Annotated in this window: 41 protein-coding genes and 3 rRNA genes (2 of these 44 running past the window's edge); 16 read left to right on the top strand and 28 right to left on the bottom strand. The window is 69.3% G+C overall.

Going from position 1 to position 57,671, the window contains the following annotated elements:
- The 4 genes from ACZ6TD_RS22970 to ACZ6TD_RS22955 form a co-directional block, all read right to left on the bottom strand.
- Positions 1–1,538, bottom strand: partial view of an ATP-binding protein gene (locus tag ACZ6TD_RS22970; RefSeq protein WP_471356944.1) — the 5' portion only. It extends 814 nt beyond the left edge of the window; 1,538 of the gene's 2,352 nt are visible here — the first part of the coding sequence; its start codon is at positions 1,536–1,538; the stop codon falls past the left edge of the window.
- Between the two features lie 218 nt (positions 1,539–1,756).
- Positions 1,757–2,464 carry a very short patch repair endonuclease gene (locus ACZ6TD_RS22965; RefSeq protein ID WP_471356941.1) on the bottom strand — a complete coding sequence of 236 codons (708 nt, stop codon included), beginning with the start codon at positions 2,462–2,464 and terminating at the stop codon, positions 1,757–1,759.
- A gap of 95 nt (positions 2,465–2,559) precedes the next feature.
- Entirely contained in the window at positions 2,560–3,891 is a 1,332-nt protein-coding gene (locus tag ACZ6TD_RS22960; protein WP_093463554.1) for a DNA cytosine methyltransferase, read from the bottom strand.
- A 274-nt stretch (positions 3,892–4,165) separates the two neighbouring features.
- Positions 4,166–4,930 (bottom strand): GIY-YIG nuclease family protein, encoded by a 765-nt coding sequence (locus ACZ6TD_RS22955; RefSeq protein WP_471356936.1) that lies wholly within the window; start codon positions 4,928–4,930, stop codon positions 4,166–4,168.
- Between the two features lie 559 nt (positions 4,931–5,489).
- Here ACZ6TD_RS22955 and ACZ6TD_RS22950 point away from each other — a divergent pair.
- Positions 5,490–5,729, top strand: coding sequence for a hypothetical protein (locus ACZ6TD_RS22950; RefSeq protein WP_471356932.1), 240 nt, complete (start codon positions 5,490–5,492; stop codon positions 5,727–5,729).
- 159 nt (positions 5,730–5,888) lie between these two features.
- Here ACZ6TD_RS22950 and ACZ6TD_RS22945 read toward each other — a convergent pair whose 3' ends face one another.
- The 7 genes from ACZ6TD_RS22945 to ACZ6TD_RS22915 all read right to left on the bottom strand — a co-directional run bounded on the left by ACZ6TD_RS22945 (position 5,889) and on the right by ACZ6TD_RS22915 (position 14,772).
- Positions 5,889–7,079: a L,D-transpeptidase gene (locus ACZ6TD_RS22945; protein ID WP_471356929.1), complete on the bottom strand. Its 1,191-nt coding sequence runs from the start codon at positions 7,077–7,079 to the stop codon at positions 5,889–5,891.
- A 53-nt stretch (positions 7,080–7,132) separates the two neighbouring features.
- Entirely contained in the window at positions 7,133–7,972 is an 840-nt protein-coding gene (locus ACZ6TD_RS22940; RefSeq protein ID WP_471356926.1) for a hypothetical protein, read from the bottom strand.
- On the bottom strand, positions 7,965–8,570 hold the full coding sequence (locus ACZ6TD_RS22935; protein ID WP_471356923.1) for a SigE family RNA polymerase sigma factor: 606 nt from the start codon (positions 8,568–8,570) through the stop codon (positions 7,965–7,967). Before ACZ6TD_RS22935 ends, ACZ6TD_RS22940 begins: the two co-directional genes overlap by 8 nt.
- Positions 8,571–8,635: 65 nt before the next feature.
- Positions 8,636–10,627 carry a PrsW family intramembrane metalloprotease gene (locus tag ACZ6TD_RS22930; RefSeq protein WP_471356921.1) on the bottom strand — a complete coding sequence of 664 codons (1,992 nt, stop codon included), beginning with the start codon at positions 10,625–10,627 and terminating at the stop codon, positions 8,636–8,638.
- Positions 10,628–10,689: 62 nt separating this feature from the next.
- Positions 10,690–11,430, bottom strand: coding sequence for a tRNA (guanosine(46)-N7)-methyltransferase TrmB (gene trmB / locus ACZ6TD_RS22925; RefSeq protein WP_471357962.1), 741 nt, complete (start codon positions 11,428–11,430; stop codon positions 10,690–10,692).
- Between the two features lie 366 nt (positions 11,431–11,796).
- Positions 11,797–13,002, bottom strand: coding sequence for an L-2-hydroxyglutarate oxidase (gene lhgO / locus ACZ6TD_RS22920; protein WP_471356918.1), 1,206 nt, complete (start codon positions 13,000–13,002; stop codon positions 11,797–11,799).
- Between the two features lie 306 nt (positions 13,003–13,308).
- Positions 13,309–14,772, bottom strand: coding sequence for an MFS transporter (locus tag ACZ6TD_RS22915; RefSeq protein WP_191068576.1), 1,464 nt, complete (start codon positions 14,770–14,772; stop codon positions 13,309–13,311).
- Positions 14,773–15,752: 980 nt separating this feature from the next.
- Between ACZ6TD_RS22915 and ACZ6TD_RS22910 the strand changes: the two genes are divergently transcribed.
- Both ACZ6TD_RS22910 and ACZ6TD_RS22905 read left to right on the top strand, forming a co-directional pair.
- Positions 15,753–17,840, top strand: coding sequence for an asparagine synthase-related protein (locus ACZ6TD_RS22910; protein ID WP_471356914.1), 2,088 nt, complete (start codon positions 15,753–15,755; stop codon positions 17,838–17,840).
- Between the two features lie 286 nt (positions 17,841–18,126).
- Positions 18,127–22,038: an AfsR/SARP family transcriptional regulator gene (locus ACZ6TD_RS22905; RefSeq protein ID WP_471356911.1), complete on the top strand. Its 3,912-nt coding sequence runs from the start codon at positions 18,127–18,129 to the stop codon at positions 22,036–22,038.
- Positions 22,039–22,173: 135 nt separating this feature from the next.
- Here ACZ6TD_RS22905 and ACZ6TD_RS22900 read toward each other — a convergent pair whose 3' ends face one another.
- Complete coding sequence (locus ACZ6TD_RS22900) at positions 22,174–22,899, bottom strand: TetR/AcrR family transcriptional regulator (protein ID WP_471356908.1); 726 nt, start codon at positions 22,897–22,899, stop codon at positions 22,174–22,176.
- A gap of 369 nt (positions 22,900–23,268) precedes the next feature.
- Between ACZ6TD_RS22900 and ACZ6TD_RS22895 the strand changes: the two genes are divergently transcribed.
- Both ACZ6TD_RS22895 and ACZ6TD_RS22890 read left to right on the top strand, forming a co-directional pair.
- Positions 23,269–24,576, top strand: coding sequence for an NAD(P)/FAD-dependent oxidoreductase (locus ACZ6TD_RS22895; protein ID WP_471357959.1), 1,308 nt, complete (start codon positions 23,269–23,271; stop codon positions 24,574–24,576).
- A gap of 235 nt (positions 24,577–24,811) precedes the next feature.
- Complete coding sequence (locus ACZ6TD_RS22890) at positions 24,812–26,767, top strand: ATP-binding SpoIIE family protein phosphatase (protein ID WP_471356906.1); 1,956 nt, start codon at positions 24,812–24,814, stop codon at positions 26,765–26,767.
- A gap of 129 nt (positions 26,768–26,896) precedes the next feature.
- Here ACZ6TD_RS22890 and ACZ6TD_RS22885 read toward each other — a convergent pair whose 3' ends face one another.
- On the bottom strand, positions 26,897–28,207 hold the full coding sequence (locus tag ACZ6TD_RS22885) for an MFS transporter (protein WP_471357955.1): 1,311 nt from the start codon (positions 28,205–28,207) through the stop codon (positions 26,897–26,899).
- A 159-nt stretch (positions 28,208–28,366) separates the two neighbouring features.
- Between ACZ6TD_RS22885 and ACZ6TD_RS22880 the strand changes: the two genes are divergently transcribed.
- From ACZ6TD_RS22880 to rrf, 4 genes are all read left to right on the top strand, one after another.
- On the top strand, positions 28,367–28,918 hold the full coding sequence (locus tag ACZ6TD_RS22880; RefSeq protein WP_471356903.1) for a MarR family winged helix-turn-helix transcriptional regulator: 552 nt from the start codon (positions 28,367–28,369) through the stop codon (positions 28,916–28,918).
- A 541-nt stretch (positions 28,919–29,459) separates the two neighbouring features.
- Positions 29,460–30,986, top strand: a 16S ribosomal RNA gene (locus ACZ6TD_RS22875).
- A gap of 277 nt (positions 30,987–31,263) precedes the next feature.
- Positions 31,264–34,384: ribosomal RNA gene (locus ACZ6TD_RS22870) — 23S ribosomal RNA — on the top strand.
- A gap of 90 nt (positions 34,385–34,474) precedes the next feature.
- Positions 34,475–34,591, top strand: a 5S ribosomal RNA gene (gene rrf / locus ACZ6TD_RS22865).
- The 16S, 23S and 5S rRNA genes sit together here, the layout of an rRNA operon.
- A gap of 374 nt (positions 34,592–34,965) precedes the next feature.
- On the opposite strand, the gene ACZ6TD_RS22860 is transcribed toward rrf, so the two are convergent.
- The 7 genes from ACZ6TD_RS22860 to ACZ6TD_RS22830 form a co-directional block, all read right to left on the bottom strand.
- Positions 34,966–36,840, bottom strand: coding sequence for a type IV secretory system conjugative DNA transfer family protein (locus tag ACZ6TD_RS22860; RefSeq protein WP_471356900.1), 1,875 nt, complete (start codon positions 36,838–36,840; stop codon positions 34,966–34,968).
- Between the two features lies 1 nt (position 36,841).
- On the bottom strand, positions 36,842–38,257 hold the full coding sequence (locus ACZ6TD_RS22855; RefSeq protein ID WP_471356898.1) for an ATP-binding protein: 1,416 nt from the start codon (positions 38,255–38,257) through the stop codon (positions 36,842–36,844).
- A gap of 73 nt (positions 38,258–38,330) precedes the next feature.
- Complete coding sequence (locus ACZ6TD_RS22850; protein ID WP_471357951.1) at positions 38,331–39,887, bottom strand: SCO6880 family protein; 1,557 nt, start codon at positions 39,885–39,887, stop codon at positions 38,331–38,333.
- 2 nt (positions 39,888–39,889) lie between these two features.
- Positions 39,890–41,209 (bottom strand): hypothetical protein, encoded by a 1,320-nt coding sequence (locus ACZ6TD_RS22845; protein WP_471356895.1) that lies wholly within the window; start codon positions 41,207–41,209, stop codon positions 39,890–39,892.
- Positions 41,199–42,089, bottom strand: coding sequence for a DUF8175 domain-containg protein (locus ACZ6TD_RS22840; RefSeq protein WP_471356892.1), 891 nt, complete (start codon positions 42,087–42,089; stop codon positions 41,199–41,201). Before ACZ6TD_RS22840 ends, ACZ6TD_RS22845 begins: the two co-directional genes overlap by 11 nt.
- A gap of 317 nt (positions 42,090–42,406) precedes the next feature.
- Entirely contained in the window at positions 42,407–42,715 is a 309-nt protein-coding gene (locus ACZ6TD_RS22835) for a hypothetical protein (RefSeq protein WP_009716148.1), read from the bottom strand.
- 328 nt (positions 42,716–43,043) lie between these two features.
- Positions 43,044–43,298: a DUF397 domain-containing protein gene (locus tag ACZ6TD_RS22830; RefSeq protein ID WP_471356889.1), complete on the bottom strand. Its 255-nt coding sequence runs from the start codon at positions 43,296–43,298 to the stop codon at positions 43,044–43,046.
- 225 nt (positions 43,299–43,523) lie between these two features.
- Between ACZ6TD_RS22830 and ACZ6TD_RS22825 the strand changes: the two genes are divergently transcribed.
- Both ACZ6TD_RS22825 and ACZ6TD_RS22820 read left to right on the top strand, forming a co-directional pair.
- On the top strand, positions 43,524–44,531 hold the full coding sequence (locus ACZ6TD_RS22825; RefSeq protein WP_037954960.1) for a bifunctional lytic transglycosylase/C40 family peptidase: 1,008 nt from the start codon (positions 43,524–43,526) through the stop codon (positions 44,529–44,531).
- A gap of 235 nt (positions 44,532–44,766) precedes the next feature.
- Positions 44,767–45,480: a phosphatase PAP2 family protein gene (locus tag ACZ6TD_RS22820; protein WP_471356886.1), complete on the top strand. Its 714-nt coding sequence runs from the start codon at positions 44,767–44,769 to the stop codon at positions 45,478–45,480.
- Between the two features lie 118 nt (positions 45,481–45,598).
- On the opposite strand, the gene ACZ6TD_RS22815 is transcribed toward ACZ6TD_RS22820, so the two are convergent.
- On the bottom strand, positions 45,599–47,212 hold the full coding sequence (locus tag ACZ6TD_RS22815) for an FAD-binding oxidoreductase (RefSeq protein ID WP_471356883.1): 1,614 nt from the start codon (positions 47,210–47,212) through the stop codon (positions 45,599–45,601).
- A 168-nt stretch (positions 47,213–47,380) separates the two neighbouring features.
- The gene (locus ACZ6TD_RS22810; protein WP_471356880.1) at positions 47,381–47,584 is read right to left on the bottom strand and encodes a hypothetical protein; all 204 of its coding nucleotides are present in this window, start codon (positions 47,582–47,584) and stop codon (positions 47,381–47,383) included.
- 95 nt (positions 47,585–47,679) lie between these two features.
- Here ACZ6TD_RS22810 and ACZ6TD_RS22805 point away from each other — a divergent pair, with 95 nt between their 5' ends.
- The gene (locus ACZ6TD_RS22805; RefSeq protein WP_471356877.1) at positions 47,680–48,597 is read left to right on the top strand and encodes a hypothetical protein; all 918 of its coding nucleotides are present in this window, start codon (positions 47,680–47,682) and stop codon (positions 48,595–48,597) included.
- 127 nt (positions 48,598–48,724) lie between these two features.
- A complete protein-coding gene (locus ACZ6TD_RS22800; protein ID WP_471358918.1) occupies positions 48,725–49,057 on the top strand; it encodes a hypothetical protein in 333 nt (110 codons plus the stop codon).
- Positions 49,058–49,322: 265 nt separating this feature from the next.
- Here the strand turns inward: ACZ6TD_RS22800 and ACZ6TD_RS22795 are convergent, their stop codons facing one another.
- Positions 49,323–49,727 carry a metal-sensitive transcriptional regulator gene (locus ACZ6TD_RS22795; protein WP_385219369.1) on the bottom strand — a complete coding sequence of 135 codons (405 nt, stop codon included), beginning with the start codon at positions 49,725–49,727 and terminating at the stop codon, positions 49,323–49,325.
- A gap of 192 nt (positions 49,728–49,919) precedes the next feature.
- Between ACZ6TD_RS22795 and ACZ6TD_RS22790 the strand changes: the two genes are divergently transcribed.
- On the top strand, positions 49,920–50,540 hold the full coding sequence (locus tag ACZ6TD_RS22790) for a DUF47 domain-containing protein (RefSeq protein ID WP_030837909.1): 621 nt from the start codon (positions 49,920–49,922) through the stop codon (positions 50,538–50,540).
- 8 nt (positions 50,541–50,548) lie between these two features.
- Positions 50,549–51,547, top strand: coding sequence for an inorganic phosphate transporter (locus tag ACZ6TD_RS22785; RefSeq protein ID WP_471356872.1), 999 nt, complete (start codon positions 50,549–50,551; stop codon positions 51,545–51,547).
- Between the two features lie 157 nt (positions 51,548–51,704).
- Here ACZ6TD_RS22785 and pstB read toward each other — a convergent pair whose 3' ends face one another.
- The 4 genes from pstB to pstS form a co-directional block, all read right to left on the bottom strand.
- Complete coding sequence (pstB, locus tag ACZ6TD_RS22780) at positions 51,705–52,481, bottom strand: phosphate ABC transporter ATP-binding protein PstB (RefSeq protein WP_471356869.1); 777 nt, start codon at positions 52,479–52,481, stop codon at positions 51,705–51,707.
- Between the two features lie 26 nt (positions 52,482–52,507).
- Positions 52,508–53,572, bottom strand: a complete 1,065-nt coding sequence (pstA, locus tag ACZ6TD_RS22775; protein ID WP_471356866.1) for a phosphate ABC transporter permease PstA — start codon at positions 53,570–53,572, stop codon at positions 52,508–52,510.
- Positions 53,569–54,558 carry a phosphate ABC transporter permease subunit PstC gene (gene pstC, locus ACZ6TD_RS22770; protein ID WP_471356863.1) on the bottom strand — a complete coding sequence of 330 codons (990 nt, stop codon included), beginning with the start codon at positions 54,556–54,558 and terminating at the stop codon, positions 53,569–53,571. Before pstC ends, pstA begins: the two co-directional genes overlap by 4 nt.
- A 114-nt stretch (positions 54,559–54,672) precedes the next feature.
- Positions 54,673–55,794: a phosphate ABC transporter substrate-binding protein PstS gene (gene pstS / locus ACZ6TD_RS22765; RefSeq protein ID WP_471356861.1), complete on the bottom strand. Its 1,122-nt coding sequence runs from the start codon at positions 55,792–55,794 to the stop codon at positions 54,673–54,675.
- 635 nt (positions 55,795–56,429) lie between these two features.
- On the opposite strand from pstS, the gene ACZ6TD_RS22760 reads away from it, so the two are divergent.
- Positions 56,430–57,509 carry a C40 family peptidase gene (locus ACZ6TD_RS22760; RefSeq protein WP_471356859.1) on the top strand — a complete coding sequence of 360 codons (1,080 nt, stop codon included), beginning with the start codon at positions 56,430–56,432 and terminating at the stop codon, positions 57,507–57,509.
- Positions 57,510–57,544: 35 nt separating this feature from the next.
- Here the strand turns inward: ACZ6TD_RS22760 and ACZ6TD_RS22755 are convergent, their stop codons facing one another.
- Positions 57,545–57,671, bottom strand: partial view of an O-acetyl-ADP-ribose deacetylase gene (locus ACZ6TD_RS22755; RefSeq protein ID WP_471356857.1) — the final stretch only. 398 nt of this gene lie beyond the right edge of the window; the window shows 127 of its 525 coding nt (coding positions 399–525); its start codon lies beyond the right edge, outside the window; its stop codon occupies positions 57,545–57,547.

Raw genomic sequence — 57,671 nt, 5'->3', positions numbered from 1 at the left:
TCGCTACGGGTTTCCTTCTTCTCCTTCACTGCTACGGCGGTAGGGGCGGACATGACGGAGGCAGTGGACGCGCTCTCGGGCTGGCGAGCCGTGCCAGAGGTGGGCATATCGACCGGGAAGTCGAGCGCGTCCTTGACGGCCTGCTCGTCGGGCTGAGCCGGCACACTGGCCGCCGTCTTGGTTTCCTTGTTCCGCTTTTTGAGCTCCTCATGCCGTAGGACTGCCTGCCACCAGTGTTCGTCACTCTGAAACTCGGTCTCACCGGCCTGGAACTTCCGGCCCCAGGCCCGGCTCGCTGCGTGGACGGGATTTTTGCCGTCGCCGGGGACGAGATAGCGCAGGCCCGCGTCGTTGCGACGGAACCCCTTAAACAACAAGGCCAGCGGACTTTCATTTTCAGGGTAGTTGAGCTTGCGAGCGCGCTGAGGCTGGAGTGGCGCAACGCCGCGCAGCAGCTCCACGGCGCTGAGCCAGCTGCGATCTCCGTACTCGAAGGCATCCTTTTGATAGGTGACGGGGACGTGGTCGAGGTGGATCTCACCGATGAGGCGGCCGCCCTGGTGGGCCAGATCGACCGGGTACTCGGGCTCCTCATTCCCCGCGATCCCGTCAGGATTGTTCCAGGTGAAGAGCTGCTTGTCCCAGCGCAGGATCTTCCGGCCGTTTCGGAGAAAATCGATCCCGTACTCGGCCTTGTCCAAGTACCGCTGGACGCCAAGCCAGCCGTGGACCCGGCGTTCGCGCACGGTCAGGTTGCCGCTGCCGCAAACCGAACAGACCTCGCCCGAATGGATTTGCCACTCCCCACAGTCCCGGCAGGCGATCCCGTCCTGGAGTTTCTCGTCGATCGGGATGTAGGCGGGGATCCGTTCCCTGCCGTTGTAGAGCACGTAACGGTCGTCGCCCCAGCGGCAGTGGCGGACGGGCTTGACTCGGGCTCCGCCGACGTACAACTCGAAGGGACGTTCATTGAGAATCCATGAGTACACCGAGCCCAGCGTGTTGCGGAGCGAGGCACCGTTGCGGCGTAGCCACTCGGCACGCGTCGGTTGCAGGCGGTCGACGATGATACGCGTGCCGTGCTGGGAAGGATCGCTCTTCGGCTCGGTGATGTCCTTCGCCTCGAAGTCGTCCTTGATCTGGTCAAGATCGATCTCGACGCCGATCCACTCCGCGTCGCCCGTGCGGGTCGTTAGGACCCGGGTGCGCCGGCCAAGGCGGGCAGTCGAGATATTGAAGCCCATGCCGAACAGGCCGAGCTTGTCGTGCATATCGTTCCCGGACCAGCCGGCCCGCACCGCGCGCGCTAGTCGGTCGTACGACATGCCCCGCCCAGAGTCGCGGACCTCCAAAACGCCCTTCGGGGACGACGGCAGGGTCACGCTGACCGTGAAGCCGTCCGGCCACTCCGTGCCCGAGCGGAGGATGTCGAGGAAGTCATCGAAGGGGTTGTCGACGAGTTCGGCCACGCACTGCCACTCGTCGAAATCGATCTCACCCAGCATGCTCAGCACGCGGGCGGAAGGGGTGATCTTCACTCCGGTGGAACCCTCCTAGCGGATCGGGACTGTCACGGCGGCCGCGGCGTGAGTTGGCACGGCGAAGCCGCCCGACTCTCATGAGTCGAGCGTTCAACCCTGAGGATAGAGGGGGCCACTGACGATACAGCTGGAATTTGCGGACCCTGGCGAATCGTGTGCTACCGGGACGGAGATGAAGGCGTCGAACCGTCGTGAATAGGGATGATCCGGTCAGGCTAGTGAGAGAGACGGAAGGCCGTCGCCCCCGTGGTCTTCTCGCGTACCAGGTCCGCGACGCGTTCTGCGGCCACCTCCGGGTCCTCGTGCTCCCAGAATCGCAGGACGTCCCAGCCCTCCTCCGCGAGGATCCTGTCGGTCTCAGCGTCCCGGACGCGGTTTGCGGCGATCTTGTCCTGCCAGAAGGCGCTGTTGGTCGTCGCCGGCCGCAAATGCTCGGGGCAGCCGTGCCAGTAACAGCCGTCCACGAAGACCGCGACGCGAGCCCTCGTGAAGACGAGGTCCGCTGTCCGCCGCAGTGTTGGCACGGGCCGCGCGGAGACGCGGTAGCGCAGACCTCGCCCGTGCAGCAGCGACCGGAGGGCTTTCTCCGGCACCGTGTCCTTGCCGCGGTTCCCGCGCATTGAGGCCCTCACTGAGGACGACGACGCCCACGATCCGGACGGCAGTTGTCGTTCCCCAACCAGCCCCCGTGCCCGCGCCTCAGCCCAGGCCGCGGCCAGATTCCGCGCCCGCGTCGGGTAGCAGACCTCGCAGACGTACTTGGTCGGCGTACGCCCCTCGTCCGACCAGCGCAGATAGGCGCGGATCCGGCGAGTCTTGGGCAAAACCTTCAACGCGATCGACGCGAGCGCGTAGCGGCCCTCCCCTAGGTCTACGTAGCGAACCGCGCGGCCACCCGCAGCCCGGTCCTGTTCCGCGGTCAACGCGGCCCGGCTCCGCCCCGGCTTCCCTCGCCACGCCCGGTCTGGCGGCGGCCCTTGCCGACGCCAGCCCTCCTGGTGCGACCCCGTCACTCCGATCATCTCCGCTCTTCCGCCTCGTCCAGCGCCTTGGCCACCGCCGCGGCGAAGACCCGGCCCAGCTCGACCGGCACGGCATTGCCCAGCTGGCGCATCCGCTCGCCGCGGGGGCCCGCCAGCTGCCAGTCGTCGCGGAACGTCATGACCCGGGCGGTCTCCCGCACTGTCATATAGCGATGCGCATATCCCCCCGCGTCATCTGCGCCATGCGCCAGCTTGTCGAGGAGCATCACCGACTCGCCTCCCGGCACCCCGTGCACGCCGGCCTTGACGGTCTTCGCTGGCCTGTCTAGCTCGTTCGGCGTGTGACCATCGTAGATCCGGGCCCCAGGCCAGCCCACGTGGTCCCGGAAGCCCTGTTCGGTGACCCTGTCGAGCCGGTCCAAGTCGATCGGCGGCAGATCGTGGACCGCGTCGCGCAGTGTGCGCCACGGCAGCGGTCCGTCGTCCTCGCTGGCCAGTGCGAGTTGGTCACCCACGCGTGCGGCGACACGGTCGCGAACGTGCTGCGGGACCGTCGAATGGCGACCCGGCCCCCAGTAGGACCCGTCCTGGAACGTGCGCAGGAGCGCGGTCTCTGAGTGTGTGTGTCGCAGGCTCTCCCGTACCTTGCCCAGGTTCACGCGGAGATCGCCCCGGAAGGCCAGTAGGATGACCCGGTTGCGGATCTGAGGAACGCCATAGTTGGCGGCGTTCACACGGAACAGCAGTACGTCGTAGCGCTCGGAGGGGTCGGTGTCGCCCGCCGCGTCGGCCTCCCGCAGGATCCGGTCGTGTTCGCGCCAGTCCGACCCCTGTACGCGCCGGACAAACGGCAGGGCCAGCTCGCGCTGAATGTACTCGAAGTATGGGGCGAATGATGGCCGCAGTAGGCCGCGCACATTCTCGCACATCACGGCCTTCGGGCGAATCTCCCGCACGGCCCGGAACATCTCCGGGAACATGTTCCGCTCGTCCTCGTCGCCCTTGGCTACCCCTCCCAGACTGAAGGGTTGGCAGGGCGGACCGCCCGCGAGGAGGTCGACGTCGTGGTCACGCAGGAACGACATGTCCAGTCGCCTGATGTCACCGCAGACCAGGGGGACACCTCTGCGAAGCGCCCGGTGGTCTGAGGGGTCCGTGATCTCGCCTGCCCGAGGCAGCTCCTCGACAGCCTTAGCGAGAATGTCCGTGGACACGTCCTCAGGGTGCCCGGTGAAGTCGTTCGCCTCCAGCGTCTCGCACGCGCGCCGGGCGAACTCGTTCAGGAGGAGGTGGCGGAAACCCGCTGCCTCACTGGCCTGCACCAGTCCCCCGCCACCGGCGAACAGCTCCACCGATGTCCGTCCCATTTGCGCCCTCCTAGCATTTCAACGCTATAGAACCATACCGCGGAGGTGTGACGGTTGAGGTCCACTCGGGCGGAAGTGTGTCCGAGGCTGACGAAGCTTCTGGGCGGCGGGTGCGCGTGGGAGAACATGGCCGAGAGCGATATGAGCGCGCCGCCGGCGAGGTGAGGGGCGGCTCCGCCCCTCATGGTGTCACGAGGCGATCGGCGGCTCGATATCCCGATTATGTAATATGTTCAGTAGGAACATTTTGTTTATGGGTAAGCGACAGCTAAATTCATGGGGTAGGGCTATGCGGGCTCCTGTAGATCTTCAAAGCCCCCGGCGCTTCACTGATCTTGTCATACATGATCACGTAACCAGGTAGCGCGGTGATCTGCCAACCAGGTGGGAGTGAAGCTGCCGTCAATGCGAAGATATCATCTGCGGTCGCCGTTGTTTTGCCGAGTGTTGCTGTCGAAGCTGAATACACGGCTGAAGCCTTCTTGAATCTGAAAGTATAAGGGAGTTGCTTCTTCGCGTGGCTGATCAACGTCGAAAGGGGGGCCTCATCGGGCGTGAGGTTCTCAATCGGCCAACTCAAATCGATGGGGTACAACGTGTAGAAGTGGTCCGGCCCCCAGCTGGTGCTGTCGCGCTTGGCTCCGGGGTCGTGGTTCCCGATACCGCTCGTGTTCCACGGGATCTCGCCGCGACTCTTGTGCCAGTCGATCAGCAGCCGTTCGGGGGCGATAGTGGGTAGATCTTCATCCACATACAGGCAAGTGAACGTCATCTCATCCGGAGATATGTTGAGCCGCCCCTTGATGGTCTCCCGATGCTGGGCTAGTCGCGAACGCAGTGAGTCAGCCTTGCCGACGTAGACGAATACATCTCGATGGTAGAGCTGGTAGACGCCAGGATGCCGTTCGATTTTGTCGATTTCTTTCGGCGTGAGTGGGGACGGCGTCAAATCTTCCAGGCTGGCGCCCAGCTGGTCCCTGAGGGCCTTGGTGATGCTGAGTTTGAACTCTGCGCTGTTACTGGATCCCTGCTTGGGCACCTGGACCCCTCCTCACCGGTGATGGAGGGATCACCCTAGCGTCGAGGTGTGGCGCGCACGCACCAAGTGGCGCCCATCCATGCTGTATGTGTCACTGTTCCGCGGTATGCTTTCGTAACGGTCTACCAGGAATAATTCCGTTCGAGGTCAGACGCTGGGATCCGGGCTGTTTCGTCGGCGGAGGAGCTGGTTAGGCTGCGCATCGCGGACTTTCGTCGTCTGCTCGTCAACGGTTATATCGAACGCGCCTGCGAGGCGACTGCATGCCAATGGCGCGAAGCGCACCAGGGTGGCGAACATGATTAGGGATGAGTGGGCGCTAGTCGAGGGTGATGAACACACGGCGTCATTTCGCACACCTCCTTTAAGGAAGGGGGTGACGTTCGTAGTCGGTGGACCACCCTATAATCCGTTCGCCCTCGGGGGTGAACATAAGACTTCGCGGGCGAGCACAAGTATGTTCCCCGCGCTGTTCAAGGATGTCGTCGAGCTGATCAGCTTTGGCTAAACGGTTCCTTGCGGCCTTGTGGTAATTCTTCCGGCTCGGTAAGGTTGTTCCATGGCTCGCATAGAAGCATTCCACGGAATCAATGGAGACGTTCAACGTCTCCACGGTCCGGTTGTATGTGGTTATCGAAGCTTCGCGGTGGATGGTCGTGTGATTCTTCAGCTCGATACTTATGGATCGCCGGAGAGGAAGATCCCAAATAAGGTTAGTCAGTCAATCCAACTGGATGTAAAAGGTGCGCGCGAGTTGATCGGCATTCTGCTAGAGGTATTTCCGGAACTGGGTACTTAATCAGAGGGAAACAGAGACCGCCATGCGTCTGTTGGACGGATGTGGCGATGTCCTAATCTCGATATTGCATAAGGGGCCGCCCAGCCCGATAAGTGTATAAATTAGAGAGGGCCGCCCCCACGGCATGCCGGGGCGGCCCTCACAGCACGGGGGGCGTACTCAGCGCAGGGCGCTGAGCTTTTGCCAGGAGGGGTAGGGGAGGTTCCAGTCGCCGAAGCCGTTGCCGGTGGAGACGGTGGCGCGGGTGGAGCCGGATATCTCGACGATGTCGCCTCGGGTGGCGCGGTCGTAGAACCACTTGCCGTCGGCGAGGGACATGCCGACGCAGCCGTGGCTCATGTTGGTCTGGCCGAAGTAGCCGCGGCCCTCGTTCCAGGGGGCGGCGTGGGCGTAGGTGCCCGAGGTGGTGAGGTGGACGGCCCAGGGGACGTCTTTGTTGTAGGGGTCGGCTATGCCGACGGACTCGCTGGTCATGTTGACCATGGGGGCCTTGTCGAGGACGACCATGGTGCCGTTCCAGGTGGGGTAGGAGGGCTGGCCGGCGGATATGGGGATGGTCTTCTGCTTCTGGCCGTCTTCGTAGACGGTCATCGTGTGGTTCTTGATGTCGACCTTGGAGATCCGGGGCGTGCCGATGGTGAAGGTGGTCGAGACATCGCGGCGGAGGTAGCGGGAGTCGCCGGTGTTCACGCCGCTGAGGCGGGCTCGGAGGGTGACCTTGGTGCCCTTGTGCCAGTAGGTCTTGGGGCGCCAGTCGACGCGCTCGATGCCGGTGAGGGGGTCCTTGACCCAGCCCCAGGAGCCTTCGGCCTTCGGGCTGGTGGAGATCGAGAGGCTGCGCTCCACCGCTGCCTTGTCGGTAACGGGGTGGTCGAAGGCCAGGGAGACCGGCTGGCCCACGCCCACGGTGGAGCCCTTGGACGGGGTGACGGTGACGCCGTTGATCTGCTGGGCGGCGCGGGTGCGGAAGGTGGAGTGCTGGACGGCGGTCTTGCCGGCGGCGTTGGTGGCCGTGGCCTCGACGGTGTAGGTCGTGCCCGGGGTCATGGTGCGGTTGGAGCGCCAGCTGGTCTTGGAGTGGGAGAGGGCGCCGGTCACCGTGACGGCCTGGGAACCGGCGCCGTCGGGGATGATGCGTACCTTGGTGAGGGTGCCGTGGGAGGCGGTCACCTTGACCGGGGCGTCGGGGGCTATCGCCGCCGAGTCGCTGCCCGGGGCGATGGTGATCCGGGCGGGCTTGGCGTCGGCCGGGTCCACCGAGGCGGACTTCGACGCCGACTGGCATCCGGCGAGCAGGGCGACGGCGATGGCGGGCACCACGAGGGTGCGCAGGGAACGTACGGAGAGCACAGAGGACCTCTTGCGGGAGTCGTGAGGGGTGGTGGTGGGAGGGGAGGAGTGGGTCAGCAACGCCTCTTCACCTCCTCGGGGTTGGCCCGGTACGGGCCGGGGGATGCGGTGGCGGTGGGATCGAGGCGCCACAGCGAGACCGATACGCAGTAGGCGGAGGGGCCGTCGGTGTAGTCGCCGGACGGGCTGCCGATGCCCTCGGCCTGCAGGACCCCGACCCGGGTGCCCGAGCGCATCAGGACGACCTGGGCGTCATGTGGTGTGCGGGACGAGTGCCAGCCGTAGGTCATGGTGGTCGGCTGGTCGGCCGCGAGCTTGGGTGACGAGGTGGTGCCCAGCGCCTTGGGGCGGGCGCATCGGTCGTTCAGCGTCTCCTCGAGGGAGGCGAAGACCTTCGCGGCCTCGCCGTCGCTCCCATAGGCGTTGATGGTGTGGCGTGCCTGCCCTGCCTTGCGGCCGTGGTAGTCGCGGGTGCGCTGGGCGAGGGGGCGCGGACCGTCGAGGCGGCAGCTGGGGGAGAGGTCGAGCAGCGGTGCCCGGCCGTTGTCGGTGGAGCTGGTGGAGTCGGCCGTCTTCCAGCGCATCATCGCGTCGAACGGCAGCGCCGAGGGGCGAAGGAGGGCGCTCGCGGGGATCGGCGCACCCGGGACGCGGTCCGTTCGCGGGGCGGGCGGGGCCGCCGGGAGCGTACGGGTGGAGTCGTCGCCCGGCAGCATCCGCCAGGAGCCCGCGGTCACGGCGGCCACCGCCAGGACGGCCGCGGCGGCGATCGCGGTGCGCTGCCGTGCGCGGCGCCGACGGCCCCGCGCACGCACGGTTTCGGGGTCCGCCAGACGTATGGAGGGCTCGACATCGCGAGCGATATCGCGCAGGCGCTCGTCCAGATCAGCCATGGGAGGGCACCTCCTTGGGGTGGCAGACGGGCAGATGGGGTGTCGGTGCCGGTGCCGGAGTCGGTGCCGGGACCGGAGTTGGTGCCTCGGTGTCGGCATCGGCTTCGGCGTCGGCCAGATGGGAGCCGAGGGCCTTGCGGGCACGGCTCAGCCGGGTGCGCACGGCGCCGGGGGAGACGCCCGTCTCCCGGGCCACCTGCTCAATGGGCAGATCGAGAAGGTGGTGCAGGACCACGGCCGTACGCTGCTCGGGCTTCAGCCCGCGCAGGGCATGGACCAGCGCCACCCGGTCCGGGGCGAGATCGGGGAGATCGGGGGGCGGCCCATGGCGGAAGTGGGCCCGCATGCGGTTACGGGCGCGCCGCCAGGAGCTGACGGCGAGGCGCAGGGCGACGGTGCGCACCCACGGCGTGGGATCACCCTCGGCGGTCAGCCGGTCCCAGCGCTGCCACGCCCGGGCATACGCCTCCTGCACCGCGTCCTCGGCCTCGGCGAGATCGCCCGTCGCCGCATAGACCGCGGCCACGAGCCGCTTCGCCGTAACCGCATAGAACTGGTCGAAATCGGATGGTGTGGATGAAGGTGATGGCCCTGACATGAATCCCCCGCGCCCCCGCGTGCTCCCCGCTTCTATGTAGGAACACGTCCGAAAGGGGCGGGAGGTTACAGACGACTTTCGGGGCCGCCGGATCCGTACGCCACGGGGGAGACGTGAGGCGTCGCCGAATTCGCGGGCGGCTGCGGGCTGCGCGGTAGTTGCGGGGTCTGCGACGGCTGCGATGGCTGCGGGGCCGGGGTCTGCAGCGGTTGCGGCGTTCGCGGCGGCTGCGGGCCGTGCGGGGGCGGGGCGCCCCACGGTGCGTAGGTCGGGTGGGGTCCGTACTGCGCCTGGGTGCCGGAGCCGGAGCCGGGGCCGTAGCCGGATCCGGGGCTGCCGTAGCCGGTGCCGGGCCCGGGGCTGCCGTAGCCGTAACCGGACGCGGGGCTGCCGTAGCCGTAGCCCTGACCGCCTCCGTAGCCGTAGGCGTACCCACCGCCGTACGGCCCCGCGGGCCAGAACGGTGCGGGCATCGTGCCCGGGGCCGGCCGGGGTGCGCGGCGCGGCCGGGGGAGCGGCACCGACAGTGCCGCGTGGGCCAGGGCGGGCTGGACGGTCTCCCGCCGCTCCCACAGACGGTCCAGCAGTTCCTTCTCGCGCGCGATGAAGTCCGGCCCCGCCGTACCCCGGTACGCACGCCGCCGCAGAAGGGCCAGCGAGGTCGCGAAGGCGGTGTACTCGCCGACCGTACGGGCCGCCGCCGCGCCGTGGGTGCGGCGGGCGAGGTCGCGGGCGATCCCGCGGGCGCGCATCGAGGACAGCGCGAGCGGCTCGGGCGGGGTGAGCCAGCCGGCCGCCTGGTAGGCGGTGAGCTGCTCCCGTATCGCACGCAGTTCCTTGGTGCGGGACCAGATCGTCAGCCAGGTCAGCAGCCCGAACACCGGGACCATGAACAGGGCGTAGACGATGAGGAAGCCGTACCCGCCGAGGGTGGCCGAGCCGTTCCAGACGCCGTGCAGGACCATCGCCGTCAGCAGCATCGCGATCGGTATGAGGACGCGGCGGACGCGCTGGTGCCGCGCCGCCGCGGCGGCTATGCCGAAGCCCACACCCGTCATCGAGGTGAAGAGGGGGTGCGCGAAGGGGGACATCACGGCGCGGATGAAGAAGGTCGCGGCCGTGGTCGACCGGATGCCGGAGTAGCCGAGCGTCTGGTCGCTGACGAAGGCCGAGCCGAGATACAGGATGTTCTCGGTGAAAGCGAAACCGGTGGCGGTGATTCCGGCGACGACGACCCCGTCGACCAGCCCGTTGAAGTCACGGCGGCGGAAGAGGAAGAGCAGCAGGACGGCGGCCGCCTTGGCGCTCTCCTCCACGAACGGTGCGATGAAGGTGGCGCCCCAGGCGTCGGCGTCGGCCTGGCCGGTGGGGGACGAGGAGTCCACGGTCGTCATGAGCCACTCGGTGGCGAAGCCGTTGGCTATCAGCGCGACCAGCGTCGCCGCGCACGCCCCCCAGGCGAAGGCGAACAAAAGGTTTCGCCAGGGCTTGGGGTCCACGCGGTCCAGCCACCGGAAGACCGCGATGATCAGCGGCACGGGGAGGACGGCGAGGCCGAGCCCCACCAGGAAGCCCTTGGTGCCCGTCTGCTCGCGCACCAGCGCCAGGATGATCAGGCCGGAGAGCGAGAGCAGACCGGTGAGCGCGGTGGCCCGGAGCGCCTTGTTGTGCCAGACGCGGGCGAGACGGCCGCCCGGGCCCCACAGCCGCTGGCGGGGCGGTTGCGGCCAGCCCGCCGGTGCGGCGCCGGTGGCGAACCACGGGTGCCGGTCACCGTACGGAGCGCCGTGGGGCGTGCCGTACGGGGCGCAGGCGTGCGGTGTCTGTGGCGCCTGAGTCGCCTGCGTCGCCTCGTACGGTGCGTCGTGAGGAGCCTCGTACGGTGCGTCGTGTGGTGCGTCGTGCGGGGCCCCCTGGGGTGCCTCGTGCGGTACGCCCCGTGGTGTCCCGTCCGGTGCGCCGCCTGACGCCTCGTGCCGCGCTCCTCGCGGCGCCTCGTACGGCGGCGTGGCCGGTCGTGGTCCGGGCGGCTCTTGCGGGGGCGGGGACTGATGCACTCAACCGACCCTAACGAAAGGGGGAGGGGGACTCAGGGGTTATGCCCATCCCCTTGGGGTCGTTATGTGTCATTGCGGCGGAAGATCAGGTCATGGACGAGGTGTCCCTTGTCCAGCCCCTGGCCCTCGAACTTGGTGAGCGGCCGGAAGTCCGGGCGCGGGGTGTAGCCGCCGTCGGCCTGGGAGTTGTCGAAGGCGGGGCTCGCGGAGAGGACCTCCAGCATCTGCTCCGCGTACGGCTCCCAGTCTGTCGCGCAGTGCAGCAGCGCACCGGGCTTCAGCCGGGTGGCGGCGAGCTCGATGAACTCGGGCTGGATGAGGCGGCGCTTGTGGTGCCGCTTTTTGGGCCAGGGGTCGGGGAAGAAGACCCGCAGCCCGGAGAGCGAGGCGGGGGTCAGCATCTCGCGGAGCAGGATGATCGCGTCGCCGTTGGCGACCCGGATGTTGTCCAGGCCGTTCCGCTCCGCGAGCGCGAGCAGATTGCCCTGGCCGGGGGTGTGGACGTCGGCGGCCAGGATGCCCGTGCCGGGGTCGGCGGCGGCCATCTGCGCGGTGGCCTCCCCCATGCCGAAGCCGATCTCCAGGACGACGGGGAGGTCGGGGCGCGGGCCCGCCTCTGTGGCGAACAACTCACCGAGGTCGATCCGGCTCAGCCCGTCGATGTCCAGGCCCCACTGCGGCCACAGGCGGCGCAGCGCCTCGCCCTGGCCCGGGGTCACCCGGCCGCGGCGGGGGCGGAAGGAGCGGATGCGGCGCTCGTGGTGCGAGCCCGCCGGGTCGGCCGCGGGGCCGCCGGGGAACATCGGCTCGGCGCGGTCGCGGCCACGGGTGGGGCCGGGCAGTGGGGTGCGGTTGCGGTCCGCGCGGGCATCGGGGGCGGTGGGGTTATCGGACACAGTGCTTCGATTCTACGGTCGGGGGCGGGGCCCACGGGCGGGCCGGGAGGCGGGCCGGGACGCGGGGCGGGCACCGCGACGACGGCGCGCGGCGGCGGGACTCCTGGGTGAGAGGGGCGTCGGACGGTGGAAGCGATTCGCCTGGGGGAACCGGGGGCGGGGCGAGCGTGCGTGATCAGGGAGAACTGCCGCAAGGAGGAAGCACGGAGAAACGGGGGATCTTCCTACCGCCGCAACCCCTGACCGTCCCGCACCGCCTCTACGGCCCGGCCGTCACAGCGTCGCCAGCACCCGCCGCGCGACCTCCCGCCCGATCGGCAGCGAGGCCGTCGCTGCGGGGGAGGGCGCGTTGAGGACGTGGACGACGCGGGGCGACTCCGAGATCAGGAAGTCGTCCACCAGCGTGCCGTCCGGCAGCACCGCCTGTGCGCGCACGCCCGCCGGGGCGGCTATCAGGTCGTCGGCCGTCACATCCGGCAGCAGGCGGCGCACGGCGTCGGTGAAGGCGCGCTTGGACAGGGAACGCCGCAGCTCACCCGCCCCGTACCGCCAGTGGCGGCGGGCGATCCGCCAGGAGCCCGGATACGCCAGCGTGCCGGCCAGCTCCTGTGGGCGCACCGTATGCCAGGCGTACCCCTCGCGGGCGAGGGCCGGCACCGCGTTGGGCCCGATGTGGACGCCGCCGTCGATGCCGCGGGTCAGATGGACGCCGAGGAACGGGAAGGCCGGGTCGGGCACCGGGTACACCAGACCGTTCACCAGCGAGGCGCGGGAGGGCACCAGCTCGTAGTACTCACCGCGGAAGGGCACGATCCGCATGCCCGGGTCGTCGCCCGCCAGCCGGGCGACGCGGTCGCAGTGCAGCCCCGCGCAGTTGACCAGGGCCCGCGCGCGCAGCACCGTGCCGTCCGCCGTGCGCACCGCGACCGCGGAGGGGCGCCGGCCGATGGTGCGCACCCGCGCCCCGTACCGCATCGAGGCGCCCGCGTCCTGGGCCAGCCGGGCCAGCCGGGCCGTCACCGCGCCGAAGTCGCAGACGCCCGTCGTGCCGACATGGATCGCGGCGAGGCCGCGCACCCATGGTTCGTACTCCGCGATCTGGGCGGGGCCCAGCTCGCGCACCGGAATGCCGTTCTCCCTGCCGCGCTGGACGAGTCCGTGGAGCCTCGGCAACTCGGAGCGCTCCGTGGCGACGATGAGCTTGCCGGTGACCTCGTGCGGGATGCCGTGCTCGGCGCAGAACTTCACCATCTCCGCGGCGCCGCGCACCGCGAACCGCGCCTTGAGCGACCCCGGCCGGTAGTAGATACCACTGTGGATCACGCCGCTGTTCCGCCCGGTCTGGTGGCGGGCCGGGCCCGCCTCCTTCTCGAGCACGGTCACGCGAGTGCCGGGCGCGGCGCGCGTGATCGCATACGCCGTCGACATGCCGACGATCCCGCCCCCGATCACCAGCACGTCGCAGTCCAACGCCGTCACGCCATGTCACCTCCCCACGCGCCACACCGTCCAGTCGCCCGACCGTCGATCCCTATCATGACCTGCGCCACTGACAACGGGCCGAAACCCATGTGAGGGCTAGGGTCCGGACTAGGCCCACGGGGCATGTGGATCGATTCACGCCGAGCCGCTCATTCCGGGCGACTCGCCTCTGAGTCGTCCGTTCCGGGCCGCTCTCGCCTCACCGCTCATCCCGGGCCGCTCACCACTCATCGCGGTCGCTCGCATCCGCTCCGATGTCGCTGGAATCCGCTCCCATGCCGCTCGCACCCGCCCCCGCGCCGCTCACGCCGGGGCCACCAGCAGCGGCCGGGCCTGCTCGCGCAACTCGGCGACGCGCGGCTCGTCGCGGTACGCCTCGAGGCGCCGCATCAGGTCGCGCACGTACTCCGTGGTGCGTGCGGACGAGATCCGGTTGGCGACCTCCACGGCACGGGCGCCCGCCGCGCAGGCCGCGTCCAGATTGCCGGACTCCAGTTCGGCGACGGCGGACACCACGAGCCGCAGCCCGTGCGACCGTACGAACTCCTCCGTCGGCCGGGCCAGCGCCTGCTCGGTGAAGCGCCGCACCTGGCGCGGCAGCCGGAGATCGCGATAGCACTCGGCGGCGTCGGCCGCGAACCGCTCATGGCTGTAGAAGTCGAGCCAGGACGGATCGGGGTCGCCCGCCCGCGAGCGCTCCAGCCAGCCTTCCGCGGACTTCAGGGCCGCCCCGCAGGCGGGCCCGTCCCCGGACTTGGCCTGGGCGCGCGCCTCCACGAGCCGGAAGAAGCTCATGGTGCGGGCGGTGGCCAGGCCGCGGTTGCGCTCCAGGGCGGCCTGGGCCAGGTCCACGCCCTCGTCGGCGAAGCCCCGGTAGGTGGCCTGGAGGCTCATCGACGCCAGCACATAGCCGCCCAGGGGGACGTCGGCCGCAGCGCGGGCGAGGCGCAGCGCCTGGATGTAGTACCGCTGCGCGGCCTCCTGCTGGCCGGTGTCGAAGGCCATCCACCCGGCGAGCCGGGTCAGTTCGGCGGTGGCGCCGAAGAGGGAGCGGCCGACCTCGTCGCTGTACGAGCCGAGCAGCAGGGGCGCCGCGTCCACCCGGAGGCATTCGGGGACCATGGACGAACGCCAGTCGCCGCCGCCGTACTTGGAGTCCCAACGGCGCGCGTCCTCGGCGGCCTCGCGCAGCTTGGTGACGTCACTGTGGCCGACGCGCTGCGGCGGTATGGCGTCCGGCGCCGCCGCGCCCGTGGTGCTCGCGGCGGTGGTTCCGTCCTCGGCGTCCTTGGGTTCGCGGGCCACCGAACTGTCGGCGGGGGATATGAGCCAGCGCGAGGCAGGGGTGGCGTACGCGCTTACTGAGAAAGATCCGGCCAGGCTCTGCCAGATGCCGACGCCGCCGCGCCGACCCGCGAGATCCAGCCGGTAGAGCTCGGTCGCGGAGCGGACGGCCTGGCCGATGTCGCGCGGGAAGGCAAGCCCGACCTCGGGGGCCGGATCGGCATCGGCCAGGCCGATCTCGTGCAGGGGGACGGGGCGGCCGAGTTTGCTCCCGATCGCAGCCGCAATGAGGTGTGGCGCGGCGCCTTGGGGCACCATGCCCTTGGACACCCAGCGCGCGACGGATGTCTTGTCGTAGCGAAGCGTCAGGCCACGCTGGGCGCCGAGGTCGTTGACTCTGCGCGCGAGCCCGGCATTGCTGATCCCCGCGAGGGCGAGAACGGTGCCGAGCTTTTCGTTCGGCCCGCGTGGCTCCCTGGACATGCGCACCCCTCGACAGCACCGACGGCCGCCCCGGCATAAGCGCGGGGCATTCGTAAACCCAGCGTAGTTCGCCGCATCCCGACCGTTAAGAGGTGGTGTCCCGGATGGCGAGATTCTTGTACGAACGGGCGTGCGGGGCGTGACGTGTGCTCCCGGTGTGTGTGGCTGTGCGCCCGTGTGTGCGCTCTGTCTCCGTCGCGGCGGGGACGTTTCGATGGGTCCTGCGTGGGTCGGCCCGCTGTACTGGATCCAGTGGGCTGGGGGACGCCGCCGCCTCATTCCCCGCGGGCGGCGGAACGGTCCGGGAGGCGAATGCCGCCTCCCGGACTGTCGTGTCGGGAGGCGCGAGAGGCGGAAGTTGAGTCCTTAGAGGTCGTCCGCAAGACCAACGAGAGCGCCACGGTGATTTGGCTGAATATCGCCCCTCACGGCCGGGCTCCCGCGTCGGGCCGGGGAGGGGGAGGCCCGACGCGGGAAGCCCTCTTCCCCATGGATCGCGCCCGGATTCGGTACGGATTCCGCCCAGTTACCCCCCGGAGCGGTGGGGCACCTAGCACATGCCGCGGATGTCGCCGCACGCGGTGGTCGTCGCGGCGCGGAGCCATAAGGCCCCCGGTGGTCTGCGGGTTGGCGCTCGATCGTCGCCTTTTCCGTGCGCCCCTTCGTGCGCCTCTTGTGCGCCGCTCCGCACACTCATCGATGCCCTTGCGCTCTTGTGCGCCCCAATCGTGGCAGCATGGGCCACGGCGGAACGGTGGGTCGCTACCGGCGGTGGTTCCCTCTGTGGGCTCCTTACGGATGCCTTCGTGAGAGGCGCCACCCCTGGGATCAACTCTGCGATTCCTGCGGTCATCTGTGGTCACAGGACATCCAGGAGATCCATGTTGTTGTCTGGTTCGATGCCGAAACCGTCAACATGCTGTGCATGATGGCACCTACTTCTTGGTTGCCCTGGATGCCCACAGCCTGTGGAGGCGGCGATGCGGTGGTTGGTGGGGTGGAGCAGTACCGCATCCGGCCCGGTCTCCTCGGAGGGCCGTGCGATCCAGCCGGTCGGCGCCCAACTCCTGTGGTCCGACCCCGATCCGCTGTGGGCGGTCGGTGACTGGCGCCCCGATGAGGTACGCGTCGTCCAGACCGACCCCTTCACCCGCCTCGCCGTCTTCGGCTGCTGCGGCGCATCCGACGAGGAGCTACGGGTGGGCCTGTTCGCCGCCCGTGGCGGCGCCCTGCGCCATCTGACCGCCTGGTCCGGCAGCTACACGGCCGTAGCCCAGGTCGGCCGCCGCGTCACCATCGCCGGCGACCTCGCGGGCGCCCGGCCCGTCTTCCACACCGACTGGGCCGGCGGCACCGCCTACGCCACGGCCGCGCTCCCGCTCGCCGACCTCATCGAGGCGCAGCTCGACGTCGGCCACCTCGGCGCACTGCTCGCCTGCCCCGACTCCCCGGAGGCCATGGGCGACGGCACGCCCTATATGGGCGTCAGACGCGTCCCCCCGGGCCATGCGCTGATCCTGCGCGACGGCGCCCGCGACATCACCGGCTACGAGCCCACCGCGTCCCTCGCCGTCGCCGCGCCCCCACTCGACCAGGACAAGGCCGTGGACGCGGTCCGGGACGCCCTCGTGGAGGCCGTACGGGCCCGGCTCACCGCCCCGCGCCACGCCCCCGAGACCGATGATCTCGACCCCGGCCCGGTGCCCGGCATGGGGCCCGCCGAGCGGCGGGCCGCCCGCGGCGCCCCGGCCCCCGGCATCGGCGCCGATCTGTCCGGAGGCAGCGCCTCCGCCACGCTCGCCCTGCTCGCCGCCGGTCTCCCCGGGATGCCCGGCACCCTCTTCGGGCACGGCACCGAGGCGGGCGAGCGGCTCCTGGCCGTCACCTTCAACGACCTCGCCACGGCGGGCGGCGCCCGCACCCGCGAGGCCGAACTCGAACGGGCCGGAGCCATCGCCGCCAATCCGCGGCTGCACCATGTGGTCGTCGCCGCGGGCGAGGAGGCCCTGCCGTACGCGGGCCTCGACACCGGCGCCCTCACCGACGAGCCCGGCCCCTCCCTCGTCATCGCCGAACGCCACCGGCGCCGGCTCGCGGCGGGCAGCGCCGACCACTTCATCGGGCACGGCGCCCGCCAGGTGCTCGACGCCCACCCCGCGCGCCTCGCGGACCTGCTGCTGGACCGCCGCAGACGCCATCTGCTGCGCCCCGCGACCGCGCTCGCCAAGGCCGACGGCCCCACCGCGCAGTCCTTCTTCGTGCCGTTCACGGTCTACCGGGCCGCGCGACGGCTGGCCCGCACCTCCTACCGCGACGGCGTCCAGGAGGCCGCCGCGCGCCTTATGGAGCGCCACTTCGCCGACGAGCAGGCGCTACACGGCCCCGGTGCCGTATCAGCCTCCCTCGCCGCCCTGACGTGGTGCCGCCCCGGGCCCGCCGCCCGCTGGCTCACCGGCGAGACGCTCGCCGAGGTGTCCGTCCGGCTGGAGGAGGCGGCCGTGCGCCCCGTACTGCTGCGACGCCCGGGGGAGCGCCGCGCCGACGCCGCCCTCGCCCGCTACGCGGCGGACCACCGCGTCTTCGAGCAGGCCGCCGAGATCCGCAGCCAGCGCCTGCACGCGCCCTTCCTCGACAACCAGGTCGTACGGGCCTGCCGCGCGCTCCCCGAAGCGCTTCGGGTGCAACCGGGGGCGCGCGCCGCGGTGCTGCGGTCGGTCCTCGCCGGAGCGGGCATCCGGGAGCTTCCCCCCGGCTGGGGAGCCACCTCCCACGCCGCCCACACCGCCGCCGTACGGACCGGCATGCGCACCTGGACGGGCGAGCTGATGACCCTCTTCGACGCGCCGCTGCTGGCCGACGCGGGCCTGATCGAGGCCCGTGTCGTCCGTAAGGCGCTGCGCGCCGCCGCACAGGGGGAGCGGCTGCCCCTGGACGGCCTGGCCGAGCTCGTCTCCACCGAAGTCTGGCTGCGGCGCCTGCTGGCCCGCCGCGGCACCTGCTGGACGGGCACGGCGGCGCCACGGCAGCGGGCGGTGGCGGGCGGAGTGGTGCCGCGGCCGAGCCTGTGACGGCTTCCGCACCGAGGCGGCACGAGGCCGCCTTGTGACACCTCGCCACGGGGAGTCCTACGGGACATGGCTCCTGGCGCCCGAGGAGCCGGGGTGCTTGCCGCGGGCCGGGACTCGGGTCTTACGCGGAACGAGAAGCCGACGTTCTTACGGGAACGAGAAGCCTTCGTCCTTACGGGGAACGAGAAGCCTTCGTCCTTACGGCGGACGAAAACGCATGGACCCCTCCGGCGCCGCTCCGCACCATCTCCCCAGCGGCAATCGGCGACCTAGGAGAATGGCCCCTGTGCGGTATCTGATCCTCGGCACCACCGAAGCGCGCGACGACCACGGCGACCCGCTCCCCCTCGGCGGCCCCCGGATCCGCGCGCTGCTCGCCGCGCTCGCCGTAAGGGCCGCACGCACCGCCCCGGCCTCCGTCGACGTCCTGATCGACGAGGTGTGGGCCGACGACCCTCCGCATGACGCGCCCGCCGCGCTCCAGGCGCTCGTCGGCCGGTTGCGCCGCGCCATCGGCAGGGACGCCGTCGTCTCCTCACCCGGCGGCTACCGCCTCGCGACCGCCGCTCCCCAGGACGACGTCGACCTGCTGCGCTTCGAGCGGCTGACGCACGAGGGCATACGCGCCCTGGACGCCGACGACCCGGAGACGGCCGCCGCCACCCTCCGTAAGGCGCTCGCCCTGTGGCGCGGCCCGGCCCTCGCCGACCTGCCGGACCGGGACGCGGCCGCCGCCCGCCCCGAGGCGCTCCGGCTGACCGCGCTGCACCGCCGGATCGACGCCGACCTCGCGCTCGACCGCCCCACGGACGTCATACCGGAGCTGCGCGAGCTCGTCGCGGACCATCCGCTCGACGAGACGTTCCACGCCCAGTTGATCCGCGCGCTGCGGGCGGCCGGTCACTCCGCCGACGCCCTCGCCGCGTACGAGGACGTCCGCCGGATCCTCGCCGACCGCCTCGGCACCGACCCGGGAGCGGAGCTCAAGGAGCTCCACAGACGGCTGCTGACGACGGACGCCGAGCCGGCCCGCCAAGAGCCGCGCGGCGGGGGGCCCACCGAGCAGGCCGCTCCGCCGAGGGCCGACGGCCATGAGGGGAGCGGGGGCGGAACCCGGGCGGACGGTACGGCGATCGACGGCCGCAGGGCGGCCAGGGGCGCGTTCGACGGCCGGGCCGGGGGCGGAGGAACCGACGGCGGGCCGGGAAGCCGCGCCGACGGCCGGGAGGCGGGCCCGCGCACCGCCGTGCCGCCTCCGCCGCACGGCAACCTCAGAGCCCGCCTCACCAGCTTCGTCGGCCGCCAGAAAGAGATCGGCGACATCCTCCGCGACCTGGAGGGCGCACGGCTGGTCACCCTCACGGGCCCCGGCGGCTCCGGTAAGACCCGGCTCTCCGAGGAGGCCGCCGCGACCGTGACGGAGGGCTACCCGGACGGCGTCTGGATCGCCGAACTCGCCCCGCTCGACCAGCCCTCCGCCGTCCCCGGCGCCGTCCTGAGCGCGGTCGGCCGACGCGAGACCATGCTGCTCGCCTCCGGGCTCGAGAGCCGCACGACGGGCGCGGACGGCGGGGACCCGACCAGTCGGCTCGTCGAGTACTGCGCCGACCGCCGGCTGCTGCTCCTGCTCGACAATTGCGAGCACGTCGTCGACACCGCGGCCCGGCTCACCGAGACCCTGCTCGCGCACTGCCCGGGAGTGACCGTGCTCGCCACCAGCCGGGAGCCGCTGGGGGTGCCCGGCGAGACCGTAAGGCCGGTGGAGCCGCTGCCGCCCGCCCCCGCCCACCAGCTGTTCGCCGAGCGCGCCGCCACCGTACGGCCCGGCTTCGACCCGGCGGCGGACCCGGACACGGCGGCCGCGGTCGCGGAGATCTGCCGCCGCCTGGACGGTCTGCCGCTGGCGATCGAGCTGGCCGCGGCGCGGCTGCGGCTGCTGACCCCACGCCAGATCGCGGACCGGCTGGACGACCGCTTCCGCCTGCTGACCAGCGGCAGCAGAACCGCGCTGCCCCGCCAGCAGACCCTGCGGGCCGTCGTCGAGTGGTCCTGGGACCTCCTCGACGAGCGTGAGCGCACCGTGCTGCGCCGTGCCTCGGTCTTCGCGGGCGGATGGACTCTGTCAGCGGCCGAGGCGGTGTGCGCGGACGCCGCGCCCGGCGCGAGCACCCTTACGGACGGCACGGACGGTACGGACCACACGGACGGGGACGACACGGACACCGATGGCGTCAACGAGGACGGCGTCGGCATCCACGGCACCCTTACGGACGCGATGGCGGGCACGCCGGAGCCCGGCGACACGGTTGCGCGTGCCGGGACGCGCGCCCCCACGCGCTCTCATACGCGTCCCCATACCAGGATCGCGCCCGCCGAGGTGCTGGAGCTGCTCGGGGCCCTGGTCGACAAGTCGCTGCTGATCGTCGACCATCCCTCGCACGGTGCGGCGGCGGAGTCCTCCGGTCCGGCGGGCGGGGAGCCCCGCTACCGGATGCTGGAGACCATCAACGAGTACGTCGGCGAGCGCGCCGCCGAGGACGCCGCGGCCCGCGCCGACCACAAGGCCGCCGTGGCCCGTCACACCGCCCACTTCCGGGACTTCATCCGCACCGCCGAGCCCCGTCTGCGCTCCGCCGGACAACTGCCCTGGCTGCGCCTCGTCGAGACCGACCTGGACAACATCCGGGCAGCGCTGCACCGCTCCCTGACCACCGCGGACGAGGGCACCGTCTTCGCGCTCATCCGCGACTTGGCATGGTTCTGGTGGCTGCGCAACTACCGGGACGAGGGCGCCGCATGGGTCGGCCGTGCCCTGGCCCTGGAGAGCCGCCCCCACGGCACGGGCGGCGAGGCGGACCGGGCACCGGGCGGCAGCCATCCCCTCGACCAGTTCCCGCTCATCCCGGCCCGGGTTCCGGACGGCGAGGACGGCGTCGACGAGGAAGCCACCCGGTACTGGCAGTTCATGGACCTGCGGCTGCTGCTCTTCTTCCTGCTCGCCGAGCAGGGCACCGGCCCCGATCTGGGCGACCCCGAGATCCGGGACGCCGCCATACGCATGCGCGACGCCTACGCGAGCCATCCAGGGCCCCGCAGCGCGTGCTTCCCTGGTCTGCTGTGGCCGTTCACGGCCTTCGTCATCGAGGGTTTCAGCGGCGAGATACTGCCGCTCATGGACCGGACCGTGGCCGGCTGCCGGGCCCACGGCGACGACTGGGCGCTCGGCGTCGCGCTGATGTACCGCACTCACCTCGCCATCGACATGCCGGGCGGCGTCGAGAGCGCCGGCGACGACCTGGCCGAGCTGCGCGAGCTGGCCGCCCGCGTCGGCGACCGCTGGATGCTCGCCCAGGCGGAGGGCGCGCGCGGCGAGATCGCCACCCATCGCGGCCGGTTCGGCGAGGCGAGGGCCGCCTATGAGAAGGCGACGCGGCTCGCGCAGGAGCTCGGCGCCCACACCGAGGTGCCCTTCCTCTACACCCGCCTCGCCGATCTCGCCCTCCACGAGAGGGACGTGAAGGGCGCGCTGAGGCTGGTGGAGCGCTCCGAGGAGGCGGCGGAGCGCTGCGGCACCCAGGATGTGCGGGCCTTCAACCACATCGTGCGCAGCGAGGCTGAGCTGTCGCGCGGTGATCTGGCGCAGGCCAGGACGCATTGCGACGCCGCGCGGGAGCTCGCGCTGCGTGGCCCCGCGCCGCGGCAGTTCTGGGTCGTGGCCAATGGTCTGGACGGCCGTATCACCGGCCTGGAGGGCGATCTGGCCGGCGGACTGCGCGCGCTGCGGAACACGCTGCGCGAGGGCCTCGCGGTGAACTCCATGGAGCTGCTGCTGGCCCATCAGGCGGAGTCGGCGGCCGAGCTCCTGGCGGGATGCGGACAGGAGCGGCTCGCCGCGCGGCTGCTGGGCGCCGCCGACGGCTGGCGCGGTCGGCTGCCGCGCTCACCGCTGGTGGCCGGGGACGTCGGCGCGACCGTGGCGCGCGCGAGCGAGGCACTGGGCCGGGACGCGGTGGAGAAGCTGCGCACCGAGAGCACGACCCTGACCCCCGAGAACGCCCTCTGCCTGCTCGACGAGGCGCTGAGCTCTCTCGACGCTACAGATACTCCCGAGACCCCCGACACCATCGGCACCCGGGCCGAGGGCGCCGACCGGGCCGAGGCCGCCGGCCGGGACGCCGCACCGCCCCCCGCCCGCTGACGCGGGCACGAGCAGGTGCAACGCCCCGGCCGACCGTCACATGTCGTCACTCGTACGGAGGAGGCGAGACGCGCCGCTCACCCCCTGGAACCGACGCGCGCAGACGAGCACATGTCTCGCTCCGGGCCGACGGCATCACCCCATGGGGCGCGACCGCAACCCGTCCAGCAGGATGTCCAGCAGCCGGGCCGACGCCGCCGCCTGCTGTGCCGCGTCCGGCAGCGAGGGCGCCGCCGTGGCGATCACCAGCAGCACATCGGCGACCGTCACATCCGGGCGCAGCTCGCCCGCTGCCCGTGCCCGCTCCACCAGTTGCCCGACGACCTCCAGCAGCGCCGCGGCGCCCGCGTCGTCCGGCTCGTCCTCAGGTGCCAACGGCCGCTCGACCAGCCGGAGCTCGGGCTGAGCCGGTGCGGCTAACGCCGCCTGCCGCTGCTGCGGCAGCCGGATCTCGGTCTCCACGTCGACCCCGACCCGCAGCACCTGCGGCGGCAGCAGCCGGCCCGCGCCGGACGCCACCGAGGTGCGCAGGAACCGGGCCAGCGCCGACCACGGCTCGTTCTCCTGACCCAGCGCCGCCCGCGCCTGATCGGTCAGTCTTGCCGTCTCCTCCTCGGCTATCCGGCGCACCAGCACGTCCTTGCTGGGGAACCGCCGATAGACGGTGCCCACCCCGACCCGCGCCCGGCGCGCCACGTCTTCCATCGGAGCCCCGTACCCCAGCTCACCGAAGACCTCGCGCGCCGCCCGCAGGACGTGCTCCAGATTGCGTTGCGCGTCCACGCGCAGCGGTGTGTTCCGTCCGCCGTTTCCGTCCGACGACGCGACGGCTGCGGACCATGACGAACCCTGAAGGTGCATAAGTGATCCCCCGGTAATGATGTCTCCCCCCGGAGACTCCCCGCCCAGACTGTCGAGGCAGTCACAACCCCGACGAAGTACGAACATAGTTGAGCGCAGGTCAAGAAAGAAGAGGGTAGCTCGGGACAGAACGCCCCCCGATCAGAGCAGCGGACCGCCTCTTTCCGACCATCCGCCCGCTTGCCCCCACCTATCCCGGGGCTGACCTGCGGACATTTCGTACGTGTAACCGATTCCGCGGCTCGGGGCCGAGCGAGCCGTCCGGTCACACAATTCGTCGGGCCTGTGGACAAACCGCGGTCGCGCGTGCCTCATGGGAGGGTGAAGGAACCAGCGCGCATTCTCGTTGTCGGTGGTGGCTACGTCGGGATGTACGCCGCGCTGCGCCTCCAGCGAAAGCTGAAGCGGGAGCTGAGGCACGGCGGCGTGCAGGTCATCGTTGTCGACCCCGAGCCGTATATGACCTACCAGCCGTTCCTGCCCGAGGCGGCGGCCGGATCGATCTCGCCCCGCCATGTGGTGGTGCCGTTGCGGCGGGTCCTGCCCGACTGCACGGTCGTCATCGGCGAGGCCACCGCGATCCACCACGGCAAACGCACCGCGACCGTGAGAACCCTCGCCACGGAGGAAGAGGGCACCGGCACGGTCGACATCCACTACGACGAGCTGGTGCTGGCCCCCGGGTCCGTCTCCCGCGCCCTCCCGGTCCCCGGCCTCGCCGAGTTCGGCATCGGCTTCAAGACCGTCGAGGAGGCCATCGGCCTGCGCAACCACGTCCTCGAGCAGTTGGACATCGCCTCCTCGACCCGGGATCCGGACGTCCGCGACGCGGCGCTGACGTTCGTCTTCGTCGGTGGCGGATACGCGGGCGTCGAGGCGCTCGGCGAACTGGAGGACATGGCCCGGTACGCCGTCCGCTACTACCACAACATCGCCCCCGAAGACCTGAAGTGGATCCTCGTCGAGGCCACCGACCGGATCCTTCCGGAGGTCGGCGAGGAGATGGGCAAGTACGCCGTCCGGGAGCTGCGCGGCCGCAACATCGACGTCCGGCTGGAGACCCGCCTGGACTCCTGCGTCGACCGGATCGCCGCACTGAGTGACGGCTCGCGCTTCCCCACCCGCACGCTCGTGTGGACCGCGGGCGTGAAACCGCACCCGATCCTCGCCTCCACCGATCTGCCCCTGAACGAGCGCGGCCGGCTCACATGCACCGCGGCGCTCCAGGTCGAGGGCGTGGAGCACGCCTGGTCGGCCGGGGACGCCGCGGCGGTGCCGGACCTGACGGCCGACCGGCCCGGTGCGGAGTGCGCCCCCAACGCACAGCACGCCGTGCGCCAGGCCAAGGTCCTCGCCGAGAACGTGGCCGCCGCGCTCGCGGGTCAGCCGCTCACGGACTACGCGCACAAGTACGCGGGCTCCGTGGCCTCCCTGGGGCTCCACAGAGGCGTCGCACACGTCTACGGGCGCAAGTTGAAGGGCTACCCGGCGTGGTTCATGCACCGCGTCTACCACCTCAGCCGGGTGCCGACGTTCAACCGTAAGGCACGCGTGCTGGCCGAATGGATTCTGTCGGGGCTGTTCAAACGCGAGATCGTCTCGCTGGGGTCGCTGGAGAACCCGCGCGCCGAGTTCAAACTCGCCGCGGACACCGGTCGCCATCCCGAGGCCAGTTGAGCCGATCGGGGCGGAGCCGGGAACTCCCCTCCCACGATCGGCGTCTCACGGATGTCAGTCCGGTCGGCCACACTGGTCGTGTGACCATGGGTGGGCTCGTATCTGCAAAGAGTGACAATCGCGAGGATTCGGAAGTTTGCTGCATTCCCCTGGGGGCCGTCCCCCGTACCCGCACCCATCTCCCCGATCCCGCGCCGGCGCGCCGCTCAGCCACCACCCCACGAGGTAATCCGCAGTGAACTTCACGCGCTGGAGCGCCCGGCTCCCCCGAACCCAGCGACGCATCGCCGCCCGGGCAGACCGCGGTGCGCGGCGGCCGAAGCCCGCGGCCGCCGCGGGCGGCGGCTCCGTCCCGGCGGCCCGGGGCGAGAGCGCCGACCCCTCCGGGCGCGGCGAGCCTCCCGCCGCGGCCCCTTCCGACGCCGCGCCGCCCGCCGCCGTGCCGACCCTCGACGGGCTGTCCGCCCATGACCTCCTCGGCCAGGTACCGGCGCTGGTCGCGGTGGTCTACGGCCCCGAGCACCGCATCGCCTATCTCAACGACACCTATGTCGAGCTCTTCGGCTCCCGGACCCCGGGCACACCCGCCGGCCAGGCCCTGCCCGAGCTGAGGGAGCTGGGGCTGCTGCCCCTCATGGACCAGGTCCTGCGCAGCGGCAAGCCCCGTACGGTCAAGTCCCGGCGGGTGCCCGCGGGCGGCCCGGCGACCACACCCGGGCCGCGGCAGGAGGGCGCGGTCCCCGGCCCCGGCCGGTCCCGCCACGGCTACTACACCTTCACCTGCTCCCCGATCGAGATGGCCGCGCCGAAGGCCGTCGCCCCCGCGCAGCCGGCGGACGAGCGGGCGGGGGAGGGGGCGGCCGTGGACGGATCGCCGGTGGACGGAACGCCGGTGGACGGCTCGATCCGGGAAGGCGCCGTCCGTAAGGCCGTCGCCGTGCCGGAGGCGGTCGCCATCGAGACCGTCGACACCGACACCGACGCGGTCACCGAGCCGGTCCGCGGTGTGCTCGTCTTCGGCACCGACGTCACCGACCAAGTCGAATCCGCGGAGCGGCTGCGCGCCGGCGAGCGCCTCCAGCGCGAGGCCGCCGTCACGCTCCAGCGCAGCCTCCTCCCCCAGGGGCTGGAGCAGCCCGACGATCTGCGGGTGGCCGCCACCTATCAGCCCGGCGGCACCGACGCGGCGGTGGGCGGCGACTGGTACGACGTCATCACCCTGGGCGCCGGCCGCACCGCCCTCGTCATCGGCGACGTCATGGGCCGCGGTGTGCGGGCGGCCGCCGTCATGGGTCAGCTGCGCACCGCCGTCCGCGCCTACGCCCGGCTCGACCTCCCGCCGCACGAGGTCCTGCAGCTCCTCGACGGCCTGGCCGCAGAGATCGACCCCCACCAGATCGCCACGTGCGTCTACGCTGTCCACGACCCCAATGAGAACCGCCTCGTCTACGCCTCCGCGGGCCATCTGCCGATCCTGGTCCGCGACCCGGACGGCACCGTGCGCCGCGCCTCCGAGCCCACCGGGCCGCCCCTCGGCACCGGCGGCTGGGTGCACACCACCGGCTCGGTCCCGCTCGGCCCCGGGGCCAGCGCGGTCCTCTACACCGACGGTCTGGTGGAGCGGCGGGACAAGGACATCTACGACGGTGTGGCCGCGCTGGAGCGCGTCTTCGCGGGCGCGACCGGCTCGCCCCAGGTGATGTGCGACCGCCTCATCAGGGCCCTGGGCATCACCGCGGAGCACGACGACGATGTGGCGGTGCTGGTCCTCCAGCACCCCGCCCGTACGGGGCATGACGCGGAGCTCTTCCACAACGCCGCGCTGGAGCTCCTCGGCGGGGTGGAAGCCGCACCGCGCGCCCGGGCCTTCGCCTCAGGGGTCCTCGCCAGCTGGCGCTTCCCCATGGAGCTGCGCGATCTGGGCGTGCTCGCCGCCAGCGAGCTCGTCGCCAACTCCCTCCAGCACGGCACGCCGCCCATGCGGCTGCGGCTGCGCCGCACCGACCGCCGCCTGATCATCGAGGTGACGGACGGCGATGAGCATCTGCCGCGCCGCCGCCGGGCCGAACCGGTGGACGAGGCCGGGCGCGGAATCTCCATCGTCGCGACCATCGCCTCGTCCTGGGGCTCACGCCGCACACCGGGCGGCGGCAAGGCGGTGTGGTGCGAGTTCGCCCTGCCGGTGGGCTAACTCCACGGTGGTCGGGAAGCACGGGCCCGAGCGGGGACACGACCACCCCCGACCGACCGATCGCCCTGGCACGGCGGAGCCGACTGGTTCCTTCGCCGCGCCAGGGCGATGGCGGAGTGGACGGGCCGCTCAGGCCGCGGTGGTCACCTCGTCGGACGAGGCCGCCCGCGGCGCGGGCACCGCGGCCCCGGCGACCGCCCGCAGCGGATTGTCCTGCTCGGCCGTGAGCCGCCTGCCGAGCATCAGCGCGAGCGCGGTGATGCCGAGCGAGCAGACGATCAGCGTCACGATGTACGCCCCGTACAGCCCGGCGCCCGCCATCAGCCCGCCGGCCGCCGGACCCACCGCCAGGGCCAGCTGCTTGACGAGCGCAAACGCCGAGTTGTACTGACCGAGTGCCGACGACGGCGCCAGATCGGCGACCAGCGGCGCGACGGTCGGCGACAGCATGGCCTCACCGAGCCCGAAGAGCGCGTACGCCGAGATGATCGCGGTGACGCCGACGGCCTGGCTCCCGGGTATCAGCCCGGCGGTCCCGGCGGCGCACCACGCCACCGTCCAGACCAGCCCGACCAGCGCCATCACCCGGCTGCGCCGGCGCCGCTCGACCAGCTTGAGCACGACGAACTGCGCCAGCACGATCGCCGCCGTGTTCGCGGCCAGGGCGATGCCCAGCATCGACGGCGATATCCGGGCGACATCCACCGCGAACGCCGACAGCCCGGACTCGAACTGGCCGTAGCAGGCGAAGAACATGACGAAGCCCAGCACGCACAGCTGCACCATGGCGCGGTGGCCGAGCAGGGCACGCCAGCCGCCGGAGCCGCCGAGCTGCTCATCGACGGTCGGCACCGGGTCGTCGAACACCGGCGTCCGCTCCAGCCTTACGGTCGCCACCGCCGCGCCGAGCACCAGGAACATCACCGCGTCGATCGCGAAGAGCCGCACAAAGCTGGAGGCGGCGGAGGTGTCCACGAGCAGCCCACCGAGCAGCCCGCCGACGCCGAGGCCCAGATTGCCGAGGAAGAACTGGGTGGCGAAGGCCCGCGACCGGGTCGTCGGTGTCGAGCACCAGACGATCAGCGTGGCCAGCGCCGGCTGTATGGCCGCCATGCCCGCGCCCAGCACTCCGGCCGCGGTGATGACCAGCGGCTCGCTCGACGCCAGGCCGAGCCCCATCGATCCGACAGCGGCGGCGACCGCGCCCGCGACGGCAACGGACTGCGGCCCTCGCCGGTCGATCACCCGACCGATGAAGGGCAGCACGGCAAGCGCGGCCACGGCGAACGTCGCGAGCACCATGCCCGCGGTATTCGCACCGAGGTCCCGCACCCGCGCCACATAGACGAAGAGGAACGGGACCGTGAAGCCGTTGCCGAACGCGCTCAGCGCGTTGCCCAGCTGGATACGGCGCAGCGCTGCGCCCATCGCGGTGGTCACACTCACCTACCTAGGTCGAGGAGGGTCAAAGGACAACGGGCCTGACCTGCGGGTCAGCCCGGAGGATCGATGTCTGAAGACTTCGAAGCTAAACTTCAACGCTTAAGAGTACAGAGCGAAGGACTTCAGCGCCAATGAGTTTCGTGTCATGCTCTTCACATGGCCGAGACCCCCGACCCCGACGACCTGCTGAGCCTCGAAGAGCAGATCGCGGCCTACCAGCGCGAGTTCCAGGACCTGGACCCTCAGGTGGAACAGGTCGTCAGCGCGCTCAGCCGGCTCACCCGGCGAATGAACGTCGCATATGGCCGCCAGTCGGCCACGCTGGGGATCAGCAACTCCGAATGGGAGGTCCTCAAGGTGCTCGTCCTGTCCGGGGCTCCGTACCGCCTGGGCCCCGGCGACCTGGCCAAGCGGCTGGGCCTCACCCCCGCCGCCATGACCCACCGCATCGATCGCATGGTGAACGAGGGTCTGGTCACCCGTGAGCGTGATGCGGACAACCGCGTCCGCGTCATCGTCGAGCTGACCCCCGACGGCCGGGAGAAGTGGGTCGAGGCGATGCGCCAGGCCACGGTCTTCGAGGCGGACCTTCTCCAGGACCTCTCCAGCGAGGAGCGCGGAGCCCTCGGCGAGATGCTCACTCGTGTGCTGCGCCGGGTGGAGGAGGCACAGCCCGACGCCGAGGGGCGGCTGAGCGGCCTCGACTGAGGCATTCGGCCTAGGCGAGGTTGACACGGGTCCGGGCGATCCGTAATGTACTCCGAGCTGCCACGGAGCCGTAATGGTTCTCCGGTCAGCACTCGAGCCGCACCGGCGGCAAACCACTCTTGTACGGCCCCTCATCGGGATGGATTTCGGCATGCCGGAATTCGGACCGGGGAACTCGATTATGAGCATCCGGGGGAATCCGCTAAAGTAGTGGACACGCCGGAAGGCGCGAAAGACTCCGCTCCAGCAGGGGGCCGGAAACGGAATTCGGATCGGAAACGACCGGAAATCGGATCTGGTAAGGTTGGAAACACCGAAGGGAAGCGCCCGGAGAAGCCGGTGAAACGGTTTCGAAGGAAGCGTCCGTTCCTTGAGAACTCAACAGCGTGCCAAAAGTCAACGCCAGATATGTTGATACCCCGTCCTTCTTGGACGAGGTTCCTTTGAAGAAACACAACAGCGAGGATGCTGTGGACGGTCCGGGTTATTCCTCCGGTTCCGTTCCGCTCTCGTGATGTGTTGCCGGGATAGCCCGGAAGCATTCACGGAGAGTTTGATCCTGGCTCAGGACGAACGCTGGCGGCGTGCTTAACACATGCAAGTCGAACGATGAACCGGTTTCGGCCGGGGATTAGTGGCGAACGGGTGAGTAACACGTGGGCAATCTGCCCTGCACTCTGGGACAAGCCCTGGAAACGGGGTCTAATACCGGATATGACTACCGACCGCATGGTCTGGTGGTGGAAAGCTCCGGCGGTGCAGGATGAGCCCGCGGCCTATCAGCTTGTTGGTGGGGTGATGGCCTACCAAGGCGACGACGGGTAGCCGGCCTGAGAGGGCGACCGGCCACACTGGGACTGAGACACGGCCCAGACTCCTACGGGAGGCAGCAGTGGGGAATATTGCACAATGGGCGCAAGCCTGATGCAGCGACGCCGCGTGAGGGATGACGGCCTTCGGGTTGTAAACCTCTTTCAGCAGGGAAGAAGCGCAAGTGACGGTACCTGCAGAAGAAGCGCCGGCTAACTACGTGCCAGCAGCCGCGGTAATACGTAGGGCGCAAGCGTTGTCCGGAATTATTGGGCGTAAAGAGCTCGTAGGCGGCTTGTCGCGTCGGATGTGAAAGCCCGGGGCTTAACCCCGGGTCTGCATTCGATACGGGCAGGCTAGAGTTCGGTAGGGGAGATCGGAATTCCTGGTGTAGCGGTGAAATGCGCAGATATCAGGAGGAACACCGGTGGCGAAGGCGGATCTCTGGGCCGATACTGACGCTGAGGAGCGAAAGCGTGGGGAGCGAACAGGATTAGATACCCTGGTAGTCCACGCCGTAAACGTTGGGAACTAGGTGTGGGCGACATTCCACGTTGTCCGTGCCGCAGCTAACGCATTAAGTTCCCCGCCTGGGGAGTACGGCCGCAAGGCTAAAACTCAAAGGAATTGACGGGGGCCCGCACAAGCGGCGGAGCATGTGGCTTAATTCGACGCAACGCGAAGAACCTTACCAAGGCTTGACATACGCCGGAAACACTCAGAGATGGGTGCCCCCTTGTGGTCGGTGTACAGGTGGTGCATGGCTGTCGTCAGCTCGTGTCGTGAGATGTTGGGTTAAGTCCCGCAACGAGCGCAACCCTTGTTCTGTGTTGCCAGCATGCCTTTCGGGGTGATGGGGACTCACAGGAGACTGCCGGGGTCAACTCGGAGGAAGGTGGGGACGACGTCAAGTCATCATGCCCCTTATGTCTTGGGCTGCACACGTGCTACAATGGCCGGTACAATGAGCTGCGAAGCCGTGAGGTGGAGCGAATCTCAAAAAGCCGGTCTCAGTTCGGATTGGGGTCTGCAACTCGACCCCATGAAGTCGGAGTCGCTAGTAATCGCAGATCAGCATTGCTGCGGTGAATACGTTCCCGGGCCTTGTACACACCGCCCGTCACGTCACGAAAGTCGGTAACACCCGAAGCCGGTGGCCCAACCCTTGTGGAGGGAGCCGTCGAAGGTGGGACTGGCGATTGGGACGAAGTCGTAACAAGGTAGCCGTACCGGAAGGTGCGGCTGGATCACCTCCTTTCTAAGGAGCACATGGCCGACTGCAAGCAAGTGTCTTGCACGGTTGCTCATGGGTGGAACGTTGACTATTCGGCACACTTGACCTGCTCTGGTCGCTAGTACTGCTTCGGCGTGGAACGTGAGATGGAGGGTTGAGGGTGTCGGGCACGCTGTTGGGTGTCTGAGGGTACGGGCCATGGGTCTGTCCTTCGGGCCGGTCCCGGTGTACTGCACGGTGAGTGTGGGTGACGGGGTACGGGTCGTTGTTTGAGAACTGCACAGTGGACGCGAGCATCTGTGGCCAAGTTTTTAAGGGCGCACGGTGGATGCCTTGGCACCAGGAACCGATGAAGGACGTGGGAGGCCGCGATAGGCCCCGGGGAGCTGTCAACCGAGCTGTGATCCGGGGGTGTCCGAATGGGGAAACCCGGCAGTCGTCATGGGCTGTCACCCATACCTGAACACATAGGGTATGTGGAGGGAACGCGGGGAAGTGAAACATCTCAGTACCCGCAGGAAGAGAAAACAACCGTGATTCCGGGAGTAGTGGCGAGCGAAACTGGATGAGGCTAAACCGTATGTGTGTGATACCCGGCAGGGGTTGCGCATGCGGGGTTGTGGGTTCGTACTTCAGTCGTCTGCCGGCGGCTGGGTGAGTCAGAAATTGTTGATGTAGGCGAAGGGCATGCGAAAGGCCCGGCGTAGAGGGTAAGACCCCCGTAGCTGAAATGTCAGCAACTTGCTTGTGCGATACCCAAGTAGCACGGGGCCCGAGAAATCCCGTGTGAATCTGGCGGGACCACCCGCTAAGCCTAAATATTCCCTGGTGACCGATAGCGGATAGTACCGTGAGGGAATGGTGAAAAGTACCGCGGGAGCGGAGTGAAATAGTACCTGAAACCGTGTGCCTACAAGCCGTGGGAGCGTCGCCGTGTTCTTTGGAGCACGGTCGTGACTGCGTGCCTTTTGAAGAATGAGCCTGCGAGTTTGCGGTGTGTTGCGAGGTTAACCCGTGTGGGGAAGCCGTAGCGAAAGCGAGTCCGAATAGGGCGGTTTAGTAGCGCGCTCAAGACCCGAAGCGGAGTGATCTAGCCATGGGCAGGTTGAAGCGGAGGTAAGACTTCGTGGAGGACCGAACCCACCAGGGTTGAAAACCTGGGGGATGACCTGTGGTTAGGGGTGAAAGGCCAATCAAACTCCGTGATAGCTGGTTCTCCCCGAAATGCATTTAGGTGCAGCGTCGTGTGTTTCTTGCCGGAGGTAGAGCACTGGATAGGCGATGGGCCCTACCGGGTTACTGACCTTAGCCAAACTCCGAATGCCGGTAAGTGAGAGCGCGGCAGTGAGACTGTGGGGGATAAGCTCCATGGTCGAGAGGGAAACAGCCCAGAGCATCGACTAAGGCCCCTAAGCGTACGCTAAGTGGGAAAGGATGTGGAGTCGCAGAGACAACCAGGAGGTTGGCTTAGAAGCAGCCATCCTTGAAAGAGTGCGTAATAGCTCACTGGTCAAGTGATTCCGCGCCGACAATGTAGCGGGGCTCAAGCGTACCGCCGAAGTCGTGTCATTGCAGCATGACCCCTAACGGGGGCTGTGATGGGTAGGGGAGCGTCGTGTGCCGGGTGAAGCAGCCGTGTAAGCGAGTTGTGGATGGTTCACGAGTGAGAATGCAGGCATGAGTAGCGATACACACGTGAGAAACGTGTGCGCCGATTGACTAAGGGTTCCTGGGTCAAGCTGATCTGCCCAGGGTAAGTCGGGACCTAAGGCGAGGCCGACAGGCGTAGTCGATGGACAACCGGTTGATATTCCGGTACCCGCTTTGAAGCGTCAACGCTGAATCAGGCGATGCTAAGGCCGTGAAGCCGCCCTGGATCCTTCGGGTGAAGGGGAGTGGTGGAGCCGCCGGACCAGACTTGTAGTAGGTGAGTGATGGGGTGACGCAGGAAGGTAGTCCAGCCCGGGCGGTGGTTGTCCCGGGGTAAGGGTGTAGCCCGAGGGGTAGGTAAATCCGTCCCTCATTTAAGGGTGAGACCTGATGCCGAGCCGATTGTGGTGAAGTGGATGATCCTATGCTGTCGAGAAAAGCCTCTAGCGAGTTTCATGGCGGCCCGTACCCTAAACCGACTCAGGTGGTCAGGTAGAGAATACCGAGGCGTTCGGGTGAACTATGGTTAAGGAACTCGGCAAAATGCCCCCGTAACTTCGGGAGAAGGGGGGCCATTGCTGGTGATGGGATTTTCTCCTTGAGCTGGTGGTGGCCGCAGAGACCAGCGAGAAGCGACTGTTTACTAAAAACACAGGTCCGTGCGAAGCCGTAAGGCGATGTATACGGACTGACGCCTGCCCGGTGCTGGAACGTTAAGGGGACCGGTTAGTGGGGTTTCGATCCCGCGAAGCTGAGAACTTAAGCGCCAGTAAACGGCGGTGGTAACTATAACCATCCTAAGGTAGCGAAATTCCTTGTCGGGTAAGTTCCGACCTGCACGAATGGCGTAACGACTTCTCGACTGTCTCAACCATAGGCCCGGTGAAATTGCATTACGAGTAAAGATGCTCGTTTCGCGCAGCAGGACGGAAAGACCCCGGGACCTTTACTATAGCTTGATATTGGTGTTCGGTTCGGCTTGTGTAGGATAGGTGGGAGACTGTGAAGCATTGACGCCAGTTAGTGTGGAGTCGTTGTTGAAATACCACTCTGGTCGTGCTGGATGTCTAACCTGGGTCCGTGATCCGGATCAGGGACAGTGTCTGGTGGGTAGTTTAACTGGGGCGGTTGCCTCCTAAAGGGTAACGGAGGCGCCCAAAGGTTCCCTCAGCCTGGTTGGCAATCAGGTGTTGAGTGTAAGTGCACAAGGGAGCTTGACTGTGAGACCGACGGGTCGAGCAGGGACGAAAGTCGGGACTAGTGATCCGGCGGTGGCTTGTGGAAGCGCCGTCGCTCAACGGATAAAAGGTACCCCGGGGATAACAGGCTGATCTTCCCCAAGAGTCCATATCGACGGGATGGTTTGGCACCTCGATGTCGGCTCGTCGCATCCTGGGGCTGGAGTCGGTCCCAAGGGTTGGGCTGTTCGCCCATTAAAGCGGTACGCGAGCTGGGTTTAGAACGTCGTGAGACAGTTCGGTCCCTATCCGCTGTGCGCGTAGGAGTCTTGAGAAGGGCTGTCCCTAGTACGAGAGGACCGGGACGGACGAACCTCTGGTGTGCCAGTTGTTCTGCCAAGGGCATGGCTGGTTGGCTACGTTCGGGAGGGATAACCGCTGAAAGCATCTAAGCGGGAAGCCTGCTTCGAGATGAGGGCTCCCACCCACGTGATGGGTTAAGGCTCCCAGTAGACGACTGGGTTGATAGGCCAGATATGGAAGCCGGGTGACCGGTGGAGTTGACTGGTACTAATAGGCCGAGGGCTTGTCCTCAGGTGCTCGCGTCCACTGTGTTGGTTCTGAAGCAATGAACCGTCTGACCCCCATGTGTATGGGTTGGGTCCGGTGTTTGTTTCATAGTGTTTCGGTGGTCATAGCGTTAGGGAAACGCCCGGTTACATTCCGAACCCGGAAGCTAAGCCTTTCAGCGCCGATGGTACTGCAGGGGGGACCCTGTGGGAGAGTAGGACGCCGCCGAACGATTTTTAGCCTCGGTCCCGAGTACATAGTGCTCGGGACCGAGGCATTTTTGCGTTCAGCCCCCATTTCCGTCAGACGACTTTCGAGCTGGGTATGACCGGCAGGGTCCCGGCTGGTCGCGGGTTACTGCTCGGCGCTTGGAGGACTGGCCCGATGTGGTCCTCATGGGTGTGCGCATGTCCCGCCTCGATGGGCTGGCCGCTCTCCAGGGATCAGCCACCTGCAGGATCCGCCCCAGGCAGGACCCCCGCCGAGGGGGTTCGCCAACGCCGTGCGCGCGGTGGCGGCCGGGAACGCCATGCTGGCCCTCACTCGTCACCAAGCGGATCGTCACGGCCTACGCCGCGCGGCGACCCGGCGGGGTGTGCGTGCCGTCAGTGCGACTCCTGGCCCACCAGGGAGCGGTGCGGCCAGCGGGCTCGGGCCTGTTCCTGGGAGCGCATCAGGGCCAGTGTGGGCAGGCCCTGGTCCGCGCCCTGGGCGAGGAGGTCGGGGAGTGCCGGGAGCGGGGCCACGGCGGCGACGTCGTCCAGGACGAGGGTCAGTGGTGGGTCGAGCCGACCGGAGGATGACCGTTCGGCCATGCGCCGGCCGTGCTCGACCACGTGTGAGGCGAGTGCGGTCAACAGCGGCATCGCACCCGGCTGGGTTCGGGGGTCCTCGATGGATTCGCCCATCAGATAAAGCGTTCCCCCTTCGGCGACGAATGACTCCAGCGCGAGTGTGTCGGCGCGCCCCGGATTGCAGGCGTCCCGGATGTGGATCGAGGAGAGCGCGCCGAGGGCACGGGCAGTCAGTTCCTGGGCCATGTCGCGGCGTTCGCGATGGGCGGTGAGCGTGGCCTCCAGCTCGCCGGCCGCGCCGCCCGCGGCCTTGGGATGCGTGCGGAGGATCTTCACCGGCTCGTGGGCCGAGCTGCCCTGCGCCCAGCGGTGCACATGGCGGAACGGCCGGCCGTCCACCGCGGCGGCGTGCAGCCAGCACCGCAGCATCGTCTCCGCGGCCTCCGCCAGGGGCCGGTCCATGGCGTGCATGGGCCTTACGGGGGCGAGGAGGGCGGTGGCGCGGGCGGCCGCGATATCGCGGGAGCCGCAGTCCGCCGCCGGGTTCCAGCGCAGCCGGGCGGGGGTGTCGAGCAGATGGGTCGGGTCGAAGACGTGGGTGGGGCCGAGCTTGGCGCGGGTGTCCTTGGTCGTGGCCCAGAGCTTGGGATCGCTGGTGACGACGAGGACGGGGCCGACGGCCTCCAGGACGGTGTGCGCCGCGGACTCCCCGCGCTGGGCGCCGAAGAGGACACGGGACCGGGCCGACTCGCCGTCGGGGAGGGCGGCCGACGTCAGCGGGCCGCTGCGGGGGGTGGGGAGCGGCTGCGGTGCGGATGTGGGGTCGAGCGGGGCGTACAGGTCGTCCTGGGCCGGGGGAGTGGTCGCGCTCCCGGTGCGCGCGTCCGGTGTGCCGGCTCTCTGCTCGGTGATGTGGGGATGCGGTTCGGGGCCCGTTCCGGCGGGCGCTTCGGCGGCGACGGCCTCGGTCGGCTGGTGGTGACCGGCGGCGGGTGCGATGACGCCGTCGCGGGGGAGTGCCTCGGCCGGGCCCGGTGCGGGGAGCCCGCTGGAGCGGTCTGGAGCGGCGGTGCCGGGCGAACCCTCAGGGGGCCTGGCGGAGGCGGCTCCTGGGGCCGCTGAGGTGCTTCCAGGGCCGGGGGCGGGTGGAGGTGGTGCCTCGACGCCAGGGGGCGCCTCCACGCCCGTACCGTTGGCGGTCGCGGGGTCGGTGCCGTCCTTCGCGGTCTTCGTGCCCGTAAGGCCGAGGCGCTTCGCCTCCGCCGCCTTCGCGCGGGCGGTGGCGCGGGCGACGCGGCGCTGGGCGCGGACCGTCCGGTAGCGGGCCAGTGTGCCCATCACGAAGATCGTCAGGACGATCAGCACCATCAGCTCGCTGATGAAGATGCCCCAGAACAGTCCGTACCCCGACAGCTGGTCCTTCGGGGTGTCGGGCCATGCCGCCGCCAGGTCGTGGGGCTCCTGCAGCAGATGGCGCAGCGCCACCGGTGCGCGCATGAAGGTCAGGTTGTCCGGCCAGGCGCCGCGGGCGAAGAGCCCGGCCAGACCGGTCGCCGACCACATCAGGCCGAGCGTGCCCAGCAGGAGGGCGATGGCGCCGACCAGCAGGCCGTCCGGAATGCCGCGTTCCGCGGACGGAGGTCTTCCGTGCTCCGCGGGCCCGCCGTGGTTCTGTCCCGCTGCCATCTCACGCCACCGTGGATCCGTACGACGGCCCGCCGTAGGTGTCCGCCTCCGCCGCCTCGACCGCCGCGGCGGCGCGCTCCTCGGCCTCCGCCTCGGCCGCCATCTGTACGGCCAGCGCGTCCTCCGTCATCGCCCGGTCGGTGTAGACGAGGGGCCGCTCGGCCTCGGTGATCAGGTGTTTGACGACCTGTACGTTGCCGTTGACGTCCCACACCGCGATACCGGGGGACAGCGTGGGGATGATCTCGACGGCCCAGCGCGGCAGGCCCAGGACGCGGCCGGTGGCCCGTGCCTCGTCCGCTTTCTGGGCGTAGATCGTCCGGGTGGAGGCCATCTTGAGGATGGCCGCGGCTTCCCGTGCCGCCGCGCCGTCGACCACGTCGGAGAGGTGGTGGACGACGGCGACGAACGACAGGCCGAGCCGTCGCCCGAACTTCAGCAGCCGCTGGAAGAGCTGGGCGACGAAGGGCGAGTTGATGATGTGCCACGCCTCCTCGACCAGGAAGATGCGCTTCTTACGGTCGGGACGGATCCAGGTGTGCTCCAGCCAGACGCCCACGATGGCCATCAGGATCGGCATCGCGATCGAGTTGCGATCGATATGGGACAGGTCGAAGACGATCAGTGGTGAGTCCAGATCGATTCCGGCCGTGGTGGGGCCGTCGAACATACCGCGCAGATCACCGTCGACCAGCCGGTCCAGCACCAGGGCGACATCGAGGCCCCAGGCCCGTACGTCGTCTATATCGACGTTCATCGCCGCCGCGGACTCCTCCTCGGGGTGGCGCAGCTGTTCCACGATGTCGGTCAGCACCGGCTGGCGGTCGACGACGGTCTCGTTGACGTAGGCGTGCGCGACCTTCAGGGCGAACCCGGAGCGCTCGTCGAGCCCGTGCCCCATCGCGACCTCGATGATCGTGCGGAGCAGGGCGAGCTGACCGGTCGTGGTGATCGCCGGGTCCAGGGGGTTCAGGCGGATTCCGCCGTCCAGGGCCGCCATGGGGTCGAGCCGGATGGGCGTTATCCCCAGCTCCTGGGCGATGAGGTTCCATTCGCCGACGCCGTCCTCGCCCTGGGCGTCCAGCACCACCACTTGGCGGTCGCGGAACCGCAGCTGGCGCAGGACATAGGTCTTCTCCAGGGCCGACTTGCCGTTACCGGACTCGCCGAGCACCAGCCAGTGGGGGGCCGGCAGCTGCTGGCCGTAGAGCTGGAAGGGGTCGTAGATATAGCCCTTGCCGGAGTAGACCTCACGGCCGATGACCACGCCGGAGTCGCCGAGGCCGGGGGCCGCGGTGGGGAGGTAGACCGCCTGGGCCTGGCCGGTGGAGGTGCGCACGGGCAGCCGCGTCGTCTCCACCTTTCCGAAGAGAAAGCTGGTGAACGCATCGGTGATGACGCTCATCGGATCGGCCACGGCGGAGCCCCTATCGTCCCTGTCGTCCCAGTCGTGTCTATCAGCTCTATGGGCTGTATCGGCTCTGTCTGCGCTAGCGGCGGATGCCGGTCGCGAACGGCAGCGTGTTCACAAAGGCCCGGTGGTGCTCACGGTCGCACCACTCCAGCTTGAGGTAGCTTTTCCCCGCCGAGGCGCGGATGGTCCGCTTGTCGCGCGCGAGGGCCTCCGGCGACCGGGAGGACACGGTGATGTAGCCGACGAGGTTGACGCCCGCGGCGCCGCTGGCGAGGTCCTCGCCGCGCTGGTCGAGCCGGCCGTGGGCGGCGATGTCGCGCGGGTCCACGGTGCGGTTCATCTTCGCGGCGCGGCTGGCCTCGGCCTCGTCGTTGGTCTTCTCGGTGAGCATCCGCTCGATGGCGACCTCGGTGGGTTCGAGATCCATACAGACGGCGACCGTACGGATGACATCGGGGGTGTGGACGAGCAGCGGGGCGAGGAAGTTGACCCCGACGGGCGTCATGGGCCATTCCTTCACCCAGGCCGTGGAGTGGCACCAGGGCTCGCGGGTGCTGGACTCCCGGGTCTTGGCCTGGAGGTAGGTGGGCTCCATGGCGTCCAGCTCGGCGGGCCAGGCGTTCCGCTTGGTCATCGCCTGGATGTGGTCGATGGGGTGGTCCGGGTCGTACATGGAGTGGATGAGCGACGCCAGCCGCCCCTGCCCCAGGGGCTGGCGCACCCGGATGTCGGCCTCGGCGAGCCGGGCGCAGATGTCGGTCAGCTCACGGGCCATCACCACGGCGAGGCCCGCGTCCTTGTCGAGCCGCCGGCCGCCGCCGCTGTGACGGGCGGCGCGCGCGATGGCCTGGGCCTCGGCGGCCAGGTCGCGGGTGTAGTGCATACAGGCGACGAGATAGGCGCGGTGCTGCTCGGAGGAGGTGGAGACCATGGACTGCAACTGGTCGTAGGAGTCCTTGAGCCAGTTGGGGGCCTGGTCGTCGCCGCGCCGCTCGACGTCCTTGGCGTGCGCGTCGGGGTCGGCGGGGAGGGTGCGGGCCAGCATCTGCAGCCGGGTCACGAAGCCGTCGCCGTTGGCCACATGCTTGAGCAGGGTGCCGAACCGGTCGACGAGGGCCTCCTGGTCCTCGCTGTCGCGCAGCCCGACGCCGGGGCCCTCGATCTCGATGGCGGCGGTGACGGTGCGGCGGTCGGCGTGCAGGAGCACGGCGATCTCGTCGGGGCCGAAGGGGGCGGCCAGCCAGTTGATCCGGCCGATACCGGGGGGCGGGCCGACCTCGATCTCACGGCCGTCCAGGCGGGTGCCGGCCTCGGCGGCGCCGGAGCGGTAGGCGGTGGTGCCCTTACGGACGCTGCGCTTGTAGGAGCGGTTGATCTCGAACCAGCGGTAGAACGTCCGCCCGTTGTACGGGACGTACACGGCGGCGAGGGCGAGGGTGGGGAAGCCGACCAGGGCGGTGATACGGAACATCAGCACGGGCACCAGCAGCCCGCACATCATCCCGAGGAACGCCCCCGCGATGATCAGCGCGATCTCGCCGGTCTCGCGGTTCTTACCGACGATCGCGTTCGGGCGGGGACGCCCGATCAGATATGTGCGACGGGGCGCGATGGGGTGCGACTGGGCGTCGATCGTCACCGCCGGTCACCTCCCGAGTTGTTGCCGGAGCTGCGGTTTGTGGCGGAGCCGGCGCCGGAGCCTCCGGTGTGGCCGGTCCGGCTGGCGGGCGCGGGGCTCCCGCCGCCTCCGCCGCTGGTGCGGGTGGAGTGGGCCGCCACACCGCCGGAGACGGGGTTGGCGGGCTTGGCCTGCCCGGGGGCGGCGCCGCCTCCGCCGGTCTCGCCTCCGCCGCGGGCGCTGTGGGTGTTGATGCCCTGCTTCACCAGGGCGGCGGGGGAACTGATGACGGCGGCGGCCTGGCGGGACGCGGGGTCGGCGCTGGCGCTGCGGGCCTTGACGATCTCGTCGCCGAAGCCGGGCACGAAGCGGTAGATCATCGCGCTGGCGAAGATGGCGAGGATGATGATCGACAGGCCGGAGACGACGGCCGAGAAGGCGTCGGGCTTGTCGCCGTTGGTGGAGAGCGCGCCGGCGAGGGCCAGGACGGTGATGATCACCGGCTTGACGAGGATCACGGCGATCATGATGCCCGCCCAGCGGCGCACATGCCCCCACATGTTCTTGTCGACGAGGCCCGCGTAGACGGCGGTGCCGAGCAGCGCGCCCACGTAGAGGAGGGCGGCACGGATGACGAGCTCGAGGCAGAGGACGCCGGCGGCGAGGATCGTCACGAGCGAGACGACGATGAGCATGATGGGGCCGCCGCCGATGTCCTCGTCCCGCTTGAGCGCTTGGGAGAAGGAGCCGAAGAAGGCGTCGTTGTCCGCACCGGTGCCGGAGGCGATGGCGTCGGTGACGGCGTCGGTCGCGGTGACGACCGTATAGAGGATGAGGGGGGTGAAGGCGGAGGCCAGGACCGTCAGCCAGAGGAAGCCTATGGCCTCGGAGAGCGCCTCGCCGAGGGGGACGCCGCGGATGGCGCGCTTGGCGACGGCGAGGAGCCAGAGGATGAGGGTGAGGACGGTGGAGGCGGCGAAGACGACGGCGTACTGGCGGAGGAATGCCTCGTTGGTGAAGTCGACGTTGGCCGTCTCCTTGACGAGCTTGGAGAGCTTGCCGACGAGCCAGGAGGCGGCGTCGGCGCAGCCGCGGGCGAGGGAGGCGGCGGGGTCGAGGGGGTTGGAGGGGTCGGAGCTCGGAGAACCGCCTCCATTGCCCTTGCAGAGGTCCTTGAGCTGGCCGTCCCCGATGCCGTCGCAGCCGTCACTGGTGTCGGACGGACTCGGAGTCGGCGAAGGGGCAGCGGCGGCACGCGTTGCCAACAGCACAGCAGCAGTCTGGACGCATGCGACTGCGGCGCTGATCGAAAGGGCACGACGGCGATTAACGGGCATACGTGAACCCTCCGAACCCTTGTACGGCATTGGCCATGTCCTCAGCTGAGGAAGCAGCTTGGTCGCGGCCGACAGGTGCCGGGCCGTTCTTCTGGGTGTACTGGGTTACCTTCCAGTCGCCCTTGATCCATTTCAGCTTGAAGGTATCCGTGTACCAGCTCTCGGCGACCGGGTTCTTGGACCCCTCTCCTGCCAGGCCGAAGAGCTGTGAGTGCCAGACGGCAACCTGAGCCTCGTCGTCCTTGAACTTCTCCACCTTGGCGCCCACCGGATTGGCGCGGGAGACGAAGGTCATGCCGTCCGGAGGATCGCCACTGGCATCGAGGCCGGCATTGGAAAGGATCTTGTTGTTGGAGAACGCCTTATTGAGTTCGTCGAGTCGCGCACCAGCTACGCCGGGGGCATAGATCGTGTTCACGATCGCTTTGCGACGGTCTGCCTTGAACATGCCGTCAGACCCCAGCGCCACCGCGTAGTTCGCCGCCGCGCTCTGGGCGCCTTGCTCCGATTTGGCGAAGCCCGAGGCGATACCGGTCGTGCCGTTCTTGCCGTCGACCGGGCGTTCGCCGGTGGGGGCGGTGGGGTGGGCTTCGGTGCTGGTGCCGCCTGGGTCGCCGCCGCTGGAGTCGCCGTCCTTGCCGTCGCCGCGGTTGACGAAGGCGATGGCCGCGAGGAGGAGAACGACGACGCCGACCACCGTGATCAGATTGCGGCTGGGCTTGGCGCGGCCGGGGGCTCGGCGGGGTGGACCGTAGGGGTCGCCGTCGCCCTCGGGCAGGCGGGTGCGCGTCAGGTGACCTCCGGGGGCCGCGCCACGTCCGCGGCGCGCCTCATGGCCCTCGTAGTCACCGCCGTATCCGTCGTCGCCGCCGAGACTCATCCTGCGTACGCCCCTTCACCCGTGCCGAGCCTGCCGAGCCTGCTGATACCGCCGATCCCGCCGATTCTGCCGACCGCGTCATCCATGGTCTCTCTTCCGTCACCCGCATACGACGGTAACGGCGAGGACTGACGCTCGGGCGCGCTGGTGTGAGTGGACATCAAGCTGACACGACCTCAGCGTGGTGAGCGGGAGCGGGCATCAGGGCAGCCTCGGGTACGGGGGGTGGAGCCGGTAGGGGGAGTCGGGAGCGGAGGCTTGCGGCCAGGGGTGTGCGCCCCGCGCGGAGGGGCGGCTCGGGACGGGCGGGGGCGGGGCTAGATGGCCATGCCGTAGACGATCGTGAAGAGCGTGCCCAGCGATCCGATGATGAACACACCGGTCAGGCCCGCGACGATCAGCCCCTTGCCCTGCTCCGCGCTGAAGGTGTCCCGTAGGGCCGTCGCGCCGATCCGCTGCTTGGCCGCGCCCCAGATGGCGATGCCGAAGCACAGCAGCAGTGCGACCGCCATCACGACCTCGATCATGACGCGGGCCTCGCTGCCCAGGCTGCCGAACGGACCCCAGTCTGGGGCGATTCCGCCGATGATGGTGTTGATGTCGCCCTTTTCGGCCGCTAGGAACATGATGAACTCACCGCCCCTTGTGGGTTGTTGTGTCTCTTCGCCGGCATGGCGTGGGTCAGCCTCTATCTTCGCTGATGAATCCGCTTCCGCATGTCGACTTGGCGGCATTTCTTGGCGGATCTCGTGCGTGTTGTGGGACACGCCCGTCCGGCGGGCGTGTGAGGCATGTCAACGGAGTGTCGTATGGTCACTCTGTGTATCACGCGGGTGGACATCGGGCAACGATCCGTGAGGGGCTGAGGGGCTGAGGGGCTGAGGGGCAGGGCCCTTGGCGAAGGGGCATGAGTGCGCCCGCGCTCAGCACCCCCGCCCGCCGCGCCCCGCCCTCTCACTTCCCCGCGGGCTCGTCGGTCTCTGTCTCCGTAAGGTCCGCGAAGTCGTCGAACTCGCCCGCCTTGACGCCCTTGATGAACGCGTCCCACTTGGCCCGGGTCGTGACGACCACGGTCTCCGGGTCGTTGCTCTCGCGCATCAGGATCTGGTCGTCGGGGCCCACGGCCACCTCGAGGTAGGCGGCGCCCTCCTCCAGGTCGGCGGGTGCGGCCCGCTGCCAGTCGAGCTCTTGCCGGTCGAGCCGTGTCATCTGCGGTCCCCAGGGGTCGTGGTGCTCGGACGGCTGGACTCTACGCGGTCCCCGGCCCCGCGAGAGGCGGCCGAGGTGGGGCGGTGAGGCGTGCGGGGCGGGTCGACGGCGCATAAGGGGGCGCGCGTCGGCGGCCGTCGTATGGTTTCGGCTGGGGAGCGGCTGATTTTCGCCGTGCGAGCGGAAACACGTTCGCATGGCGGGTGAATGGGGGAGGATGGCCGGGTGCGTAAGGTCTGGCTGGGTGTCAGTGTCGGTCTCGGAGTCTCCTTTTCCTTCGTCGCGCTGCTCGTCGTCGGTACCTACATGGTCGCGGCGGACCTCGTCGGCGGTGCCGGTGGTAAGGCCGTCGGGCTGGCCAAGGGCGCCGTTCCCGCCACGTACGAACCGCTCATCCAGCGGTACGGGAACTCCTGCCCGGCCATCAACCCCGCGCTCCTCGCCGCGCAGCTCTACCAGGAGAGCGGCTGGAACGCGAAGGCGCAGAGCCCGGCCAACGCCAAGGGGATAGCGCAGTTCATCCCCGCCACCTGGGCCTCGCACGGGGTCGACGGCAACAAGGACGGCGTCAAGGACATCTGGGACCCGCAGGACGCGATCCCTTCGGCGGCCGCCTATGACTGCTCGCTCGCCAAGTACGTCAAGGACGTGCCGGGCAATCAGACGCACAACATGCTGGCCTCGTACAACGCGGGCGCCTATGCCGTGATCAAGTACGGCGGGGTGCCGCCTTACCGCGAGACCCAGAACTATGTGAAGACCATCACCACCCTCGCCAAGAGCTTCGAGGCGCCGATCCAGAAGGTCCAGCCCTCCCAGCAGTCGGCCGGGGCGATCTACTTCGCGCAGAAGCAGCTCGGCAAGCCCTATCTCTGGGGCGGGAACGGCACGCCGGAGGAGGGCGGACGGTTCGACTGCTCGGGGCTGACGAAGGCGGCGTACAAGACGGTCGGCATCGATCTGCCGCGCGTCGCCAACGACCAGTGGAACGCCGGACCGCACCCCAAGCGGAGCGAGCTGCTCCCCGGTGATCTGGTCTTCTTCGCCTATGATCTCGACGACCCGAGATCGATCCACCACGTGGGGATCTATGTGGGCGGTGGCTACATGATCAACGCGCCCTACACCGGCGCGGTGATCCGCTTTGACAAGATCGACTCGCCGGACTACATCGGTGCTACGCGGGTGACTCAGGATGGCGCGAAAGCGCTGCCGCGGGCGAACCCCGCGTAAGGATTCGCCCTGAGCTGCGACGATCGGTCACCCTTCGATAACGTCCCGGTGATCGTTGGGTGGAGTACGGAACCCCTGGCGAGAAGAGGGCGTTCCCTGGAGGTGGATCGAGGCGTGGATCAGCGTGGATCGACGGCGGACTCTCCGCGCCGGCCGCGTTGCGACGGCTCGCAAGGCGTTACGGGGGGTCGGCAGCTGCACGTAGTGACAGGCAAGAGATAAGGGGCCACGGCATATGGCTGGACTCGCACTGGACGGGTCGAACCCCGATGTCAGCCTTCTCTACGACATCAACGGGCTGGCGAAGAATGCCCCGCACTGGTTCGACCGCGTCATGGAGTTCGTCGGCGAGTACGGGATCATCATCGGGCTCGCCCTGGTGACCCTGGCCGCCTGGTGGAGCGTGCGGAAGCGCCCGCAGGAGGCGCCGTCCGCCGTCGCCGGGCTGGTGTGGGCCCCGCTGGCCGCCGGGCTGGCGCTCATCGCCAACATCCCCATCCGCGGCTTCGTCGAGCGGCCCAGACCCTTCAAGGACCATCAGGGGCTCGACGTCCTGGTGGCGGGCAAGACCGACTTCTCGTTCGTCAGCGACCACGCGACGCTGACCATGGCGGTCGCCGTCGGCGTCTTCATGGCCCACCGCGCCTATGGGGCGGCCGCCATAGGGCTCGCGCTGCTGGAAGGGTTCTGCCGCGTCTATATGGGCGTCCACTACCCGACCGATGTGATCGGCGGGTTCGCCCTGGGGACGGCGGTCACGCTGCTGCTGGCGCCGCTCGCGATGATGCTGTTGACCCCGCTGACCACGGCGGTCGCGGGTTCGCGCGTCGGTCGGCTGATACGGGCCGAGCCCGCCGCCACCGACAGGGACGCGGACGAGGCACGCGCGGAGCTCGCCGAGTCCCGCTCGGTGGGCGGCGACCACGGGAACAAGGACCTGGCGGCCTAGCGGCACCCTTACGGACGCCACGAACACGGATGCGACGAAGGCCCGGCGGCTGCCGGGCCTTCTGTCATCTCCGCGGATGGGCCGCTGCCGAGGTCGCGCGAGTCCCTGGCGCAAGACCTCACAGCGCCTGCGGGAAGTCGAAGAGCCGGTCCGGGTCGTAACGCTTCTTCACCCGCGTCAGCTTGTCGGCGGCCGAGCCGTAGTAGGCCGAGCGCCAGTCCTTCAGAGACGCGTCCGTGTAGTTCTGGTACGCCGCCCCGGAGGCATACCGCCGCATCGCCTTGTGGGCGCCGTCCAGCCAGGCGTTGCCCGCGGTGCCCGAGCCGCCCGCCGCCCAGGACGCGGTGTACTGGGCGAGGAACCGCGAGCGGCGGTGGACGAAGGACGTCGCCGTGGGCGAGACCCGGTTGACCGCCCCGCCGAGCGCGGTGAGCGCGATGCTGACCGCGCCCCCGCCGCCGGTGCGCCGCCCGTAGCGCTCCAGCTGGTCCAGCATCGCCCGGACGCCCGCCTGGCTCAGCGAGCGGTCGAAGAAGTCCGAGCGCGCCGCGTAGGTCTCGCGGTTCAGCACCCCGGAGGTGCTGCGGCCGGGCTTGTCGCCCGGCAGATGGCAGTTGGCCGTGGAGGTGTCGCCGCAGCCCGCGTACATCCGCATGGCGTCGACGTAGCCGCGGCGGCGCAGGCTGACCTGCGAGGCGGGGCCGGGGCCGCCCGGTCCGTCGGCGAGCTTGTCCACCGCGTTCTGCAGCGCGCTGTAGGTGCCGAGCGAGAAGCAGCTGATGGAGACGGTGGGGGTGCGTCCGGGGGCGGCCGACAGATGCAGCGCCGACCAGATCTCGTCCGGCTGGTCCGGGCCCCACTTCTGCCAGGCGCTCAGCACCTTCGCGGCCTTGGACCATGGCCATGACATGTAACAGGTCACGCCGTCGGCCGCGTCATGCGTACGGAAGCGCAGTTCGGTGACGACGCCGAAGTTGCCGTTGCCCGCACCGCGCAGCGCCCAGAACAGCTCGGCCTCGCGGCTCTTGGAGACCTGCAGGGCCTTGCCGTCCGCGGTGACGATGGTGGCACCCGTAAGGCTGTCGGCGGTCAGCCCGTACGCCCGGGAGACCACCCCGTGGCCGCCGCCGAGGGTCAGTCCGGATATGCCGACGCTCGGGCACGAGCCGCCGGGGACGGTGACCCCTCGGGCGCCCAGTGTGGTGTAGACGTCGATGAGCTTGGCCCCGGCGCCGATCCGCGCCTCGCCGGAGGTCGTACGGATCGAGGAGAGCGCGGAGACGTCGATGACGAGGCGGCCGTCGCCGCTCGACCAGCCGGCGTAGGAGTGACCGCCGTTGCGGATCGCGACGGGGGCGCCGTGGCGCCGGGCGAAGTCCAGACAGGCGGAGATGTCCGAGGTGTTCTCTATATAGGCGACGGCGGCGGGGCGCAGATGGTCGAAGCGGGTGTTGTAGAGCCGGCTGGCGGAGGTGTAGTCGGAGTCTCCGGGGCGCACCAGGTCGCCCTGGAGGTCCTCGCCGAGGGCGCTCCAGTCCGCGGACTTGGGCTTGCCGTCGACGGCGCGGCGACTGCCGCTCGCCGAGGCCGAACGGGCGTCCGACGTCGAGGAGGAGGAGCCGACCGGGCTCGTGTCACCGCCGGCCTTTCCCGCGTCATCGTTGCACGCGGTGACCCCTGCGGCGGTGGCCGTCAGCCCCGTGCCCGCTGCCAGCAGTGTCCGCCGGTTCATGGCGGTGTCCCCTCCCTGTCGACGCTGCTCTCAACCGTCGACCGGGCCACCGCGAAGTCGGCCCGGTCCCTTGGTCAGAGGGGTGGGCCGGGGGGTGTGGTTCCGCTCGTGGCCGAAGAGTTGTCGGGGGACGGACAACCCGCGCCAATCGGACGAGTCCGATCCGAACTAATCGGACGAGCCCGATGAATCGCCTGTATCGGGCGGGGTGTGACGGGCCGTCGCATGGTCCGCCGCGTCATCGCGGGCGACGGCTCTGGCGCGACGGGCCGGACCGGACCAGCCGCAGGTGCAGCGGGCGATGGAGAAGGAGCCCCGCTCCACGGTGGTGGTGCGGTTCTGGCCGGGGCCTATGTCGCCTGAGTCGAGCACATGACCACGCTACCGGGCCGTGACGAGCCACCGGTGTGAATCGTTAAACGAACAAGTACCAAGCGGGACGAGCGTGGCCAGGGGGTCGGCGGTCGATGGTGTTCCAGCAGCGCGGGCTCGGCGTGCGGAGACGGGTGAGAGCGGTCGCCGGAGCCGTGTCGGGCGGCCTGCTGGCCGTGTCGCTGGCGACCCTGAGCGGCTGCTCCACCGAGACGGCGGCCGATGAACGTCCGGGCGGCACCGCGCGCGAGAGCGCGGTCACGGTGCTGCACCGTGCCGCGGATGTGCTGGTCAAGTCGGGCAGCTCACGGGTCCGTACGACCATGGAGACGGCGACGGGCGGCACCCGCGTGTCCATCCGGGGCACCGGCGCGTACGACTTCGAGAAGCGGCTGGGACGGCTGCGGCTGCTGCTGCCGAGGGATGCGATGGGAACCGCCGAGCATGCGCCGATCACCGAACTCCTCACCTCCGGGGCGCTTTTCATGCGCAATCGTGGTGCGGGCATTCCCCGCGACAAATGGGTGCGGGTGGATACGACGGACATTCCCGACGGCAATCTGGTCACCGGCGGGGCCACGGATCCGCTGACCGCCGCCGAGCTGCTGCGCGGGGTGCGGGAGGCCAGCCTGGTCGGCGAGGAGGGGCTCGGCGGGGACCTGGTGCGCCACTACCGCGGCACCACCGACATCGGCCGGGCGGCGCGGGCCGCGTCGGAGGGCGCGCGGGGGCCGCTGGTGGCCGCGGCCAGGGGGTTCGACGAGAGCAGGGTGCGCTTCGACGCGTATCTCGACGGACTCGGCCGGCTGCGCGAGGTGCGCCACCGGTTCACGGTGACCAGCCGGGCCGATGCCCAGGAGGGGGCGGAGAGCCCGGACGCCGCCGGGCGGCGGCGCGGCGAACTGGGGGTCGCCTCGACCACGGAGCTGTACGACTTCGGGGCCCCCGCCGAGGTTGAGCTCCCCAAGCCCACGGATATCTACACAGGAAAGGTCGGATCACCTCAGAAGTAGTCGGAGGGGCCCGCTTTGCCCTTCGAAATGGCCCATCCGTGCCATGCGCGGAGTGTGTACCGATCCCTACGCTGGGAAGCCGCTGCTCGAAAGTGCTCGCAGGTGCTCGCTGGAGGAGGTGAAACACGTGGTTGCGCGTCGCGGCTCGTCGGGCCCGGACCCCGTGGCCCTCGTCGAAATCGATCTCTACGGTGACTTGATGATCGCTGCGTCGAGCGCGGACGAGGACAGGCTCAGTACGGACCGTATCGACGAGGTGCTCCGGGTGCAGGCCGACCGATCAGATTCGGCCGAGGGGGCCACGGGCGCCAAGGGAAACGGGAAGGGCGCCGAGGGAAACAGAACGGGCGCCGAGGACAGGAGGCGCGCCGAGGAGGCGAAGCGCGCGGAGAAGGTGAAGCGCGCCGAGGAGGCGAAGGCCGGCCCGGAGGCCGGTGCCGGGAGCCCGGACGCCCCGTAGCGGACGCCCCCTGGCAATGTCGATGCCGCCGTCTCGCCGGCGGGCGCCCAGTGGCCCCGTCCGGCGAGAGGCGAGCGGACGGTCATGTCCACGCCCGGGAACGGGCCGGTACCGAGGCTGACCCGAAAGCGCCCCGCGCCGGCCCGCAGACGGCCCGTACCGGCGCTCACCCGGGAACGGCCCGTACCGGCGGGCGCTCGGCAACGGCCCGCACCAGTGCTCACCCGGGAACGGCCCGTACCGGCCGGTCGGCCCGTACCCGCGCTCAGGTCCGCAGCAGCCGGGCGATGGCCGCCGTGGCCTCGGCCACCTTGGCGTCGACCTCTCCCGTGCCCTCCGCCTCGCCCTGGGCGGCGCTCTCCACCGCCGCGCTGGCGACACAGTGGCGCAGATGCTCCTCGAGCAGCTGGAGGGCGAAGGACTGGAGCGCCTTGGTGCTCGCCGAGACCTGGGTGAGTATGTCGATGCAATAGACGTCTTCTTCGACCATCCGCTGCAATCCCCTGATCTGGCCCTCGATCCGGCGCAGCCGCTTCAGGTGCTGATCCTTTTGTTTGGCGTATCCATGCCCACCGTGGGGTACGGAGTCCTGGGCGGAGGTGTGCCCGGACGCCTGGCCCCGCTCGTCGCCGTCGGTGGGCGCGGTGGTGTCGGCCGCCGTGGTCGTCATGGCTTCCTCCCGTTGATTACGCAATGTCCGCATATACCCCCAGTGGGTATATGGTACCGCCTTTTCCGGTCGAACCGGGCCCCCGTGCTGAGCACTCTGCCCCATGGGCGACACTGGGGACGCCGGTTACCGTGGCCGGAAGATGCGCCTAGCATCGTCGAGTCCCCATCCGCTGCATTCCGAGGATCCCCAGTGCGCTTTCGTCTGACCCCCAGGGAGACGAGCTTTTACGACATGTTCGCCGCGTCCGCGGACAACATCGTGACCGGCTCCAAGCTCCTGATGGAACTGCTCGGGGCGGACTCCTCCGCTCGTGCCGAGATCGCGGAGCGGATGAGGGCCGCGGAGCACGCGGGAGACGATGCCACGCACGCGATCTTCCACCAGCTGAACTCCTCCTTCATCACGCCGTTCGACCGCGAGGACATCTACTCCCTGGCCTCGTCCCTCGACGACATCATGGACTTCATGGAGGAGGCCGTCGACCTGGTCGTCCTCTACCAGGTCGAAGAGCTGCCCAAGGGCGTCGAGCAGCAGATCGAGGTGCTGGCGCGGGCGGCCGAGCTGACCGCCGAGGCGATGCCGAATCTGCGCACCATGACCAACCTCACGGAGTACTGGATCGAGGTCAACCGGCTGGAGAACCAGGCGGACCAGATCCACCGCAAGCTCCTGGCCCACCTCTTCAACGGTAAGTACGACGCCATCGAGGTGCTCAAGCTCAAGCAGATCGTCGATGTGCTGGAGGAGGCGGCCGACGCCTTCGAGCATGTGGCCAACACGGTCGAGACCATCGCCGTCAAGGAGTCCTGAGCCCGGGCATGGACACCTTCGCGCTTGTCGTGACCATCGCGGTCGCGCTGTTCTTCACCTATACCAACGGCTTCCACGACTCGGCCAACGCCATCGCGACCTCGGTCTCCACCCGGGCGCTGACCCCACGGGCGGCGCTCGCGATGGCCGCCGTGATGAACCTCGCGGGTGCCTTCCTGGGCAGCGGCGTCGCCAAGACCGTCAGTGAGGGCCTGATCGCCACCCCCACCGGCGACCAAGGCATGATGATCTTGTTCGCCGGACTGGTCGGCGCGATCGCCTGGAACATGGTGACCTGGTACTACGGTCTGCCGTCCTCCTCCTCGCACGCGCTGTTCGGCGGGCTGGTCGGCGCGGCGCTCGCGGGGGCGAGCACGGTGCACTGGGACGGGGTGCTGGAGAAGATCGTCATCCCGATGATCCTCTCGCCCATCGTCGGCCTGGTGCTGGGCTACTTCGTGATGGTGATCATCCTCTGGATCTTCCGTGACGCGAACCCGCACAAGGCCAAACGCGGCTTCCGGATAGCGCAGACCGTCTCGGCGGCGGGCATGGCGCTCGGCCACGGCCTCCAGGACGCCCAGAAGACCATGGGTGTTGTGGTGATGGCCCTGGTCATCGGGGGTGTCGAGGACGAAGGCGACGCGATTCCGGTGTGGGTGAAGATCTCCTGCGCCGCGATGCTGTCGCTCGGCACCTACGCGGGCGGCTGGCGCATCATGCGCACGCTGGGACGGCGGATCATCGAGCTGGACCCGCCGCAGGGGTTCGCGGCGGAGACCACGGCGGCAGGCGTCATGTACACGGCGTCGTTCATGTTCCAGGCGCCCATCTCGACCACCCATGTCATCACCTCGGCGATCATGGGTGTGGGGGCGACCAAGCGGGTGAGCGCGGTCCGCTGGGGGGTCGCGAAGAACATCATCCTCGGCTGGTTCATCACCATGCCCGCGGCGGCCGGAGTCGCCGCGCTCAGCTACTGGATCGTCAACCTGGCCTTCGGCTGACCGCCGCACACACGAAGTGTGGGCCCTGGAAAGCGGGCCCGTGAACATGGAAGTGGGCCCGCCCCCGGGAGCCAGGGGCGGGCCCTTCGTCTTGCGGTGGCACCGCCATGCAGCACCGCAGGACGTTCTGTCCTCGCCGGTCGTGCGAGGGGCCTGGTCAGCCGAAGCGGCCGGAGATGTAGTCCTCGGTCGCCTGCACCGACGGGTTGGAGAAGATCCGCTCGGTCTCGTCGATCTCGATGAGCTTGCCCGGCTGGCCGACACCGGCCAGGTTGAAGAAGGCCGTACGGTCCGAGACGCGCGCCGCCTGCTGCATGTTGTGCGTCACGATGACGATCGTGAAGCGCTCCTTGAGCTCACCGATCAGGTCCTCGATGGCGAGCGTGGAGATCGGGTCGAGCGCCGAGCAGGGCTCGTCCATCAGCAGTACATCGGGCTCGACCGCGATGGCGCGGGCGATGCACAGCCGCTGCTGCTGACCGCCGGAGAGCCCGGCGCCCGGCTTGTTGAGCCGGTCCTTGACCTCGTTCCACAGGTTGGCGCCCTTGAGGGACTTCTCGACGACGCTCTCGAGCTCGTTCTTCTTGTACGAGCCGTTGAGCTTCAGCCCGGCGGCCACGTTCTCGAAGATCGACATCGTCGGGAACGGGTTGGGGCGCTGGAAGACCATGCCGACCGTGCGCCGCACGGAGACCGGGTCCACCCCCGAGCCGTAGAGGTTCTCGTCGTCGAGCATCACCTTGCCCTCAACACGTCCGCCGAGGGTGACCTCGTGCATCCGGTTGAGGGTGCGCAGGAAGGTGGACTTGCCGCAGCCCGACGGGCCGATGAAGGCGGTCACCGAGCGGGGCTCGACGGTCATCGAGATGTCCTCGATGGCCTTGTGGCTGCCGTAGTAGGCGGTGAGCCCGCTGACGTCGATGCGCTTGGCCATGTGAATCACTTCTCTTCTTCTTGGCCTCAGCGGCCGGACTTCGGGGCCTTCCAGCGGGCGATGCCGCGGGCCACCAGGTTCAGGATCATGACGAAGGCGATGAGGACGAGCGCCGCTGCCCAGGCCCGGTTGAAGGATGCCTCGTTGCCGAGCTGCCACTGCTCGTAGATGTAGTAGGGCAGCGACGACTGGGCGCCTTCGAACGGGTTGTTGTTGATCCCCGCGGCACCGAAGACCAGCAGCACGATGGGCGCGGACTCACCGGCGATACGCGCGACCGCGAGCATCACACCCGTGGTGATCCCGCCGATCGCGGTGGGCAGCACCACCTTGAGGATGGTGCGCCACTTGGGCACGCCGAGCGCGAGGGACGCCTCACGCAGCTCGTCCGGGACCAGCTTGAGCATTTCCTCGGTCGAGCGGACGACGATCGGCATCATCAGGATGGCCAGCGCCATGGCACCGGCGAAGCCCGAGTAGCTGAAGCCGAGGATGATGATCCAGAAGCTGAGGATGAACAGACCGGCGACGATCGAGGGGATACCGGTCATCACGTCGACGAAGAAGGTGACGGCCTTGGCGAGCCGGCCGCGGCCGTACTCCACCAGGTAGATGGCGGTCAGCAGGCCGATCGGTACGGCGATGAGCGCGGCGAGGCCGACCTGCTCCAGGGTGCCGATGATCGCGTGGTACGCGCCACCGCCGGGCAGGATCGTCTGCACGCCCTCCATGGAGTGGCTCAGGAAGTAGCCGTCGAGCACCGTCCGGCCCCGGTCGATGGTCTCCCAGATCAGGGAGAGCAGCGGGACGACGGCGAGCAGGAAGCAGACCCACACCAGGCTGGTGGCCAGCCGGTTCTTGGCCTGCCGGCCGCCTTCGACCACGGCGCCGAGGGCGTACGAGGCGATGATGAAGATCAGGGCGGCGATCAGGCCCATCTGGAAGGGATTGCCCATTCCGAGGGCGGTGCCGATGCCCGCTCCCAGGGCCACGGAGACCACCACCAGGCCGTACGGGGCCCATCCGGGCAGCCGGGCCTGCTGGAGGCTCGAGCCGTGGCGCGAGGCGTTCTTGTCAACGACAGTGCTCATGCGGCGGTCCCCGAGTACTCCTTGCGGCGGGCGATGATCATTCGCGCGGCGCCGTTCACCAGCAGGGTGATGACGAACAGCACCAGACCGGAGGCGATCAGCGCGTCACGGCCGTCGTTGCCGGCTTCCTTGAAGCGGCTGGCGATGTTCTGGGCGAAGGTGCCGCCGCCCGGGTCCAGCAGGCTGGTCTCGATCAGGAAGTTGGGGGACAGCACGGTGGCGACCGCCATGGTCTCGCCGAGCGCGCGGCCGAGGCCCAGCATCGAGGCGCTGATGATGCCGGAGCGGCCGAACGGGAGGACGGCCATCCGGATGACCTCCCAGCGGGTCGCGCCGAGCGCCAGCGCCGCCTCCTCGTGCATCTTCGGGACCTGCCGGAACACCTCGCGGCTCACGCTGGTGACGATCGGCAGGATCATGATCGCCAGCAGGATGCCGACGGTGAACAGGGAGCGCGCGGCGCCGCCCTGGTAGCTGAGGATCCCGGTCCAGCCCAGGTAGTCGTCGAACCAGGTGTACAGGCCGGTCAGATGCGGCACGAGGAAGAGCGCGCCCCACAGGCCGTAGACGATGCTGGGGACCGCGGCGAGCAGGTCGATGACGTAGGCGACCGGGGTGGCCAGCCGGCGCGGGGCGTAGTGCGAGATGAACAGCGCGATGCCCACCGCGATCGGGACCGCGATGAGCATGGCGATGATCGAGCTCACGACCGTGCCGTAGGCGAGGACGGCGATGCCGAACCGCATCGGCGAGGAGCCGGTGTTCCACTCGAAGGTGGTGAGGAAGTTGGCGTCGTCCTTGGAGATCGCGATGGCGGCGCGGTAGGTGAGGAAGGCCGCGATGGCCGCCATGATCACCAGCAGGGCGATACCGGAACCCCGGGAGAGGCCGAGGAAGATCTTGTCGCCGGCGCGGCCGGTGGAGCGGGTCCTGACCTTGGATGGTGACCCTGCGGCTGTTGATGTGGGTTCTATATCCGTTTTCATGGGTTCTCCGGTCTGCGGAGCCTGAGCGGGTGAGGCTCCTGGTGCGGCGGTGCACCGGACGATGCGGCTGACTCCGCCGCGGCGATCGCCGCGGCGGAGTCAGCCGCACTCGGGTCAGGAGAGGCTCTTGACGCTCTCGCGGACCTTGTTGGCGATCTCGGTCGGCAGCGGGGCGTAGCCCAGCTCCTTCAGCGAGGTCTGGCCGTCCTCGCTGGCGACGTAGGTCAGGAAGGACTTGGTCGCGGCGAGGGTGCTCGCCTTGTTGCCCTTGTCACAGGCGATCTCGTAGGTGACCAGGGTGATCGGGTAGGCCCCGTCGGCCTTGGTGTCGTACGCCAGGTCCAGGGCCAGGTCCTTGCCGGTGCCCTTGATCTTGGCCTCGGAGATGGCCTTGGAGGCGTTGTCGACGGTGGCCTGGACCGGGGCGGATGCGCCGGTGTCCAGGTCGACGGTCTTGATGCTGTTCGCGGTCGCGTAGGAGAGCTCGAAGTACGAGATCGCGCCCGAGACCTGCTTGACCTGCGAGGAGACACCGGAGGAGCCGTCGGCCGACTGGCCGCCCTCGCCCTCCCACGCCTTGCCCGGCTCGTGCGGCCACGCCTTGGGCGCGGCGGCCTTGAGGTACTTGGTGAAGTTGTCCGTGGTGCCCGACTCGTCGGAGCGGTGGAACGCCTGGATCTTGAGGCTCGGAAGCTTCGCGTCCTTGTTCAGCGCCTTGATCGCGGGGTCGTCCCACTTCTTGATCTCGGAGTTGAAGATCTTGGCGAGGACCTCGGCGTTCAGCGTCAGCTTGTCCACGCCGGGCACGTTGAAGCCGACGGCGATCGGGCCGCCGACCATCGGCAGGTCAATGGCCTTGCCGCCCTTGCAGACCTGCTCCGAGGACTTGATCTCTTCGGGCTTCAGCGCCGAGTCGGAACCCGCGAAGGCGGTCTTGCCCTGCAGGAACTCCTGGATGCCCGCGCCCGAGCCGGTGGCCTTGTAGTTGAGCTTGGTGTCCTTGCACGCCTCGCCGTAGGTCTTGATCCACAGGTCCATGGCGTTCTTCTGCGCGGAGGAGCCGGAGGCCAGCAGCTGCCCCTTGCCGTCGCACTTGATGTTGGAGGCGGCCTTGGAGTCGCCGCCGCCACCGCCGCTGTTGTCGTCGGAGCCGCACGCCGTGAGGACAAGGGCGCCGGAGACAGCGAGGGCACCGGCGGCGATGGCGCGAAGCCGGTTCTTGCGCTGAAGCTTCACTTTCAGGAGTTCCTTCCAGAAGCCGCCGGTGGGGGACGGCGCGAGATGGGTGGAGCGCACTTGTTGTGGCGTGCGCCGGAGCCGTGCACGGCTCACGCTCAGTAGGGCCGAAAGTAGGCAGATCAGGTGAAGCGGCCTGAGGGGGTGAGTTAACGGATGGTGAACCTCGGCCGTCAGTGTGGTGGCCATGTCACGGCCAGGTCACGGCTGGATCGCAGCGAGGGTGACCTCCTCGCGGAGGTCGCCCGGGGCCCGCCCGACACCGGTGCGGCACCCGTCCGGGTGAACCGGATCGGGGTGGCTGCCGGCGTAACCGCCGCGTGTCTCTGTCGGATTGCGGTACGGCATGTCACTATCCGTCCCTACGTGCCGGTACGTCAGATCTGGCGCGCGAGGCCCTGTCCGGCGGGTCTTCGCGGATCAGCCCGCGGCGTCTGGTGCGGTGCATCGCAAGGCGGAGGGTCGTCCTCGTACCGGGTTGTACTCGGACGATCCCGACAACGCAGCGAGGTGCCGTGCCAGGCGTCGCGGGCCCGCGAAGGCCCGCCGGACAGGGCCTGGAGGGACAGGAGCGCGCACGGCCGGAGCGGAACGAGAGGAGACCGCGGGTGAGGCGGGACGGGAGAGGGAGGGGCGTGAGCGTCGCCGCGGCCACCGCGCTCGTCTGCGCGCTGGGACTGTCGGCCGTACCGGAGGCGGCGTACGCCGCGCCCGGCGAGCCGGGGCCGACGCCGGGTGGCGGGGCCGGTGGCGGGACCGGTGGCGGCGGGGCCGGGGACCGGAGGCTGGAGGCGGTCCGTCAGGAGGTCGAGGGGCTCTACCGCAAGGCGGAGTCCGCCACCGACGCGTACAACCTGGCGCGGGAGAAACAGGTCCGGCAGGAGAAGTCCATCCTGAAGATCGCCCGAGCCGTGGTGAAGGCCCAGAAGGAGATGGCCGGACTGCGCAAGCGGGCCGGGGCGATGGCCCGGGCGCAGTACCGCGGCGGCGGGATGCCCGCGGAGGCGCGGCTGTTCCTCAACGGCGACCCGGGGGACTTCCTCGACGGCGTCACGCTCGCGCGCAAGGGTGAAAAGGCGACCCACGGTCTGATCGGCCGTCTGGCGCGCACCCAGGTGGCGCTGGACCGCTACGCCGAGTCGGCCTCCCAGGAGTGGGAACGGCTGGACCGGAGCCGGGCGAAGAAGGCGGCCGCGAAGAAGGAGATCCTCCGCAAGCTGGCCCGGGCGCAGCGGCTGGAGTCCCGGCTGGCGAAGGACGAGCGGGAGCGGCTGCGCCGGCTGGAGGAGGACAAGGCCCGTGGTGCGCAGGCGAAGTGGCTGGACACCGGGATACTGCGGGAGCTCGGCGGCGGCGCCACCGCGAGGGGCGGCCGCGCGGTCGACTTCGCGAAGGACCAGCTCGGCAAGGACTATGTGTGGGGCGCGGTGGGCCCGGACACCTATGACTGTTCGGGGCTGACCCAGCGGGCGTGGGCGGCGGCGGGCCGGGCGATCCCGCGGACCTCGCAGGAGCAGTGGCGGCTGCTGCCGAAGGTGAGCGTGAAGGACATGCGCCCGGGTGATCTGATCATCTACTTCCGGGACGCGAGCCATGTGGGGATGTACGTGGGCAGCGGCGCGATGATCCACGCCCCCCGCCCCGGCCGCCAGGTGACGGTCGCGGGCGCGGGCTCGATGCCCATCCTGGGCGTGGTGCGGCCGGACGCGAGGTAGTGACGCGAGGTGGTACCGGCCCGGCCACCGGAGGCTCAGGCCGGCGGCAGCTCGTCCAGGGCCGTCTCGAAGGCGTCGTACGCGCGCTGGTCGAAGAGGACGAAGCGGGCCTCGGTGACCGAGGTGTCCGCATCGCGGACGGTGGTGAGCGCGATCCGGGCC

This window comes from Streptomyces yongxingensis, from assembly GCF_055597465.1.
Note: the sequence above shows the minus strand (reverse complement) of the source record. Positions and strands in the feature narration are given on the sequence as shown.

Bases quoted from the DNA above. Each gene is read 5' to 3' on its own strand.
- ACZ6TD_RS22960 (WP_093463554.1), bottom strand. From the start codon at position 3,891: ATGGGACGGACATCGGTGGAGCTGTTCGCCGGTGGCGGGGGACTGGTG.
- ACZ6TD_RS22950 (WP_471356932.1), top strand. From the start codon at position 5,490: ATGGCTCGCATAGAAGCATTCCACGGAATCAATGGAGACGTTCAACGT.
- ACZ6TD_RS22940 (WP_471356926.1), bottom strand. From the start codon at position 7,972: ATGGCTGATCTGGACGAGCGCCTGCGCGATATCGCTCGCGATGTCGAG.
- ACZ6TD_RS22935 (WP_471356923.1), bottom strand. From the start codon at position 8,570: ATGTCAGGGCCATCACCTTCATCCACACCATCCGATTTCGACCAGTTC.
- trmB (WP_471357962.1), bottom strand. From the start codon at position 11,430: ATGTTCCCCGGCGGCCCCGCGGCCGACCCGGCGGGCTCGCACCACGAG.
- ACZ6TD_RS22915 (WP_191068576.1), bottom strand. From the start codon at position 14,772: ATGTCCAGGGAGCCACGCGGGCCGAACGAAAAGCTCGGCACCGTTCTC.
- ACZ6TD_RS22910 (WP_471356914.1), top strand. From the start codon at position 15,753: ATGCGGTGGTTGGTGGGGTGGAGCAGTACCGCATCCGGCCCGGTCTCC.
- ACZ6TD_RS22900 (WP_471356908.1), bottom strand. From the start codon at position 22,899: ATGCACCTTCAGGGTTCGTCATGGTCCGCAGCCGTCGCGTCGTCGGAC.
- ACZ6TD_RS22895 (WP_471357959.1), top strand. From the start codon at position 23,269: ATGTACGCCGCGCTGCGCCTCCAGCGAAAGCTGAAGCGGGAGCTGAGG.
- ACZ6TD_RS22880 (WP_471356903.1), top strand. From the start codon at position 28,367: ATGGCCGAGACCCCCGACCCCGACGACCTGCTGAGCCTCGAAGAGCAG.
- ACZ6TD_RS22860 (WP_471356900.1), bottom strand. From the start codon at position 36,840: ATGGCAGCGGGACAGAACCACGGCGGGCCCGCGGAGCACGGAAGACCT.
- ACZ6TD_RS22845 (WP_471356895.1), bottom strand. From the start codon at position 41,209: ATGCCCGTTAATCGCCGTCGTGCCCTTTCGATCAGCGCCGCAGTCGCA.
- ACZ6TD_RS22840 (WP_471356892.1), bottom strand. From the start codon at position 42,089: ATGAGTCTCGGCGGCGACGACGGATACGGCGGTGACTACGAGGGCCAT.
- ACZ6TD_RS22835 (WP_009716148.1), bottom strand. From the start codon at position 42,715: ATGTTCCTAGCGGCCGAAAAGGGCGACATCAACACCATCATCGGCGGA.
- ACZ6TD_RS22830 (WP_471356889.1), bottom strand. From the start codon at position 43,298: ATGACACGGCTCGACCGGCAAGAGCTCGACTGGCAGCGGGCCGCACCC.
- ACZ6TD_RS22820 (WP_471356886.1), top strand. From the start codon at position 44,767: ATGGCTGGACTCGCACTGGACGGGTCGAACCCCGATGTCAGCCTTCTC.
- ACZ6TD_RS22815 (WP_471356883.1), bottom strand. From the start codon at position 47,212: ATGAACCGGCGGACACTGCTGGCAGCGGGCACGGGGCTGACGGCCACC.
- ACZ6TD_RS22805 (WP_471356877.1), top strand. From the start codon at position 47,680: ATGGTGTTCCAGCAGCGCGGGCTCGGCGTGCGGAGACGGGTGAGAGCG.
- ACZ6TD_RS22795 (WP_385219369.1), bottom strand. From the start codon at position 49,727: ATGACGACCACGGCGGCCGACACCACCGCGCCCACCGACGGCGACGAG.
- ACZ6TD_RS22785 (WP_471356872.1), top strand. From the start codon at position 50,549: ATGGACACCTTCGCGCTTGTCGTGACCATCGCGGTCGCGCTGTTCTTC.
- pstB (WP_471356869.1), bottom strand. From the start codon at position 52,481: ATGGCCAAGCGCATCGACGTCAGCGGGCTCACCGCCTACTACGGCAGC.
- pstA (WP_471356866.1), bottom strand. From the start codon at position 53,572: ATGAGCACTGTCGTTGACAAGAACGCCTCGCGCCACGGCTCGAGCCTC.
- pstC (WP_471356863.1), bottom strand. From the start codon at position 54,558: ATGAAAACGGATATAGAACCCACATCAACAGCCGCAGGGTCACCATCC.